Raw genomic sequence first — 57671 nt, forward strand, 5'->3', positions numbered from 1 at the left:
ACGACGAGGCGCACGAGCGTGCGCCGATCCCGGAGCGACTCGACGAGCTCCTTGCGGAGGATCGTCCAGACGATGGCGAGCCTCACGGCGCCTCAGCCTCCTTGCGCGGGCGCGCCGGCGCGCTCGGGCGTGTCGCGCGCCGCGCTCGAGCGGCTCCGCTCCACGTGGTGGAGGAAGGCGTCGGTCAGGTTCGTGGTGCCGGACCGCTCGAGGAGCTCGGGCAGGGCGCCGGCGTCGATGACGCGCCCCTCGTGCATGAGGGCGATGCGGTCGCAGAGGTACTCGGCCTCGCTCATGATGTGCGTCGAGAAGAGGATCGCCCTGCCCGCGGCGCGCTCCCGCCGGATCGACGCGACGATGAAGCGGCCGCTGAGGATGTCGAGCGCGGTCGTCGGCTCGTCGAGGATGAGCACCTCCGGCTCGTGGAGGAACGCGCGCGCGATGTTGGCGCGCTGCTTCTGCCCCGTGGAGAGCGTGCCGCACGGCCGCGAGGCGAACGCGTGCATCTCCAGGTCGGCCACGAGCGCGTCGATCCGGCGCGAGAGCGCCGCCTCTTCCATGCCGTACAGCCGACCGAAGTAGCGGAGCACCTCGCGGGGCGTGAGCCGCTGGTAGAGCTGCGTGTCCCCGGAGAGGAAGCCGAGGCGCTGCTTCGCCTCGAGCGGCCTCGCGGCCAGGTCGACGCCGCCGACCAGGATCTGCCCCTGGTCCGGCGACAGGATGCCGGCGAGCATCCGCAAGGTCGTCGTCTTGCCCGCGCCGTTCGGCCCGAGCAGCCCGACGACCTCCCCGGCGTACACGGCGAGATCGACCCCGTCCACGGCCGTGACGCCGCCGTACCGCTTCACCAGACGCTCGGCGTACAGGGCGGGGCGCATGGAAGCGTCTCCTAGTTCGGCCCGCGGCGCGGCGCAAAGCGCCCGTCGGACGGACCGCACGCAGCGCATGCCGCGGCGCGCCGCCCCTCTGCTCGCGCCGCCCGATCGCCTCCGTCCAGGCGGCGTGGCGGCGCCGCCCCCTCGACGTCCGCCGCGGGTCCCCTAGAGTATGTTGAGATCTATGCCAACGAGCACGTCATCGATGCCCTACCGCGACCGTACGACGCCCGAGCCGGTCCAGTGCCCCTGCGGACACGGTCGCGATCATTACATGGTGAGCGCCGAGGCAGAGTACCGCGTCTTCGGGTACGTCCAGCTCGCGTTCGGGATCTCGGCCCGACCGACGAAGGTGAAGTACAGGTGCCGGCGCTGCGACACGGTCTTCGCGACGACGAAGGATCCCGCGGTGCTCGACAAGCATTACTGACGCCGAGGCCTCCAGCGCGATCTGGCACCTCCTCCTGCCGTGGTCGCCTCGCTCGGCGCGCCCTGTGGCATACTCGTCGCCGATGCGGCAACGGCTCTTCACGATATCGCTCGTGATGCTCGGCGCGGCGGCCCTCCCGGCCGGCTTTCTGGCAGTCGCCTGCGCACCGACGGAGCGCTCGTTCGGCAACAGCGGCGGCGGCGGGACCGGCGCCGGCGGCACGTCGCCGACCGGCAGCGGCGGCACGTCGCCGACTGGCAGCGGCGGTGCCTCGCCGACCGGCAGCGGCGGCGCGTCGCCGGTCGGCAGCGGGGCCGGCGGCAGCGTGAGCGCCGGCGAAGGCGGGGGAGGAGGAACGGGCGCAGCTGGCGGAGGGGACGCGCAACCATTGCCCCCGGAGGTCGTCGCCACGGGCCTTGACGACCCGTACGCGATCGCGGTCGACGACCAGAGCGTCTTCATCCTCTCCACCTCCACGCTGCTGCGTTGCCCCCTGGCAGGCTGCCCGGCTCCGGTGGTCCTCGCCGAGGGGCTCGGGCCTCCGACGACCACCGTCATCGCCACGCCGTACCTCATCGGGGTGGATCCGAACTTTGTTCACTGGCTGAGCTCCCCCAGCAATGGAGGGTCGCGCCGCTACTACCGGTGCCCGGCGGCCGGCTGCGTCTTCAAGTCGCCGGTGGAAGTGTGGGAGTCCACCGCGAGCAACCTGAATCAGATCCACGTGAGCGATGACGGCGTGGCGCGCATCTCGGACAAGTTCGATGTCCTGGAGTGCGATGACGGCCAATGCGAGCGGATCCGCTGCGTGAACGCCGACGGGATCCGCTCGTTCGTCATGGATGGGACGACCGTCTACTGGGCCCACCCCACCGATCCCGGAGGCGTCTATTTCTGCGATCCCGGCAATGCCGACGGCGCGATCCAGCTCCACGCCGAGCACGGCGTCGTCATGGCAATCCACGACGGGATTCATTACGTGATGAACGCGGCCAAGAGCACCATTTTCGCGTGCAAGAAGACCGGGTGCGGCGGCAGCCCGACGACCTTCGTCGAGGGCGAGCCGTCATTGACCAGCATGGCTGTCGGCCCCACAGGCGTGTACTGGACCGCTCTCGGCACGGGCATGAGCGCAGACGGCGTCGTCAAGATGTGTCCGCTGGCCGGCTGCGGCGGCGGCCCTCGGGTCATCGCCTCGAACCAGGCGCGGCCGACGAGCGTCCGCCTCCGGAACGGCTTCGTCTACTGGTCCAACCGCGGCTTGCCCGGGAGCGCGATGTCGGGTGAGATCGTGCGCGCTGGCCTCTGACGCGCGGCCGGCATCGCGGCGCGGGCGCCTGCGCTCGCGGCAGCGAGCAGCGCGCTCGATTTGCCGCGGCTCGACCTCCCTGGCCGGCGGCCCTCGGCCCTCGCGCGCCGCCGGCAAGAACCGCTCGCCACTCGCGGCATTTCGGGACACCCTGCGCGCTCGCCATGCGCGCCTCTCGCAGCTCGCTCCCCGCTCTCCCAGCGCACCTGCCGCGCGGAGGCCGACCGGCCTCCGCAACCGCCCGCCGCCGGAGCGCGCCATGAAAGGGCGCGTCCTCATCGTCGCCGGCTCCGACTCGGGCGGCGGCGCCGGAATCCAGGCCGATCTCAAGGCGGTCACCGCGCTCGACGCGTTCGGCGCGACGGCGATCACCGCGCTCACCGCCCAGAACACCCGCGGCGTCGACGCCGTGTTCCCGGTGCCACCCGGCTTCATCGGCCGCCAGATGGAGGTCGTGCTCGACGACATCGGCGCGGACGCCATCAAGACCGGGATGCTCCACTCGGCCGAGGTCATCGACGAGGTCGCGCGCGTCTACGAGCGCCTCGGCCGCGGCGCGCCGCTCGTGGTGGACCCGGTGATGGTCGCCAAGGGCGGCGCCCGGCTGCTGAAGTCCGACGCCGAGGGCGCCCTGCGCGCCCGGCTCCTGCCGCTCGCGGCGCTGCTCACGCCGAACATCCCCGAGGCCGAGGCGCTGACCGGCGTGGTCATCGACAGCGTGGACGCGATGCGCAGCGCCGCCGCGCAGCTGCTCGCCATGGGTCCGCGCGCCGTGCTGCTGAAGGGGGGCCACCTCCCGGGCGCGACGGTCGTCGACGTCCTCCGGGTCGCGCCGGGGCCCGGCGCCTCCGGGCTTCCGGAGGGCGAGCAGCTGTTCGAGGACGCGCGCATCGAGACGCGCGCGACCCACGGCACGGGCTGCACGCTCGCCTCGGCCATCGCCGCTGGTCTCGCCCAGGGCCTCGCCCTCGTCCCGGCGATCGGGCGCGCGCGGCGCTACCTCCGCGAGGCGATGCGCTCCGCGCCGGGGCTCGGCCAGGGCCACGGGCCGCTGAACCACGCCCACACGGCGCGGCCGTTCCCCTGAACAGCGCGGCGCGCCGCGCGCGTCTGTGGACGGCCGCGACGACCACGGCGGCCCCGCGCCGCGGGCCCCGCGCGGCGGCCCGGCGGCTCTGCGAAGGCGCGGCGGGGCGGCCCGGTGCGCCGCCGAACGGGCCGCGTGCAGCGCTTGTGCAACGACTCGTTGCGCCCGGCGCTCGAATGGACGACCCTGCGCGCAGTCCGTATCGGCGTCCCGGCGCGTCTCCTTCGGCGCCGTCGCGGAGCTCTTCCTCACCCTTCGTGCGCCCGTGGCCGTGACCAAAGATCCCCTCCCTCCCATCGACGTCGGAACGGTCATCAACGACCGCTACGAGGTCCTGAAGAGCATCGGCAAAGGCGGCATGGGCGAGGTGTTCTTGGCCTTCGACCGCCTGACCCAGCAACAGGTGGCGCTCAAGGTGGTGCCCGAGGCCTCCGCCATGCCCGGCGACGACGAGGCCCTGCGGCAGGAGGTGATCCTCGCGCAGAAGGCCCGCCACCCGAACGTCTGCCGCGTGCACGACCTCGCCCCGAGCCCGTGGGGGCCCATCCTCGTGATGGAGTACATCCCCGGGCAGACGCTCCACAACCACATCCGCAAGCGCAAGACGTCGGGCGGGTTCAGCGCCGACGAGTTCCGAAAGATCTCGACCGACGTCTGCGCGGGGCTCGCCGCGATCCACCAGCAGGGGCTCGTGCACGGCGATCTGAAGCCCGGCAACGTGATGGTCGCCGACGATCGGGCGGTCATCCTCGACTTCGGCTTCGCGAAGGAGCGCGCCCGCGCCGCCGTGCGCAAGCCGGGGGCGCCTCCGGACGGCGGCACGCCTCACTACATGTCGCCGGAGCGGCTGCGCAGCGGCGGCGCGAGCCCGGAGGACGACGTCTACGCGGCGGCGCTGACGCTCTGGGAGATGTGGACCTGCCGCGTCCCCGAGCCCGGCTACAAGCCGCGGCTCAAGACGATGAAGCAGCAGATCACGTTCGACGTGCCCGCCGCGCTGACGAACGACGAGATCAGGCAGATCTTCCGCGCGCTGAACCCGGATCCGCAGATGCGCCCGCAGGCGCGGCACATGCGGTTCTTCAACCCGACGCAGACCGCGACCGCGCCGATCCAGCTGCCGCGCGAGCGCATCGATCCCGGCCCCGCGCCTGGGCGGGCCATCAAGACGCAGTTCACGCCGGGCGCGCAGTCGCTGCTCATCACGTACGCCACGAACGCGCCCGACAGCGTCGCCACCCTGTTCCCGCTGCAGAAGCCGGTGCTCTCCATCGGCCGCCGCAGCGATCAGGACCTCGTCCTCGCCGAGGCGACCGTCTCCGGGTCACACGCGCTCCTCCGCTGGCAGACGGGCTCCTGGCTGGTCGAGGATCTCAACAGCACGAACGGCACGTACGCGGACTTCCCCTTCGAGCGCAAAGCGCAGGTCTCGCTGCTCCATGGGGCCGAGGTGCAGCTCGGCGAGTGCCGCCTCATGGTGGTCACGTTCGGGCCCGACTCGCCGCACCACGACAAGGCGAAGCGTTACCTCGCCCGGCGCGACGGCCTCACGGGGCTGCTCGTGCGCGAGCACCTGATGAAGGCGATCGACGAGGACGGCTTCTTCGCCGAGTGGGCCGAGGTGCCGATGCAGATCGCGCGCTTCGAGCTCCGCGGCCAGAACGGCCTCGTGAGCTTGCGACCGACGATCCTCGAGATGCTCGCGCTGCGCAAGGCCGCGCTTCAGGTCGTCGACTTGACCCAGACGCTGCTGCTCAGCCTGACGCCGGCCGCGGCCGGGCGCACCGGCCCGCTCACGTTCGTCGTCTCCATCGTGGGTCCCAACCTGGACGAGGCCCAGCACGTGGTGGAGCAGGTCGTCGCGCAGGTGCAGGGCACGCTCCCCGAGACGCTCGAGCTGACCGCCACGCTCGTGAAGTGCGAGCCTGGCCGCCCCGCGCGCACGCTGATCGACTGAGGCAGACCGCCGGGTCGTCGCTCGACCGCCGCTCAACCGCCGGGTGGTGGATCGAGCGCGTGTTCCGTCACGAAGCCACGGAGCCCATCACCAGGCGCACCGCGCCGACAGCACCTGCACCCCTGCGAGCGCTCCTGCGCAACGGGGCCGCTCCCGGGCCGGAGCAGCGAGCGGCTACTGGACGGCGAGCGGATGCTGGGCGGTGAGCGGATGCTGGGGCCCGCTGCAGGCCTCGCCCGGAGCGGCGACGCGATCGAGCACCACCTCGCCGGCCGACTTCCGGACGTCGATCTCGCCCTGCCAGATGAGCTCTGCGCTGCCCTGAGCGTCGACGACATCGCGCAGCAGCCGCACGTAGACCTTGCGCTGGGCGACCTCGGGGATCGCCACCGCGAAGTCGAACGCGCAGACCGAATCACACCTCGGATTCGCCGCGTCGGGCTCGTCCCGCTCGGTGATCTCGTAGATGCTGTCGATCCTGTCGACGTGCATCGCGCGCTGGCCGCAACAGTTCAGCAAGAGCCGGCTGTCCGCGATCTTCAGGGCGCCGCTCGACGGGTCGTAGCGCCAGCGCAGGACCTCGGCCCCGCAGTAGCTCTCCTCCCCCTCGGAGGCGAGCCGCCGCTCCGGCTCCACGAACCCGCCGGCCTCGCTCACGAGCCCCACGTGCGCGGGCTCCGCCTCGAGGCACGCGCTCAGAGCAAGCAGCGACCCCACCGTTGCAAGCGCTCCACAGACCCCCAGGTACTTCATGCCCCGATTTCCTTGGCTGTCCCGCGACACTGTCAAAATACGCCCAAAAGGCAAAGAAACAGGGCCTCTAGAAACGCGCTTCACGTATCCGCTACTTGCGCCTAGGGATTCAGCTGCAAGCCAACGTACATAAGGTGCGCACATGCGCCGCACCCCGGAGCAGCTGTACGCACATTCGAGTGTGATCTACGGGTTTCTGGAAACCTTGTCCAGGTGAAAGTGGCAGAGTTAGCCCGATTCTCTGACCATGAACGTCATGGTCGACTAAACTCCTCCACCACCCTCCACCATCCCACCCCATGACGCGCTGCCATGCGCTGCCATACGCGGAGGGACATTCACGATCTCCCCCTGCCGACCGCAGACGCGAGGTGCTGCGGAGCGATCCGGGGGCGTGTGCTCAGCGCCTCATCGCGCGGCGACCGTCTTGCTGCGCTGGCGCGGGGAGCCCTTCGCCTGACAGCCGGCTTCCGCGGGGGCTTCGTCGAGGACGACCGCGCCGGCAGAGACCCCCAGATCCAGGGAGCCGCTCCAGATCACGGCCGGGCCGCCCTGCTGATCGACGACGTCGCGCAGCAGCTTCACGTAGACCTCGCCCCGCGGGACGTCGCGCACACCGACGGACAGATCGAAGGCGCACTGCTCGCTGCAGCGACCTCCGGCGCCGTCCGGCGCGTCCCGCTCGGTGACCTCGAAGAGGCTGTCGATCCTCTCGACGTGGATCGCGCGCTTCCCGCAGCAGTCGAGCATCAAACGGGCATCGGCAAGGCGGAGCGTCGCCGCCGGCTCATCGTACTGCCAGCGCAGCACCTCGGCGCTGCAGTAACCCCCGTCCTCTGCCGCGGCGAGCCGGTGCTCCGGGTTCCTGAACCCCCCCTGCTCGCTGATCCTCGCCTCCTGAACCGCCGCCGCCTGGCTGCAGCCACCGGCGCAGAAGGCCCAGACGATCGCGATGGCGGTCCAGAGTCGGCTCGACACCATGCACTTCTCCATTTCCTCTTGGCTGGCTGGCCAGGGCGGTTCGTCCCACTTTCTTTGCAATTTTCCAGCCAACTCTCCCCCTGAGCAGTCCGGAGGCTAACCGCGACCGACGCGGTGGGCCAAGGAACCGGGGGCTGCGAGCGCGGTCTCCCTTCACCTTCGCTCGCAGCAGGGGCGCGGGAGGGCGCGCAGGAACTACCCACGTCAGACGTGCCGGGACGTAAAAAGTTGTCGGGGAGAGAACGCCTGGCTCAGCCACGATGCGGGCGGCCCTCGATCGGACACAAGCCGGATGTCCGGGCCGTGCCCCGCGGCTCGCCCGCGTCAGTTCTTCGCTTCGACGGCCTTGCCGGGCGGAAGAGGATCCCAGCGCAGGGAGTCCCCGAGGAGGTTCGAGATGCGCTTCGGGCGCTGCCCATCGACGCGCATGACGTAGAGCCCTGGCCCCTCGCCGGAGGTGCGCGTGGAGAAGAACGCCACGAGGCGCCCATCGGGGCTGCAGGCAGGGTACCCGTTCCTGCCCTGATTCTGGGTCAACCGCACGAGGCCGCCGCCCGTCTCCCCCGAGGCGACGAGATCGGTGTTCTTCCCCACGCCGACGGCATAGATGGCCTTCACGCCGTCGGGGTGGTTGCAGAACGTGGGCGCCGAGGCGAAGAGCCCGTCCGGAGAGATCGCCTTGTCGCCGACGTAGATGCGCTGTCCGTACCTGCCCTCGCCGGAGAAGGCGAGCTTGCCGGTCGGCGTGAACACCGGGTGGAGCGCCATCCCCACCTCGGACGCCGGCTTGATGCTCTGGAGATCGGGCCCGGAGAACAGCTTGATCGTCGACCCCACCCCGATGCTGAGGGCGACCTGGGCGCGATCCTTCGAGAACGCGATCCCGTAGACCGAGCCCTTCACGGGCAGCGGCAGCGGGCCGCCGGCGGGCGTGAACACCTTGTACTCGTCGCCCTTCACGCTCGCCGCGTAGTGGAGCTGCTCGTTCTTCCCGAACGCCGGGGCGATGGCGGTCTGGTCGGGCGGCGAGACGGCCCTGGCGTCATGGCCGTCGGCGTCGATCGTGAAGACACGCCGCAGCGAGCCCGAGCCCGAGGCGAACGTCATGTGGCTGGCGAAGCCGCCGTTCTGGCCGGTGAGGGCGCCGATCAGCTGGTCGGCCACCCGGTGCGACTCGAAGCGCACGTCGCGGAGGGGCACGATGAACTTCTTGTCGAACACCGGGGCCTGCCCGCGGTTCACCAGGAACGCCTGGCCGACGAGCTCGACCTTGTCGGCGGCGACCTTCTTGCCGCTCACGCTCACGACCGCCTCGACCCCCTTCGCGGACCACGCCTTCACGTCCACGGGGCTGTCGGAGAGGTACAGGCCTTCGGGCGCGGCGGTGTCGGGCAGCACCTCGAACTCGCCGCACAGCTCGAGGTCGCGCCGGACCACGCTGTGGATCGTCACGTCCTCGGGGTCCGAGACGAGCGACGGCAGGACGCCGATCTTCGGGAGCGGGCGCGTCGCGCCGGCCACGACCGTGATGTGGCCGAGCAGCTCGTCCGGGTTGGGCGGCGCCGCCGAGGAGGCCGGCGCCTGCGCAGGAGCAGGGGGAGCAGCGAGCGCGGCGGCGGCGAGCGCCAGGGCGCCGAGGGCGGTTCGAGCTAGTCGCATGTGGTCTCTCTACAGACGAACGTGACGCTGACCTGCTTCTGCCCGAGGTTGGGATAATTCTCGGGCGGCGGCGGCAGCGCCTGCCCCTTCGCCGCCTCGAGGGTCGCCTGCGCGGCCGCGTCGAAGGCGGGATTCCCGCTCGGCGTCAGCGTGTAGCTCACCATCTGCCCGTCGGACAGGACGATGACCGCGCGCGGCTTGTGCTTCGTGAGCTCCTCCGGCGGGAGCCCCGAGCCGTTCACGCGGAACCTGCTCGAGAACCAGCCCGCGATGCGGGCCAGGTACAGATCCACCGCGCGCGCCTTGAGGGGATCGACCTCGGTCCCCTCCTTCACGCCGTCCTCGTGGCCCTCCTGGTCGACGTTGGCGGCCGGGGCGGCGTCGGTCTTCGGATCGAGCTCGGTGTCGACCTGCTTCGCGATCTCGGCGTCGGGCGGCGGCGGCGCGGTGCCCGCGTCGGCGATCTTGACCTCCGGGGGCGGGATGTCCGCCTCGGTCTTGCCCGCGCTCGGCGACACGAACGCCTTCTGCTCGACGCGCGGCTTGGGCGTCTGGCGCACCCACCGATCGGGCAGCTTCATCTTGTCGCGCTTGCCGCCCAGCTTGAGCAGCGGCGTGTCCATGTCGAGCACCGGCACGACCTTCACCGGGATGCTCGGCCCCTTGTCGATCTCGGGTGCCGCCGCGGGCACGGCGAGGTCGGCCAGGCTGACCGCGACGGCGGCCCCCGCCTGCACGGCCATCGCCACCGCGACGGCGAGCGCGATGTCCCGCGGGCGGAAGTCGCTCGCCGGCCGGCGCTGCCCCCGCGGCGTCCTCGGTCCGGGCGCGCGCGCCGCAGCCGTGCTCACGGCGCCGCACCTCCGGGCCGCGGCGCGGCTACCCCGGGCCGCGGCGCCGTTCCCCCGGGCGGCGGCGGCGCGCCCTCCGGCTCGATCTCCGGCTGGACGAGGAGGTTCAGCCCCTCGACCCCGGCGGCCCGGGCGGCGGCGACGACCCGCGCCACGGCGCCGTAGCGGGCGTCCTTGTCGGCGCGGATGTAGAGCTCCTTCTCCTTCTGCACGCGCCCGTTCGAGGCGAGCACGCCCTCGATGTCGGCGGTCGCGTCGTCCTCGCCGAAGAGGATCTTCTCTTCCTTCGTGACGGTCACGACGAGCTTCGTGTCCTTCGTCGGCGCCTCCTCGGCGGAGACGTTGGGCAGCTCGACCCGGAGGCCCGCCGTGAGCAGCGGGGCCGTGACCATGAACACCACGAGGAGCACGAGCATCACGTCCACGAGCGGCGTGACGTTGATGTCGCTGAAACCGCCGCCGCCCCGCCGCCTGCGCCCGCCACCGACCGACATGCCCATGATCGGCCCCGCCCCTCAGCCCTTCGGCATCACCGGCGTGGGCCGGTCGCTCGACCGCTGGAGCGCCAGCGGGATGGACTCCTGCATCCCCCGCGCGGAGAGCGACGCGATCTCCACCCAGCCCTCGCTCGCGGCCTCGAGCGCGGAGAGCAGGTCGTCGACGCGCTTGTTGATCCCGTTGTACGCGATGACCGCCGGGATCGCGGCGAACAGCCCGATCGCGGTCGCGATGAGCGCCTCGCCGATGGCCGGGGCGACGACGGGCAGCGACGCGCTCTTCTGCTGACCGATGCGGAGGAACGCGTCCATGATCCCGTAGACCGTGCCGAACAGGCCGATGAACGGCGACGCCGCCGCGATCGACGAGAGCGTAGGCATGAGCGCGCTCGCCCGCTGCGTCTCGGTCACGATCGCCCGCTTCGCGATCGAGTCGAGGAGCCGGCTCGTGCCGACGCGGCGGCTGAGCTCCATCACGACGCGGGCGCCGGGCGCGTCCGCGTGCCGCTGCGCGAGCGCGAACAGCTGATCGGGCGAGTGGGCGTGCGCCGACTCCTGCTCGAACCGCGCCTGCAGAGAGGCGAGCCGCGCGAGCTGGAGGACCTTGAGGACGGCGATCACCCAGACGAGGATCGCCGCGAAGATCAGCAGCCAGACGACCAGGAAGACGGGACCGGAGGCGTGAAGGACCAGGGAGACGGGGTCGAGCTTGATCGGGACCGCCGTCGCCAGCTCAGGGGCGCTTTGCAGGAAGGCCATTTCGATCTCTTCGGGTCAGGGAGTCGTCGGCTCGTCAGGGTTCCGCGCGCGCGGCCCCGTTCGGTGGAGTTTGCGACCGCGGCCCCCTCTCTCGCCTGGAAGCGCGGCCGTGGCCCTCTTCAAGTTCGCCCAGCGCCGCACGCGCCGCGGCGCTCAGTCCGCGAGCAGGATGTCGACCTTCCGGTCGCGCGCCCAGCCCTCTTCGTCCGTGCCGGTCGCCTCGAACTCGCCCTTCGACGAGGTCGCGATGCGGCCCTGATCGAGGCCCTTCTTGCCGAGGTACTCCGCGACGCTGCCGGCGCGCTTCTGGCCGAGGCCCAGGTTGTACTCTGTCTCCCCGCGGGGGTCGGCGTGGCCGATGAGCTTCATCCCCTTGCCCTTCAGCGGACCCGAGACGAAGCAGCGCGCGAGCGCGTCGAGCGCGCCCGCCGCCTCGCCCTCGATCGACGTCGAGTCGAACGCGAAGCGGGCGGTCGGTAGATCGCCGCAGGCCTTGAGGATCTTGTCGTCGATGCGGATCGATCCGCTCGTCGGCTTCTCGGTGTCCTGCTTCGGCGCAGGCGGGGCGGCGGTCTTCGCCACCGGAGGGGGCGCGACGTCGCTGGCGACATTCGCCGGCGGCTGCGGATCGGAGCCGCAGCCGGCCGCGAAGGCGGCAAGGGGCGCCGAGACCACGAGGATCAACGCAGGCAGTTTTGTCATGGGCATGCCGTTACCACGCCGGGAGGCGCGTTGCAGCATTTTGAGCGCCCGCCGGCGAGCCGGCGCGCCGGGATGACACGCATTCCGTTAAAGTGCCGCGATGCATCGCCCGATCCAGGCGCGGGAATATTTGGGGCACCAACGGGTTGGCCCGCGCCGCGCCCTCCGGGCCGTCGGCGCCGCGCTCCTCTCGCTCGGCGCAGCGGCGTCGGTCGCGCTCGCCGCGCCTCGCCCGGCGCGGGCCGAGGCGCCGGTGCAGCGCACGTTCTTTCGCCTGCCCTCGTCGAACGGCTTCGGCGCGGTGCTCCTCGATCTGGGCGCGGCGAGGCTCACCCACTTCCGCGAGCACCTGTTCGCCACCGAGGAGCCGCTCCTCGACGAGCGCGGCGAGGAGGTCTGGATCGGCAACCAGCCGCAGGCCGTAAACACGCGCGATCTGCTCTACGACGCGTACTTCGGGCTGCGCTCCGACGGGCACCAGCGGTGGCTGACCGAGGTCCCCGTCGACCGCGACGCGAGCGGCTACGCCGGCTGGACCGACGGGCAGCGCGGCGGCACGGGCGTCGTCACGATGGTGCAGCGGGTCGGCAACCTCGAGTGCACCCAGCTCTTCTTCGCGCCGCAGGGCCTCCCGCAGGCGGGGTTCGTGATGGCGATGCGGGTCGAGAACCGGGGCGAGCGGCCGGCGGAGGGCGTGTCGGCGTTCTCGCTGCACAATTTCCACCTCGGCTTCGGCCGCCCGGGCGTGATGGCCGACATCGGCGAGTCGGGCGAGACCGTCGCCTACGACGCGAGCCAGGGCCGGCGCGACTTCCTCGAGCGCGCCTTCGCCGGCGTGGTGGTCGCGCGCGCGCTCGAGCCCCCCGCGCGCCACGGCGCCTCCAGGGCGGGCAGCCCGCCGGACCTCGACGTCTACCGGATCGTCGCGGACGACGGCGGCGCCGACCTGCCGGACCTCGACGGGGCCGCGCCCACCGCGGACGGCTCCGTGAGCGCGTTCCAGTGGGACCTCGGCAGCATCGGCCCCGGCGAGGCGCGGTGGGTCGGCGTGGCGTTCGCGCACCACGGCGACCCCTCGGGCGCGGCGGACCCGCTCGTGCAGGGCGCCCTCGACGCGTACCTCGGCGCGAAGCGCGCGGCGGAGGTGGTCGCGGACGAGATCGCCGCGTACCGCGCGTTCCAGGGCTCGATCCGGGTGCCGCCCTCGGCGTCGCCCGAGGAGACGGCCTTGCTCCGGCAGTCGGCCGTGACGCTCCGGATGGCGCAGTCCCGCGAGAGCCACGCCTTCCTGCGCGAGCACCTGACGCGGGACTCCGAGCCGCGCGCCACGCGCTTCGGCACGACGCTCGGCGGCGCGCCGGCCACGCTGCCGGCCACCATCGCCCACCGCGGCCACGGCGCCGTCCTCGCGAGCCTCCCGCCGGGCGAGTGGACGGTCGCCTGGATCCGCGACGGCGCCTACGCCACCGTCGCGATGGCCGCGCTCGGCATGCAGGCCGAGGCGCGCGACGCGCTGGGATTTTACCTCGACGCGGAGGCAGGGCGCTTCCAGGGCTGGAGCGAGCTCGCGCCGTACGACATGCCGCCGTACCAGATCAGCCTGGTGCGCTACCACGGCTTCGGGGTCGAGGAGACCGACTTCAACGACTTCGGCCCGAACCTGGAGTTCGACGGGTTCGGCCTGTTCCTCTGGGCGCTGCGCCAGTACGAGGAGCTCACCGGGGATACGGGCTTCGTGGACGAGCGCTGGGCCGCCGCGTCGGCGAAGGTCGCGGACGCCCTCGTCGCGCTCATCGATCCGGACACGGGGCTCGTCCGGAAGGACTCGTCGATCTGGGAGACCCACTGGAACGGGCGCCAGCGGTCCTTCGCGTACACGAGCATCACCGCGGCGCGCGGCCTGTGCGACGCGGCGGCCATCGCGGAGCGGCGGGGCGAGGCGGACCGGGCCGCGGCGTACCGCGGCGCAGCGGAGCGGCTGCGCGCCGCGATCGCCGCGCGGCTCACGGACGCCTCGGGCGCGCTCGCCGCGAGCCTGGAGGAGCTCGCGTCGGGCGCGGGCTACTGGGACGCGGCGGTGCTCGAGGGGATCGCGATGGGCCTGTTCGATCCGCAGGGGCGCATCGCCGCCGCCACGCTCGCCGGGCTCGACGAGCACCTGCGCGTCCCCGCGGGCGCCGGGTGGTCCCGGAACGACGATCGCACCGATCACGCCGGCGCGGACGACCTGAGCCCCTGGGGCAGCGAGTACGACAGCGCCGAGTGGGTCGTGACCGACCTGCGCGGCGCCGTCGCGGCGCGGCTCATGGGGGACGTCGCGCGCTCGGAGCGGCTGCTCCGGTGGGTGCTCGATCAGTCGGCCGCGAACTATCTCGCCATCGCGGAGACCTACGACGAGCTCCGCGGCACCTACAAGTTCAACGCGCCCATGGTGGGGTTCGGCGCCGGCGTCTACGCGCTCGCGCTCGCGGCGCGCGACGGGCTCGTCGTCGGCCCGGCCTGCGGCGCGTACTTCGAGGAGAGCGCGGCGAGCGGCGGCGCCGGCGGCCCCCCGAGCAGCGGCGCCGGCGGGGCGGGCGCCGGCGGGGCGAGCGCCGCCGGAGCGGGCGCCGCCGGCGGTAGCGGCAACGACGGCAACGGCGGCGGCGGCAGCAGCGGCGATCTCCGGGAGGACGCCGGCTGCGGCTGCCGCCTCGCGAGCGTCAGCGCCGCGCCCTCGGCGCTCGCGGCGGCCGTGGCCGCGGCCGCCGCCGGCCTCACGCGACGGCGCCGGCGGGCGCGGCGCTGACGCTCGCCGAGCGCGCCCTCGGCGCTGGCTATTCCTCGCTGGTGTCGGCCTGGCGCTGCGCGTCCGCAGCGGCGGGGGCCGGGGGGTCGGCGACGGCTGCAGCCATCGCGTCGGTGAGCGACATCGGCGCCTGAGGCCGCGACGCCTCCTCGGGCGCGAGCGATGGCGACGGCTGACGCTCGGGCCGGGCGCGGGCGCCCGGAGCGGCGGGCGGGCGCACCCCCGCCCCGGAGGCCTCGCGCGCGCCCGCCTCCGGTGCGGCCCGCGGCTGCGGCGCCGTGACAGGCTCGGCGGCGCTGGCCTCATCGTCGCCGGCCGCGGGCGCGCGCGCGTCGAGCCCGCGCAGCGCCGTCCTCCGGGGGCCGGGCGCCTCGACCGGCACGCTCACCTCGCGCGCGATCTCCGCGGCCCGGGACACGCCGCGCTGCGCTGCAGGCGGCACGACGTCATCCCCCGGCGCACGCGGCATCCGGCCGGCGATCAGCGTCAGCCCGACAGCGATCACCAGAGCGCCGGCCACGGTCGCCGCCGCAAGGATGCGCACGCGGGCTCGAGATCGCGCCCGGGAGGGCACCGCGACGGGCACGAGCGCGTCGTGGACGCGCATCACATCGCTCACGCTCGGCGCATCGACCCCGACCGGCGCCGTACCCGCGAGCGCGCTCGAGGCGGTCGCCGCGGTCGACTCCGCGCCCCGGATCGCCTGTGGTGTCGTCAGGCCCACCGCCGCCGGAGCGACCGGGCCGCTGCCCGGCGCAACCGAGCCCGCCGCCGACGCGCTCGACGTCGTCGTCGCGGCGGGGAGCGTCGCGGTGAACGACTTCAGCGCGAGCGACCGGAGATCCATGATCGTCGGGTCGTCGTCGCTCCGTGGCACCGAGGGCGCGCTCGATCGCCGGAGCGGCGGAGGAGGCCGGCTCGATCGCCGGCCGGCGCCTCCCGCCGGGGGCGCAGCCGCACCCCTCCCATGCGCACGGAGCATCGCACCGCCGCAGACGCTGCACTCGAGCGCAGCCCCGCCGCGCGCGTCGCTCGACACCGTGGTGACGATTCCGCAGATTTCGCAGGTAACGTCCATGAGCCCCCCGCAGGCCTCGCGACACGACAGCGGCGAGCGCCCGCCACGCCAAACTGTGATTCAAATTACATCTTGAGTATGGCGCGCGAGGGGCGGCCATGCATGCGGTCTCCGCGCGGCATTTCCGAGAATCGAGCGCGCGGCGGCGTTGCAGTGCCATCCCGGACGGTCGACATCGGACGAGAGCCGTCCTGGACCGAAGGTTTCCCGGGTGGGCGCTTGCGATGCCGGCCTTCGGGCCGCTGTGGTAAGAGGCGCGCTTCGATGTGGTCGGGAGCGGACCACCGGTCCGCTCGACGTGGTCGCGGCTCCCTGCCGGGGGTCACGCGGGGGTCACGCTGACATGGGTCTGGGGGCCGCGACCGGCCTCCGATGCGCCGGGAGGAGTTCGAGAATGGGTCTCAGCGAAACGCTGCTCGATGCGAACAAGAAATCCAAGGTCGTCGCCGACTGTTGCACGCTGGTCGACGAGGAGGTGGCTTCGAAGAGCGGACTCTCCGGCCTGGCGGTCAAGGCCGGCTACGCGGCCGTGAAGGGCATCAAGCCCGGCTTCATCCAGCAGGTGGTCGAGAAGCTCCTGCCCGAGTTCGCCAAGAAGCTCGATCCCATCTGGACCGAGGCCGCGAGCAGCGGCAACCCGAGCTCCTTCTTCACGTCGAACCGCTCGCGGATCGCCGACGCGCTCCTCAGCATCACCGACGAGAAGGCGAAGTCGTCGTCGAGCGGCGTGGTGCGCGGCACCTACGAGAAGCTGCGCGGCTCAGCGAAGAAGAACGTCGAGGAAGCCGTTCCGCGCCTCGCCCAGCTCATCCAGAAGCACACGGCCTGAGCGGCTCGGCGCAGCAGGCCCGCTTCGCGCCGGCCTGCTGCGCGCCGCGGCGAGGCGCCCCGCGGCCGCGTGCGCGGCGGAGGGCGCCCCTGCGATCGGCGCTCAGCCAGGCTCGCCGAAGCTCCGCGCGAAGAGGTCGCGGATCGCGTCGCGGCCGGCGTCGTTGAGATCCTGCGTGCCGATGCCGGCGAAGTTCTCGCAGGTGATGCTCGGCTGCCGCGCCATCTCCCAGGCCGAGCCGCTCCAGCGGAACCAGCCGCGCTTCTCCTGATCGTAGACGAACAGCTGCTTCTTCCAGAGACGCGCGAGCTCCGCGCCCCAGCCGGTGCCGCCGCGCACGGTGCCGTCCTCCTGGAGCGTCCCCACGACGAAGACCTGGCTGGACGCGTTGATCTGGTGCCAGATCGTCTGGAGGATGTTGCGCACGAGCGGGATCTCGCTCAGCACGCGGCCGAGGCGCCGCGACACGTAGACGAGGCTGAAGTCGCCCTTGCGCAGCTCGTCGTCCCCCAGCACGACCACGCCGCGCTGGCGCTCGAGGAGCCGGTGGCCCTCGAAGCTGTAGTTCAGCTCCTGCACCCCGTACCGCTCGGCGCACGCCCCGAACTCGGCCTCGGCCCCCTTGGCGCCGCCCGAGTGCACGCGGAAGCTCCGCGGGTCCTTCGGCCGCTCCGAGGGGGGCCGCACGTCCTCGTCGATGACGCGCATCGAGTGGGGATCGAGCCGCAGGTGGAGATCGGCGAGATCCTTGTTGCCGTGGTCCTTCAGCAGCCGCAGGCGAACCACGTCGCGCTCCGGCTGCAGGTAGACGACCACGTTGAGGTGGCGCTCGACCCGCTGGAGCGTGGCAGGCAGCTTGCCGGGAGGGCCCGCCTCGTCGACCTGGGCCGCGACCCAGACCTCGGCGGAGCGCTCCTTCGCGAGCCGCCCGAGCGCCTCCATCGCCTGCTCCGACGCGACCGCCACGTCGAAGCCGTCGACGATGATCACGTCGGGCTCGAAGTGGGCGACGCCGCGCGCGAACGCCACCGTCTCGAGCATCTTCTCGACCCACAGGCGCGCCGCTTCTTCGGGCGCGTCGACCGGCGCCTTCACGTGGCCGAGGTGCGAGTAGATCTGCCGGTGCCGCTCGACCTCGAGACGGACGGCCTCCGGCTCCTCGAGCCGCATCGACTGCGCGAGATCGTGGAAGATCTCGTCGTAGTACGCGCGGACGTGATCGACCGCGTTCTCGTGCGAGATGTGGAGGACCCGGCGATCCCGCAGCAGATCGTCGAGCGCGATCTGCACGAGCAACGCCGTCTTGCCCACGCCGGGCCGGGAGACGATGACGCCGACGTTGCCGCGACCCAGCCCGCCGTGCATCGACCCCTCGAAGACCCGCATGGGGCTCCGCTCGTTTACCTCTTTGCGGTACATGCCGACCCCCTCACTTGGCCTTCTTCGCCTGCTCTTCCCGGTACTTCTTGATGAGCTCCTCACCAAGCGCCGCCGGAAGAGGAGCATAGCGCGAGAACTCCATCGTGAACTCGGCTTTGCCCTGGGTGGCGGAGCGGAGGATCGTCGAGAAGCCGAACATGTCGGAGAGCGGCACCTCCGCCTCGACGCGGCAGAAGCCGTCTGCCTCGGTCGAACCGACGATGATGCCGCGCCGCTGCATCAGGATGCCGACGATGCCGCCCTGGTACTCGCTCGGCCCCTCGCAGGCGACCTTCATCAGCGGCTCCAGGATCTGCGGACCGGCCTTGGGGTACGTCTCGCGCCAGGCGCCGCGCGCGGCCTCCTGGAAGGCGATGTCGGACGAGTCGACCGCGTGGGCCGCGCCGTCGTTCAGCGTGACCGACACGCCCGTGACGGGCGCGCCGATGAGCTGCCCCTTGGCGAGCATCGACACGAAGCCCTTCTCGACCGCCGGGATGAACTCGCGCGGGATCGCGCCGCCGACGACCTGATCGTCGAACCGGAACGGCGCCTCCGTCCACGGCTCGATGAAGCCGCCGACCTTGCCGTACTGACCGGAGCCGCCGGTCTGCTTCTTGTGCGTGTAGTTGAAGTCGACGCGGCGCGTGATCGTCTCGCGGTACGCGACGCGCGGCGGGCTCGTGACCACCTCGGCCGCGTACTCGCGCTTCATGCGCTCGATGTAGACGTCCAGGTGGAGCTCGCCCATGCCCTGGATGATCGTCTCGCCGCTCTCCGGATCGGCCCCGACGCGGAAGGTCGGGTCCTCCTTGGTGAAGCGGCGCAGCGCCTTCGACATGTTCGCCTGGGACTTGTTGTCCTTGGGCGTCACGGTGAGCGAGATGACGGGCTCGGGCACGTGCATCGACGTCATCGCGACGCTCAGGGTCCCGTCCGTGAAGGTGTCCCCCGAGTTGCAGTCGATGCCGAACATCGCGACGATGTCGCCCGCGCCCGCGGAGTCGATGTCCTCCATCTCGTCCGCGTGCATGCGGACGAGCCGGCCGGCCTTGTGGCGCTTGCCCGTGCGGGTGTTCGTGATCTCGCCCCCGCGGGCCAGGTTGCCCTGGTAGATCCGCAGGTACGTGAGCTGGCCGAAGCGGCCGTCCTCGAGCTTGAACGCGAGCATCACGAGCGGCTTCTCGGAGTCGCTCGACAGGACGACCTCGGCCTCGTCCTTGTCGAGATCCACGGCCTTGTTCGTGATGTCGGCGGGCGTCGGCAGGTAGCGGGTCACGCCGTCGAGCAGGACCTGCACCGCCTTGTTCTTGTAGGCCGACCCCATCATCACCGGGACGATCTGGAGCTTCACGGTCGCGTCGCGGATCGTCTTCTGGAGGAGCTCCTCGGTGACGCGCTCCTCGAGGATCGCCTCCGTGAGCTCGTCGGAGTACATCGAGAGCGCGTCGAGCATCTCCTCGCGCGCCGCCTTCACCTCGTCGGCCATCCCGGCCGGGATGTCACCGACGACGATCTTCTCGCCGTTCGCCCCCTCGAACCGGTAGGACTTCATCGCGATGAGGTCGACGACCCCCTCGAACTTGTCCTCGAGCCCGATCGGCAGCTGCAGCAGGACCGGGTTCAGGTTGAGCTTCTCGCGCAGCTGCGCGCGGACCCGCAGCGGGTTCGCGCCGGCGCGGTCGCACTTGTTCACGAACGCGATGCGCGGGACGCCGTAGCGGCGCATCTGGCGGTCGACCGTGAGCGACTGGCTCTGCACGCCGGCGACGGCGCAGAGGACCAGGATCGCCCCGTCGAGCACGCGCATCGCGCGCTCGACCTCGATCGTGAAGTCCACGTGGCCGGGCGTGTCGATCACGTTGATCTGATGCCCGTTCCAGAAGCAGTGCGTGGCCGCGGACTGGATGGTGATCCCGCGCTCGCGCTCGAGATCCATCGAGTCCATCTTCGCGCCGACGCCGTCCTTGCCCTTGACGTCGTGGATGGCGTGGATCCGCTTGGTATAGAAGAGGATGCGCTCGGTCAGCGTTGTCTTGCCCGAATCGATGTGGGCGCTGATCCCGATATTGCGCAGCTTGGACAGTTCGCTGATCACAGAAGGCTCCCCGCCGCGCACCCGTGAGGGCGTGCCCGTGGAGGGCGTGCGGCACGCATCGAACGTCAGCCAGGCGGCGCACTCTTGCGATCGCCCAGTCAGAAATTCGGCGCGGCTCTTAATTCGGCCCCATGGCCAGCGCCAGGGGGAAAATGATCGCGCGTGAACATTTCACGCTACTTGGCTTGAATCCTGGAAAGCCCGACCGTCTCGTCCCACTCCGATCCGTAGCCGTCGTAGTGGATGCGGTAGCGCTCTTGCCCCACGATGCCGGTGACGACCGCCGGGTACATCTGCCCGTGCCACTCGACGCGGACCCTGTCGCCGATCTTGTAGACGTTGGTCTGCGACGCCTGCAGCCCCTTGCTCCGGACCTTCGGCGGCGGGGGCGGGTGGACGACGTTGCCCTCGACGAGGCCGCGGATCCGTTCACGAGGTACAACTTCGTCCCAGATGTCATCGTACCCCTGGTAGTGGATCTTGAACTTCGTCGGACCCACGACCTCGATGACCTCGGCCGGGTAGACGTTCCCTTCCCACGTCACGAGGACGTGATCGCCGATGGCGTATTGACGCTTGCAACCCCCCAGAACCAGCACGAGGGCCAGAAGGAGGGCCGCAGCGTGGGCGCGCGCTGCGGGCATACTTCACGCCCGCCTTACCGTCCTCGCCGGCGCCCCGCAAGAGGCTTCGCTCAGGGACGCGCGCGGGTCGGCGCTGGACGGCGCGACGGCGCGACGGCGCCGGGCCACGCCATGCCATGCCGTGCCGTCCTGCCGCAGGCCGCGCCATGCCGTGGTGAGCCGTCCTGCCGCAGGCCGCGCCATGCCGTGGTGAGCCGTCCTGCCGCACGCCCGCCGCGCCCCGTCCTCGACGCCCCCCAGGGCGCTGCAACGGGGCACGAACCCGTGTAGAGAACGCCCATGACCCGAGATGTCCGTCCTGGTACGGGGACCCTCTCCCGCCCGTGCCCGTGCGGCTCGGGGCGCTCGTACCGCGAGTGCTGCGCCCCCTGCCATCTGGGCGATCGCGAGGCCCCCGACGCCGTGGCGCTGATGCGCTCGCGGTACGCCGCGTTCGCCGTCGGAGACACCGCCTACCTCTGGCGGACGCTGCACATGGGCCACATCGACCGCGGGCGCGACAGGGACCAGGTGCTCCGCGAGCTGAAGCTGACGATCCACCACCACCGGTACCGGGGCCTCCAGATCCTCGACAGCCTGCAGAGCGGCGGCTCCGCGTCGGTGCTGTTCCTCGCCAAGATCTTCGAGGCAGGCGTCGATCGATCGTTCGTCGAGCTGTCCGATTTCCTCCACGACGGCGAGGGCTGGCGCTACCTCCACGGCGTCGCCATCCCGCGCGCCCGCATCAGCGTCCCGCCCGACGCGCTGACGATCGCCCGGTTCTCCTCCCTCGCCAGCTGACCGGCCCTCGCCGGCCGAGCGGGCGCTCGGGCGGCCGATGCGCCCTGGGCTCGCTGACCAGGCCCCCGGGCGAGCGATGCGCCTCAGCCGGCCGACGGGCCCGACGCGCGGGCCTCGTGCCACCCCATCGCCTCGACCACGGCGCGGTTCTTGTCCATCCACACCGCGATGCGCTCGCGCGTCGTCCGGTAGGCGTACTCCAGGATGGCGCGCCGCGCGCGCAGGTTGGCGGGGTTGTGGAGGAACAGCAGCGCGTCGTTCCGCGCGGGCTCGAGCACGAGGACCTGCATCTTGCCCTCGACGAGCGCGCGCCCCACCGCCTGGTGGAGCCGCGCGTGCGCGCCGATCCGCATCGCCTGGTTGAAGATCCAGAGCATGCCCTTGTCGCGCACGCTCTCGCGCACCCCGTGCCCTGTCGGGACGGGGCGGTGCGCGGTGGAGACGGGCACGAGCGGGCTCACGACGATCGTGAGCTCCACGCCGGCGGCCTGCGCGAGATCGAGGTGCGCCACGTGGCCCAGCCCGCCGTCGAGGTAGTGGCGGTGCTCGACGCGCACCGGCGAGAAGAACAGCGGGAGCGCGAGCGACGCCGCGCAGGCGAGCGACACCGGGACGTGGTCGAACCCCTCGGCGCCGAAGACGACGCGCTCGCCCGAGTCGAGGTCGTGCGCCGGGATGCGCAGCGTCCGCGGCATCGCGCGGAACGAGTTCGGGATGCCGCGCCGCAGGAAGAACTCGCCGAGGAACCGCTCGTAACGGTCGAGCTGGAAGAGCCCCGCGGGGAGCGAGTCGTTGAAGCGATCGAGCTGCTCGAACAGGTACTGCTGCGCCGGCGCGTTCGGGGTCGCGTCGCCCCGGGTCGTGAGCCGGACGATCGCGTGGCGGAGCGCGACCAGGCTGGTGCTGAGCGCGCGCCGCCACTCGCCGACGTCGATGTGGAGGAGGTGGCTGCGCTCCAGCGGGAAGAAGTTGTCGACCGGATCGAGCAGGGCGCGGTAGAGCCGCTCGATCGGGATGCCGCCCGCCAGGGCCGCGGCGACCGCGGCGCCGCTGCCGTGCCCGAGGTAGAGCGAGAAGCTCTGGTTGTCGATCCCCTCGACGCCATCCTCGAGCGCCGCGAGCGCGCCGATCTGGTAGAGCGCGCCCGTCAGGCCGCCCCCTGGCAGACAGAGGCTGACGCGCGCTCGCTTCGCCCCGGCGCGCGGGGCGGCGCGGCCCTCGCCGCTCGCGTCCACGGTCCCGGACGAGCGGCCCTCGCCGTCCCCCGCTGCGATCTGCGCGGCTCGGCTCTCGCCGCCGCCTTGGCTCCCGAACGCCGGCATCATGAGAGGTCCTTTTCCCTCGCGCGGGCCGCCCCCTCGGCGCGACGGCCGAGGACGCAGGCGAGCACGGTCAACACGAGCGCAGAGGCGGAGCTCACCGCCACGAGCCACACCGGGCTCGCCGCGGCGTCGGGCAGCGCGCCGTCGGCGGCCCCCGCGCCCGCCGCGGAGAGGAGCGAGAAGCACTGGATGGCGTTGTAGGTGCCGTGGAGGAGGATGGACGGCAACAGCGAGCCGCTCGCGACGCGCAGGACGCCGAGCGCCGCGCCGAAGATCCCGATCGGCAGGAACTTCTGCCACCCGACGTGGGCCACCGCGAAGAGCGCCGCCGTGATCGCGATCACGACCGGGGCGCGGTGCTTCCAGCGCAGCGGGCGGGCGAGCGCTCCCCGGAAGAAGACCTCCTCCAGCGCGGGGCCGAGCACGATGAAGATGAGGCCGAGCGCGGCCTGCTCGGGCGCGCTGGCATCGACGAAGACCCGGACGAGCTCTGCGTCGTCGATCCCCGACGGCCAGCGCGCCTCGATCGCCGTGTAGAGCGCGGCGATGGGCCCCTCGAGCGCGAAGCCGAGCGCGATCGCGAGGGGATAGAACGCCACGTGCGTCCTGCGCACGCCGAGGAACTGCCGGATCGACGCGCGGGGCGCGTGCACCTGGAGCACGCCGAAGAGCCCGAGCAGGTACGCCGCGGCCTGGCACGCGAAGCTGCCGATGATGTCGAGCTTCGGCGCCGCCCGGAACGAGCCCGCGCCGTCGGGCGCCGGCTCCATCCGGAAGGAGGAGATCAGGCCGAGCAGGAACAGGAACAGCGCGGTGACGCCCACGGTCCAGCCGATGGCCCCGGGGATCGACATCGGTCGCTCCTCGCCGCCTCGCCGGACGAGCGGGCCGGGCCCTCCGCCGCTCGGCGGAGGGTCGGGGGTGCCGTGAAGATCGCTCATCGACCTCGCAGATAAGGCAGGACGCCCCGCTTCACGACCGTGTCCGTGCTGAGGCGATCGCTCGTCTCCGGGTAGTCGATCGTCGTGTGCAGCCCCCGGCTCTCGTGCCGGGCGGAGGCGCAGCCGACGATGAGCTCGGCCACGGTGGCGATGTTGCGCAGCTCGAGCAGATCCCGGGTGACAAGGTGCTTCCAGTAGTACTCGCGGATCTCCTCCTGGAGCAGGGAGATCCGCCGGGCGGCGCGCCGGAGGCGGGCGTCGGACCGGACGATGCCGACGTAGTTCCACATGGTGCGGCGCAGCTCGTCCCAGTTGTGGGCGACGACGACCTCCTCGTCGCTGGCGACCGCGTTGCCGACCTGCCACTCGGGCACATCGGGGAACGCGCTCTGCCGGAGCTCGGCGATCTGGGTGCCGAGGCGGGCGGCCGCGCGCTGGCCGAAGACGAGCCCCTCGAGCAGCGAGTTCGAGGCGAGCCGGTTCGCGCCGTGCAGCCCCGTGCACGTGCACTCGCCGATCGCCCAGAGCCCGGGGATCGTCGTCCTGCCGTAGAGATCGGTCGTGATCCCGCCGCACATGTAGTGGGCGGCCGGCACGACGGGGATCGGCTGCACGGTGATGTCGATGCCGTAGCGCAGGCACTGCGCGTGGATGGTCGGGAAGTGCTCGCGGACGAAGCTCGCGGGCCGGTGGGTGATGTCGAGCAGCACGTAGTCCGAGCCTGTCCGCTTCATCTCGAAGTCGATGGCCCGCGCCACGATGTCGCGCGGCGCGAGGTCCTTGCGCGGATCGTGGCTGGCCATGAAGGCCGTCCCGTCCGGCAGCCGGAGGATGGCGCCCTCGCCGCGCAGCGCCTCGCTCACGAGGAAGCTCTTTGCCTCCGGGTGGAACAGGCACGTCGGGTGGAACTGGTAGAACTCCATGTTCGCGATCTCGGCGCCTGCCCGGTAGGCCATGGCGACGCCGTCGCCCGTCGCGACGTCGGGGTTCGTCGTGTAGAGGTAGACCTTGCCTGCGCCGCCGGTCGCGAGCACGGTCGCCCGCGCGAGGTAGGTCTCGACGACGTGCGGCTTCGAGGCTGGCCGGTGCCGGGGCGCCGGCCGCTCCGAGTCGCGCGGCCGCGGCCCGCCGTTCAGCGCGGCGTCGGTCTCGTCGAGCACGTAGGCGCCGGCGCAGATGTCCGGCCCCCCGAACCGGGAGAGCGGGATGAGGTCGATCGCCGTGTGGTGCTCGGCGAAGCGGATGTTCGGGTTCTGCCGGGCCTGCTCGAGGAGCGCGCGCTCGATCTCGAGGCCGGTGGCGTCGGCGGCGTGCACGATCCGCCGCGCGGAGTGCCCTCCCTCGCGCCCGAGGCGCACCTGGCCGTTCTCGTGATCGAACTGGGCGCCCCGCGCGATGAGCTCGCGCACCCGCTCGGGCCCCTCCCGCGCGCAGATCTCGACGACCACCTCGTGACAGAGCCCCGCCCCCGCCTCGAGCGTGTCGGCGATGTGCGCCTCGGGGGAGTCGTCCGGAGCGAAGACCGCGGCGATGCCGCCCTGGGCGTACTTCGTGTTGGACTCGTCACGCGCGCGCTTGGTGACGATGATCACCTCGCCGTGCTCGGCCGCCTCGAGCGCGAAGGTCAGCCCAGCCACACCGCTACCGATGACGAGGAAATCGGTCGTTATCGCCACGGCCAGGAGGGTAGCAGGAGCGGGGCGCACGGAGGTAGGCCGTGGTGCGCTTCCTGCGTGCGACAGCGGTGCGGCCAGGCGCTCGGGCGGGAGGCCGGCGTGGCCGGGGAGAGCGGAGCGCCGGCGTGCGCTTGCGGAGGCGTGGGCGCGCGCTCGGGCTGATCGCGCTCATGGAGGAGCGCCTCGGCCGTTGTCGACGCGTGCCGGGGCGCACGTCGCGCGCTCGGGCTCGCAGCGCGAGCCCATGAGCGCAGTCCATCCATCAGGAGGCGCGACTCGCGCAGCAGGTTGCGATGCGCCGTCGAGGATGCCGGAGATGCGGTGTTCCGGCACGACACGACAGGTTCCCGGAGAGCACATCAGAGCCAGCGTCCCCGACACACCCTCTGGTCGACTCGCTCGATCCAGCCCCTTCGTGAAGGGGCCTCTCGCTCAAGAGTCCTCGCTTCTGCGGTGGGCCGAGGGCACGAGCATCAGCTTCGGGCGGCGCTTGCTTCGCGCTTTGGGGCCACCTGCCGGGCGTGGATTCTTCGCCCACAAGAGGCTCTGCGACGCGGGCAGTCTGGGCCCTGACGGCGGCGCAAGCTCCTCCGCCGCCGCCGCTTCGCGAGCTTCCCGCTCTGCAATGCAGTGCACGCAATACTTCTCGGGATCCCAGTCGATGTCCTCGAGACCCAGCCGCCGTACCCACATCCGCTCCCACTCCCCCATCTTGCTCGAGCTGGGGCGCTTACCAGAAGGAGGGGGGTCGTCTCCGCGGGACCTTCGGCGCTTCGGCATGGGGCTCCTTGAATTCGGGCGGCGCCCATTCTGCCGGCAACGAATGAGCGCGCCAAGGGGATTCTTCGAATCATCGTTGCCGTTTTGCCGAGTTACGTTCGGCCCTCCGAAATTGCCACGAAATCATACCGCCTCTCATTTTTTCTTCGACGCTCGCCGCGATCAGCAGTCCAGCGGGCTCTGCTCGCCGCTCCACCCCTTCCCCGGGCAACCCGCCGCAGCCGCGGGATCCGCCGCTGCCTCCGTTCGCTCCGGCGCCCGGCCTGGCTCCCGGGAAGATCGCCGCCCCGCCGTTCGCGCCGTCACCTTCGCCCACAAGAATGCTGCCCACCCCGGCCCGTGCTCGGCCCTCCGGGCCTGCGCGTGCTCCGGCGCTTCTGCACCGCTCCACCTGACGAGTTCAACCCACAGGCCCCGCCACGCGTGCCAGGACGCACATTACCTGATCGGGCTCGCCGTTCTCATGAGCGCAGTCCATCAGCAGGCTTGCCGCCAGGCGCAGCTCACGGTGCGCGGCGAGGATGCCGGCGATGCGCTGCTCGGACACCGAGCCCCAGAGGGCCCCCGAGCACGCGAGGAAGATGTCGCCCGGCTCCGTGTCCTCGACCTGAGCCGTCATCTCCACCGCTGCGTCGCAGCCGAGCGCGCGTGTGGCCGCGCTGGCGTGTTGTCCCAGCATGGCTGGGGCATCCGGCGAGGCGGATCCGTCCAACGCCCCACCGTCGCGCGCCGCATCCTCACGCGTTCGCGCCTCCAGCTTCCCCCCACGGAACCTGTAGATGTGCATATCGCCGGCGTAGACGATGTACGCCGCCCCTGGCGCGAGCAGTACACCGGCGAAGCTCACCTGCACGCCGCTCGGTCCCGGCCCCGGACGTTCGTCCTCGGAGCGGCCTGTTCGATGCGGGCGCATCAAGAGCCGCACTTCGTCCCGGCACTGCGGCGCGATCGTCTCACCAGCACAGAGGTCGTCCGCGCAGTGTGCCTCGACAGCGGGTTGCACCGTCTCGATCGCCGTGCGGGAGACGACCTCTCCGCCAAGCCGGCCCGTGATCAGGAAGAGCCCCAGGCAAGGCAACTCCCCAGAGCGCTCTTCGTTGCTCGCACGACGCCTCGACACAAGGGCCTCCGCCCCTGCCTCGATGGCGATCGTTGGACGCACCATCCTCCACCTCGCATGCTCGTCGTAAGGACGAGCCGAGTCAGCGCGCACCACGCTCGCGGTGCGCCGGTCTCCTGTTCTGTCGCCCGGCGCGCCGCGTGGTCGCCGTGCTCCCTCGGCGTGCTCAGGCCGTCAGCGGCTGCTCGCTCGAGCTGGGAGCTCGCGGCGGGACCTTTCGCTCAGGCGCTCAAAAATCCTCGCGCACGAGACGCGCCAGTCGCACCATTTTCAGCAGCAGCCGCCTGCAGCGGCCCTTGCTCCGCCTGCTTCGCCTACCCGCCCTCGGTGGGATCTTCTCCCACCCAGGGCTCAGCCGCAGCTTCGGTCGGTTCGCCGACCGTGATGCCAGCTCCTCCATCACCGCTTCCCAGGCCGCTCGCTTCGCGATGCAGTGCTCGCAGTGCAGCTCGGGGTCCCACTCCACATCCTCGAGACCCAGCCTGCGCACCCACATCCGCTCCCACTCCCCCATCCCGCCCGGGCTGGGGCGTCTTCCGGAGGGAGGGACGTCGTTTCCACTGGAATTCCGGCGCATCGGCAGGGCGCTCCTTGGGATCGAGCGGCGCGCATACTGCCGGCCACGAACGGGCTCGCCAAGCGTTTTCGTCCAGAAATCGATGTCTTTCGATTACTTACGCGCAGCCAGGCCGGGTCGTCACAAAATCGTACGGTCGTCCTCACTTTCTCCACCGCTCGCCGGTGGCAGGAGCTCGGCGGGCTCTGCTGTATCTCGCGCGTGTCGCCCCCACGGCACACCTCTCCCCTGCGATCGCGCTTCGCGCGCTCGCCAGCACCTCCTTCCGCTGCACCGCGCCGCAGCGGGCGGGTCCATCGATGACTCCGCCCGCTACCTCGCCGAGTGTTTGCTCTCCTCGGCTCGTCGTCAGTTCATCCGTCTACTGCCCGCAACTCTCGTTCGTCGCAAAGTTCCAGCAGACGCCGCTGGCGCCCTGAGCACCGGCACTCTGCTCCGATCCACCAGGCCCCGCGCTGCCTCCGTCTCCGGCTGTGCCCATCATGAACTCCTTCAGCTCCAGCGTAGCGCTCGCCGCTGCAGCGTAGGCAATTCCCAACGCGTGGCCCCCTCGGCCGCCGGCGCCAGGACCTCCAGCTCCGCCTCGGCCACCATCCCCGCCTTTGCATCCGGGGATCGCAGGCGCCGCAGGCGCCGTGCCGCCGGCAGCACCAGCTCCACCCGACCCGCCGAGTTGACCCGCCGCGCCATTCCCCCCCTTGCCCGCCTCGCCCACCGCAACGGTCACATCCGCCAGCACCAGCTTCGTCCCCAGGCTTATTATCCCGATGCTCGACCCGCCGGCCTGCCCACCACCGCCGCCCTTGCCACCGCAGCCTCCAGCGCCTCCGCCTCCGCCGCTGGCGCCTACCCCCTCGACGGTGCTCATACTGGGCCCCGGGCAAAACAATCCAGCCTTTGCGCCGCCCCCACCACCGCCCCCTTGACCACGCGTCCCGACTGTGCCGTTTTCACCATCGCCTCCCACGATGCTAGCCAGCGTCAGCGTCGTGTCAGTGCTGGTCGCGCCAGCCATGCCGCGAGCTCCGCTCTTCCCGACTGTGCCGGGCTTGCAGTCGCCGTCTGGATCCGTCTGTCCCGTGCCGCCTAGCCCGGACGCGTCGACGTTCGGCTCCGGCAGCGGCGCACCGTCGGCACCCTTCAGCCCGTTGCCGCCCTCAGTGGTGGTAATTCCTCCGAGCCCGCCGACTCCCCCGCGCGTCTCGCCGTCCTCGCACGCCGTCACGCCGGGATCGTCGCCGTATACCAGTGCAGTGCACGCATTCGACACGTTCGACGGCGCGCCCGCCCCCGCCAGCGGCGCCTCCGTCGGCGTTGTGCCGTCCTCTCCGGCCATCCCATCGCCTGCGGTCACATCCACCTGCGCCAGCTCCGCCTCGACGTCCGCCACCGCAACGCCGATCGACGACCCGCCCGGCTCCGTCGCGCTCGCCGCGCGGACCGAGAAGCTCCGCACCTTCGCCCCGCTCGCAGCCTCCGACACCGTGAGCGCGATCTGGTTCGCAGGCGCCTCGATCCCGCTCCGCGCCTCCTCGCTCCACGTCCACTCCGCATCGCAGTCGAAGCCCCCGATCACCTCGACCCCAGCCTCGATCGTCACGCTCTCCGCGAACGCCCCGCTCGCACACGCAAGCACCCGCTTGTTCCCCGCGTTCGCCACTGCCTCCCCGAGCGACGCGTACGGGTTCGCCTTCGTCCCGTCGCCCCCCGGCTCCGCCGTCGCGCTCGCGAACACCGCGCACTCGTCCCTCACCGAGCTCGCGTTCTCCGTCGGATCCGCCTCGCACTCGGGGTTCGGCACGCTGCCTCCGGTGCCATCCCACAACCCGCGGTGGTGCTCACACATCAGGGTGAACTCGCAGTCCTCCGCGACGTTGCTCCACACCGTATCGCAACCGGCGGAGCAAACGACAAACCCCACGGAGCACAGCTGCCAGCGAACTCGATTCCTCTTCATCGCACCCTCGTGTCGGCTCTTCACCATGCCCCCTGCACCACAATTCCCCTGTAACCCACCTGCGTTTCGGGCAGGACACGCACCTTGCCTGCCGCCTTGGTCCCCGAGCGCGGCCACAGCGCGTAGGTCACGGCTGCAATGGCGAGCACGCCCGACGCCGTGTACGCCACGGTGGCTGCACGCCCGAACGTGTCGACCTGCGAAGCCGTCGATCGGAGCTCAGAGCACGCTTGACTGTATGCAGCCGGTGCATCCGGGCAGCCACCACCCGCCTTGAGGATCGCATCCGCTTGCGCGTGCCCATCCGCGCTCGCGTTGTTCGACGCCACCGTCATCCCGATCCCCACGCCGAGCCCCACCGCGCTCGCCGCGCCCAGCGCGATCACCGGCACCCAGTTCTTCTTCGGCAGTGGCTGCGGCTCCACCGGTCCCGCAGGCGGCTGCCCCGCCACGGGCCCGACGATCCCCGCCCCCGCCGCGCTCGTGCCCCCGTCCGGCGTCGTCCTCGCCGACGCCCGCGGCTCGGCTTTCACCGGCGTTATCGCCAGCTTCACCTCCGCCGTCCCTCCCTTCGCCACGCTCACCGTCTGGCTCGCCGGCTCGTAGTCCAGATGCTTCGCCTCCACCCGGTGCTCGCCGGGGTCGACAAACACCTCGCCTTCCAGCGGCGCCTTCCCCACGGCATTGCCGTCCACCAGCACCTCCGCGCCAGGCGCCCCGGCCGTCACCACCAGCGCCCCCACCTGCGCTCGCGACTCCGCAAACCGCTGCTCCGCCGTCGCTTTCAGCTTCGCGGCCGCCTTCATCAGCGGCCAGTTCCTCAACGCGAACGACAGGTGCCGCGCTGCCTCCCGGTGCTTCTTCAGCTGGTACTCCGTGTTTCCGAGGTTGTACGCCACGTCGAACGTCCGGTTCAGCTCCCACGCCGACTCGAGCTCCGCTTCGAAATACGGGTCTGACGCCGTGGCAGACGACACCCCGAACTCTTCGCCCCACGCAGCACGCGCTGGCGCGCAGCACAGAAGAGCAGCGAGAAGATAGATGCCCACCCCCGGCCCGTGCTCGGCCCTACGGGCCTGCGCGCGGTCCGCCCCTCCCTTGCCCCGCGCTACGCGCGGGACGGGAGGGGTCTCGGTCGCGACGGCCACTCCGCGTCCAGCGCAGCGGCGCGTCCGCCCCCTCGCGCCCCGCGGCTCCCCCACCGCGCAAAAGCGATCTGCTGCCGGGCTGCCTTCAGCGACCGTAGGATGGTATCCGGGTTTGCGGCCCGACGCAGAAGCAGTCAGCAGATCATCGGTCCCTCCGCCCGCGCCTCTTGCGATCCACTCCAGGGTGGTGAAGTTTTCAGCGCCGGGCAGCCCACCGTGCCGCGTCTCCGCGACAAAAGAGTCCCTATCACCCCGGCGCGGGGTGCGTCCAACCATTTCTTGTCGCCTCCTTCAGCTCAGCTGCTCGCGGAGCACCGCGCTCGTCCGCCGCTCCTCCGCATTGCGTTCAGCTCGACGAAATTCTCATCCAACGTCACAGCTCACAGCTCGGCTCACTTCACTGCCCGCAGCTCGTTTTCGCCATGAAGTCCCAGCACGCTCCCATTGTCCCCGGGTTGCCGGCGTTGCCATCGGGACCCCCGATGCCCCCCTCGCCCGCTGTACCCACAATAAACTCCTTCAGCTCCACCGGACTGCTCGGCGCCACGCCATACGCGATACCCACTGCATGGCCGCCTCGACCGCCTGCACCGGGACCGCCGGAACCGCCTCGACCGCCTTTGCCCCCATCGCAGCCGGGGACGGAGTCCACGTGCTCCGAGGCGGTACCTCCAGTCGCGCCCATGCCTCCATCGGCGCCCCGTCTTCCGCTGGCGCCCTGTCCACCCTTCCCCGCCTTGCCGACCGCGACCGTCACGTCCGTCAGCACAAGCTTCGTCCCCAGGCTTACGATCCCGAGGCTCGAGCCGCCGGCCTGCCCGCCACCGCCACCCTTGCCACCGCAGCCTCCAGCGCCTCCGCCTCCACCGCTGGCGCCTACCCCCTCGACGGTGCTCATACTGGGCCCTGGGCAAAACAATCCAGCTTTTGCGCCGCCCCCACCACCTCCCCCTTGACCACGCGTCCCAACTGCGCCGTTCTCACCATCGCCTCCCACGATACCAGCCAGCGTCAGTGTCGTGTCACTGCTGGCCACGCCAGCCATCCCGCGCGTTCCGCTCTTTCCGACTGTGCCGGGCTTGCAGTCGCCGTCTGGATCCGTCTGCCCCGTGCCGCCTAGCCCGGACGCGTCGGCGTTCGGCTCCGGCAGCGGCGCACCGTCGGCACCCTTCAGCCCGTTGCCGCCCTCAGTGGTGGTAATTCCTCCGAGCCCGCCGACTCCGCCGCGCGTCTCGCCGTCCTCGCACGCCGTCACGCCGGGATCGCCGCCGTATACCAGTGCAGTGCACGCATTCGACACGTTCGTCGGCGCGCTCGTCCCCGCCTGCGGCGCCTCCGTCGGAGTCTCGCCGTTCGCACCATCCATCCCGTCGCCCGCGGTCACATCCACCCGCGCCAGCTCCACCTCGACGTCCGCCACCGCCACGCCGATCGACGACCCGCCCGGCTCCATCGCGCTCGACGCGCGAACCGCGAAGCTCCTCACCTTCGCCCCGCTGGCGCCTTCCGTCATCGTAAGCGCCACCGCGCCCGCAGGCCCCTCGATGGCGCTCCGCGCCTCCTCGCTCCACGTCCACTCCGCCCCACAGTCGAAGCCTCCGATCACCTCGACCTTGGCCCCAATCGTCACGCTCTCCGCGAACGCCCCGCTCGTGCACGCCAGCACTCGCTTGCCCTTCGCGTTCGCCACCGCCTCCCCGAGCGACGCGTACGGCTTCGCCTGCGTCCCGTCTCCCCCCGGCTCCGCCGCCGCGCTCGCGAACACCGCGCACTCGTCCCTCACCGTGCTCGCGTTCTCCGTCGGATCCGCCTCGCACTCGGGGTTCGGCGGTCCACCGCCTGCTGCTTGGAGCCAGTCGTGTTCTGGGCCCTTCAGCATGTAGTCAAGGTCGCTGGTCAGTCCGATCGACAGCGCGTCGCACCCGACGGCCGCGAGCACCGCGCAGAGGGTGCCAGCGGTGATGCCACTAAGTCTTCTCACGTTCGCGTCCTTTCCTTCCCGTCACCGCTCACCACACACCCACGACGCCAAGGCCCGTCTCTCCCTGCGCCACCCAGGCCGTCGGCAGCACACCCACCGCGTTGCTCGATGCAGAGGAGTGAGGCCACAGCGCATAGACCAACGCACCTGCGGCCAGCGCACCGGACGCCGCATAGGCCACGATGGCTCCAGTGCCGAACGTTCCAGCTCGCCCGGCTTTCTCTTCGAACGCGCTGCAGGCACTCGCGACATCGCTCGGCGCGTGAACGCACCCAGGCCCCTGCGACAGGATCGCAGCGCGCTGCGCATCCGCCTCGCTCCGCGCGTTGCTGGACGCCACCGTCATCCCGATCCCCACGCCGAGCCCCACCGCGCTCGCCGCGCCCAGCGCGATCACCGGCACCCAGTTCTTCTTCGGCGGCGGCTGCGGCTCCACCGGTCCCGCAGGCGGCTGCCCCATCACCGACCCACCAGCTGTCGCCCCCGCCGCGCTCGTGCCCCCGTCTGGCGTCGTCCCCGCCGACGCCCGCGGCGCGGCTTTCACCGGCGTTATCGCCAGCTTCGCCTCCGCCGTCCCCCCCTTCGCCACACCCACCGTCTGGCTCGCCGGCTCGTAGTCCAGATGCGTCGCCTCCACCCGGTGCTCGCCGGGGTCGACGAACACCTCCCCTTCCAGCGGCGCCCGCCCCACGTTCTTGCCATCCACCAGCACTTCCGCTCCCGCCACGGTGACCGACACCTTGAGCGCGCCCACCTGTGCTCGCGACTCCGCCAGCCACTGCTCCGCTCTCGGCTTCAGCTTCGCCACCGCCTTCAGCAGCGGCCAGTTCCTCAGCGCGAACGACAGGTACGTCGCTGCTTCCTTGTGCTTCTTCAGCTGGTACTCCGTGTTCCCGAGGTTGTACGCCACGTCGAACGTCGGGTTCAGCTCCCACGCCACGAGCAGCGCCTCCTCGGCTTCTTGGTACTTGCGCTCCAGATAGAGCGACTTCGCTTTGTCGACGAGCGCCTCGGCGCGCTTCGCCGCGTCCGCGGCGCTGGCAGGCGCCGTCCCTGGCGCGGCCGACGGCGGCTGTGCGGCAGCGATGTCGGGGTCGGCGATCAAGGTCGCAACGGTCAGCACTACAGCAAGCGATCGGCTGGTCATCATCATGGCTCCACGCGGTCTCACTCCATCCATCCTTCGTCTTGTGGCCGCTCCGTAGGCGCGGGCGCGACGGGCGCCTGCGGAACGTGCGGCGCCGCACGCGTCGGCCGCGCGGGCACAGGCGACACCGGCGCTGGCGGCGCCGGCGGCGCTGGCGGTTGGCTCGCCGTCGCGGTGTCGTCGAGGCTTGGCTCGACCGCCTCCGGCGGTCCCGGCACCACCGGCGCCAGCAGCTCCGAGGCCGCCGGCGGCGCCTGCGTGCTCGGCGCAGGCGCCACGCTCGGCGGCGGTGCCGGCTCCGGCTCTTTCGGCGGCTCCTCTCGCCCCAGGATCCTCGCCAGCAAGAACGGGCCGAGCACCGCGATCACCGCGAGCAACACCATCAGCCACGTCGGCATCCACTGCCGGCGCTTTCCCGTCGTCTCCGTGGCGGCCGGCGCCTTCGGCACCGCGACCGGCGGCGGCGTCACCGGCAGCAACGACGACGGCAGCAGCGCCTTGTCGATCGGCGGCAGCGCTCGATCCGCCCACTGGCTCTGCACCGGCACGCCCTGCTGCTGCACCGGCACGCCCGGCTGCTGCACCGGCACGCGCTGCTGCTGCATCGGCGCGCCCTGCGGCGCAGCCGCGCCCCCGAACACCGGCACACGCTGCGTCATCGTCGCGCCGTGGTGCGCCGCCGCCGCCCCGTGCTGCACCGGCGCGCCCTGATGCACCGGCACTCGCTGCGTCATCGTCGCGCCGTGGTGCGCCGCCGCCGCCCCGTGCTGCACCGCCGCGCCATGCTGATGCGCCGCCGTCACCTGCGGTCCTGCCGGCTGCTGCGCCGTCGCCGGAAACGGCGGCGGCACAGCTTGCGCCGGAAACGGCGGCGGCACCGCCTGCACCGGCAACGGCGGCGGCACCGCGGGTTGCCCCTTGGCCAGCGCAGGCACCACCGGGAACTGGAACAGCGGCTGCCCCGTCGCCTTCTGCTGCTGCATCTCCGTCAGCGCGCGGTCAAGCTCCGGGTTGTTCTGCGCCTGCCGCAGCTTCCGCTCCGCAACCTCAGGATCCGCCTCGCGCCGGATGCTCTCGAGGTCCGGCAGGTACTGCCGGATGTCGTCGCTGTCCTTGTTGCTGCCCATCGAAGACCTCTCTCCTCAGCGACCACACACTAGAACGGCCTGCACCCCGCCGTGGCGCACGGCCCGGCTGGCTTCGCGCCCTGTTGCTTCGCAGGCGCCGCCGGCTTCGCTGGCGCCGCCTTCTTCCGCTCCTCGATCACCCTCAGAAACGACGGCTTCTGACGCTTCGGCATCGGGTAGAAGTCCTCGTCGTCCTCCGTCTCCGCCGCTGCCTTCACAGGCGCTGCCTTCGCCGGCTCTGCCTTCACCGCCGCCGCTTGCTCCTTGGGAGCAGGCGCCTCGGCCTCCGCTGCCGCCCGTGCCTTCTCCGCTGCTCCGGCCTCCACCACCTCGGCCGTGCTCGCCGCCGCCGCGCTCGCCGTCGCCGTGCTCGCCGCCGCCGCGCTCGCCGTCGCCGTGCTCGCCGCCTCAGGCGCTGGCGCCACCGTCGCCGCCTCGGCCGGCGGCGCCGCGCTCGCCGTCGCGCTCTCCACCGGCGCCGCCGTTGCCGCTGGCTCTCCCGTCACCACCGCCGGCCCGGCGTCGCGCGCCGCGCGCAGCCCCAGCACCACCCCCACGCCCCCCAGCGTCAGCGCCAGCGCCACCAGCGGTGCCAGCACGTACGCTTTCGGCGCCCGCCGCGGCTGCGTCAGCAGCGCCGCCGGCGCCGGCGTGGTCGGCGTCTCTTTCCTCAATGCCTCCACCGGTCCCGCGCTCGGCGCTGTCACCGAGCTCGGCGCCACTGGCCGCGCCGCGGCCGGCTGCGGCGCCAATGCCGTTCGCTGCATCTCCATCAGCGCCACCGGCGGCGTCACGTACGGCGCCCCAGCATCCGGCCGCGACGGCACCACCGCCGCTGGCTGCTGCGCCATCGCCGGATACGGCGGCGACGCCGCCGCTGGCTGCTGCGCCATCGCCGGATACGGCGGCACCACCGCCGCTGGCTGCTGCGCCATCGCCGGATACGGCGACGACGCCGCCGCTGGCTGCTGCGCCATCGCCGGATACGGCGACGATGCCACCGCCTGCGGCCCCGTCACCGGCAACGGCGGCGGCGCTACGTACTGCGGCGTCACGTACGGCGGCTCGACCTCCGGCCGCGACGGCACCGCCGCTCGGTGCGTCTCTCTCCACGACGGCTGCGACGCCGCTACGTACTGCGGCTCCATCGCCGCCCTCGGCGGCGGCACCGCGTAGCTCTCCGCCCTCACCTCCGCCGCCCTCGGCGGCGGCACCGCGTAGCTCTCCGCCCTCACCTCCGCCGCCCTCGGCGGCGGCACCCCATACCCCTGCGCTCCCGCCTGCGGCAGCGGCGGCGGCCCCGTCCGCTGCGCCATCTTCTCCGCCCACGCCCCGGACAGCTTCGCCGTCGACGGCAGCGCCTTCAGCGCCGGCAGCGGCTCCGTATGCCCCACCCCCCGCCCCCGCGGCACGCGCGACGACGGCGCGAACGGCAGCGCGCTCGCCGGCGCCACGAACTGCTCCAGCGGCGCCGTCTCCCCGTGCACCACCCGCCGCGCCCGCTTCTCGCCCTCCTGCCGCGCCTCCTCCGTCTCCTCCTCCCCCGCCCGGCCCGCTGCGCCCCTCTCCTCCTCCACCGGCGCGCTGTCCTCCAGCGCCACCCCCGCGAACGCCGCCTGACGCTCCGCCTCCATCCGCTCCCGCGCCAGCCGCTGCGCCAGCACGTGCCCCGCAGGCACCGTCTCTCTCAGCAGCCCCCGCAGGTCCCGCGCCACGTCGTCGAACCTCGGATACCGCTCCTCTCGGTCGATCGCGATGCACCGCGACACCACCGGCCACACGAACTCAGGGCAATCCGGCACGATCTCGTGCACTGGCTCTGGCGCCGCCACAAGGTGCCCTGTCAGCGTCTCCTCCGCCGTCGCCGGCTCGCTGTCGTCCAGGAACAGGTGCTTCCCCGTCAGCACCTCATAAAAAATCGCCCCGAACGCGTAGATGTCCGTACGCCCATCCGGCCTCGCACGCTCCACGCGCTCCGCCTTCCTCGAGCTCGTGTACAGCATCTTCACCTGCTCCGGAGAGATGTACCTCACCGTCCCAACGTCCGGCAGATCATCGGTGTTCATCCCCCCGTCCGCGAACTTCGCTATCCCGAAGTCGAGCAGCCACACGTGCCCTTTCGCGTCCGCCTTCGTCCCCACCATGATGTTCTCGGGCTTCAGGTCGCGGTGCCATATCCCCTTCGAGTGCACGAACGTCATCGCGTCCGCCACCTGCAGCATCACGTGCATCGCGCTCAGGAAGTCCAGCCGGTACGCCTTGTTCAAGAGCTTCCTCAGCGTCCTCCCTTCGAGGTAATCCATCACGATGTACGCCACGTGATCCGGCGACACACCCGCCTTCTTCATCCTCACGATGTTCGGGTGCTTCAGCTTCGGATAGAACTTGCACTCCTGACGGAACCGCCTCGCGAAGTCCTCTCTCTTCAGGTGCCGTGGCAGCATGCACTTGATCGCCACCACATCCTCCGAGTAGTCCTCCACTGCCTTGTACACCTCACCCATCCCACCCGCGTCGATCACCTCCGTGATCCGGTAGTCAAGGAACACGTCCCCGGCCTTCAGCGCCTCCCGCGCCATCACCACACCCCCATCCCGCGCAGCACCAGCGCCGCGATCGCCGAGAACACCGCCGTGCTCGCCAGCGTCAGCCCCGCGAACAGCCACGCGTCCACCGGCGCCGCCCCCGCCGTCACGCCACCGCCGGCCCTCACCCCGCTCGTGCCCTCCGCCACCGCCTCGAACCACGCCCTGCTCTGCGGTCCCCACCCGGCCCCCGCCTCCGGCGCCCGCCCCGCTCTCCAGCTCCCTCCCCCCTCCGCCAGCTCCGCCGCGATCCGCCCGAGCTCCGCCGCGAACGCCTCGGCGCTCTGGAACCGCTCCTCCGGCCGCTTCGCCAGCGCCTTCAGCACCGCACGGTCCAGCTCCGCCGGGATCCGCTGCCCCGCCACCCGCGACGGCGGCGCCGGCGCTTCCTGCACGTGCGCGCGCAGCACCCCCAGCGCGTCCTCGACATGGGCGAACGGACCGTGCCCCACAACCAGCGTATACATCAGCAGCCCCACCGCATACACATCCGCCCGCCCGTCCACGGGCTGGCACCGCGCCTGCTCCGGCGAGGCCGTCCGCGGCGTCCCCACCAGCAGCCCGGCCTCGGTCGGATACGCCGGCCCGTCCACCGCAGGCGGCGCCCCCGGCGCCGCGCCGGCCAGGGCGCCGTCGAGCACCTTCGCGACGCCGAAGTCGAGCACCTTCGCGACCCGCGTGTCGCCCGGCGCGGCCGCCCCCGGCGCGCACAGGAACACGTTGTCGAGCTTCACGTCGCGGTGGACCACCCCCACCCGGTGCGCCGCCGCGAGCCCCGCCAGCACCTGCCGCACCAGATCGATCGCCTCGGCCACCGGCAGCGGACCGCGCCGCTGGAGCTCCTCCCCCAGCGTCCTCCCCTCGAGCCGCTCCATCACGAAGTAGGGACGCCCCGACGGCGTCTGCCCCAGATCGAGCACCGCCACCACGTGCGGCGACGAGACCGCCGCCAGCGCCCGCGCCTCCACCTGCAGCCGGTCCGCGAACCGCGGATCGTGCGCCAGCGCGCGGCGGACCAGCTTCACCACGACCCGCTTCCGGAGCGCGCGGTGCTCCGCCTCGACGACCTCCCCCATGCCCCCGCGCCCGAGCACCCGGAGCGCACGGTAAGGTGTCCCTTCCAGCACATCCCCTGCGGCGCCGGAGGGCCCTGAGCTGTCTGACGTGCGGCGTGCCACCACCGGCGAGGTCTCCTGAGATGGAAATCACGACGAGGGGACCCGTTCAGACAAAGAAAATGCACGGGCGATGTCGATTCCTGAAAAACGACGTCAGTTCGAGGGGTTACCCGCCCGCCAAGGCCCGCCCACCACCCGCTCCGGCGCTCCGGCGCACGGTCCAGGCCCGCCGCCCGCCGCGACCTCGCGGGGCGCGACAAATCGATCCCGGCGTGTCGCTTTCCTTGTCTGAACCGGCCACGCCGCAGTGATTTAGGAGAAGGAACGGGCGCCGCACGCACGCGGCCCCCCCCTGCGCGAGGTCCCCATGACGCACGACGCTTCCGACCAGCACGACGACCTGGAGCCGCCCGGCGACGCCGATCCCATCGTGGAGGCCTGTCTCGCCGACGCGCTCGGCCCGTACCTCGGGGCGCTCTCCCCCGAGGAGCTCGAGGATTACCGCAGGTACCTCACGGTCTTCATCACGACCCACCCGACGGCGGCGCCGCTCCACGCTCGCTTGCGGGCGAAGGGCTACGTCCCGGCCGGGAGCGGCGCGATGGCCCGCGAGAGCGGGAGCGCGAGCGAGGAGGCGGCGGCGCCCGACGACGGGACCTCCGGCGGGCGGCATTGATCAGGGACCGGCGTCCTCCTCCTTCATCTCACCCCCCGCGGGAGCGCGTCATGGCGGCGCTCCCCCTCGCTCGCCGCGTCGCCAGGGCGACCGCGCGGATCTACGGCGTGCGGACGCGCCAGGGCATCGAGGACTGCGAGCAGACGGCCTACCAGGCGCTCCTGGAAGCCGGGCTCGGCTTCGATGAGACACGCGGCGTCCCCCTCGGCATCTATGCCTGGAAGCGGGTCGCCGGCGCCGTGATGCGGCAGCTGACCCGCGACGCGCCGATCCGTCGCGCCGGCGCCGCCGCCGCGCTCGACGCGGCGGAGTCGATGCGCGACACCAACGATCCGTTCGGCGACGACGACGACGACGCGTCGGGCCAGCTCATGGCCCATTGCCGGACGCTCGTCTTCACCCGCTTCGTGGGGGACACGGGCGAGCGGCTCAGGGCGCCCCCGGAAGACGCGCTCGCGCGCACGCGCGCCTTCGCGGCGCTCGCCGGGGCGCTCCGCGGCCTCGACGAACGGGAGGCGCGCCTCATCGAGCTGCGGTACTGGCAGGAGCTCTCGTGGGCCCAGGTCGCCGCGGCGCTCGGCGTCCACGAGAAGTACGCGACCCGCATGGACGAACAGCTGCGGAGACGCCTCCGGGGCGATCTGCAGGCGAGCCACGTCGAGGAGCCGCCGCCGAGCGAGGGGACCTGAATGGACCTCAGCGCCGGACCACCCGAGCTTCCGGAGCAAAAGGCAATTACAGGCGATAACACCGACCTCCCCCTCGAGCCCCTCTCGAGCCGTGAATCAACTGCAATTGAGCCGTAATCGAGCCGCGGCGCCCCTCCCGGGCGCGCCGCGGGCCGACTCGAAATCTCCTGCCGACCGAAAGGGCATTTACAATCTCCACACGCCCTGAGAGCGTGACGCATGGTGCATTCCCCGGCGCGTCGCCGGAGGACAACCAAGGAGGCACCATGGCCCTCAAAGACCTCTCTCCTCGTCAAATGGTCCAGATCACCGGCGCATGGCTCGACCCGGAGCGCGAAAGGCCGCGCCTCGCGTCGCTGAAGCGGTGTGCCCCGCTCATCGACGATATCGAGGAGGCGCACGAAGGCGTCTTGAAGTCGCACCGGCGGCAGAAGAAGGCGGACGACCAGATCTCCGAGATCCAGCAAAAGCTGGTCGCGACCGATCAGATCCATGATCGCAAGGCCCGCGGCGCCCATGCGGTGCTCACCGGCTTCGCCGATCTGGCCGACGATCCCGAGGACGCGGCGATCTACCTCGAGATCCGCGATCAGCTCTTCGCGGATGGGCTCAAGTTCATCGGGGCGAGCTACAGCGATGAGGCGGGCGAGGTGAAGCTCGCGCGCGACCGGCTGACGCCGGAGTCCAAGGCGGCGCTCAGGGCGCTGCCGACGCCGGGGGGCAACCTGCTCAAGGCGGTGCAAGCGTGGTTTACCGCGGGCGACGAGCTCGGCACGCTCGACGCGCAGCGGATCCACCTTTCGGCGGAGGACCGGCCGGGCGCGGCCGCGTCGCCCGGCGGGCAGCTCCGGGCGCGCAACCGCTGGATCAAGGTGGTGCGCAGCGTCCTCCAGATGCTGGAGCTCGAGGAGGCCGACGAGGAGACGGCGCGCCGGCTGCTCGCGCCGCTCCAGCGGGAGACGGCCAAGGCCGAGCGCCGCCGCTCGGGCGGCAAGGAGGAGACCGACGTGGAAGGCGGCGCGCCGCCCGACGCCAACGAGCCAGCGATCGACGAGGGAGCCCCGGCGACCGGCGTGGATTGACGAGGCCGCCCCTCCGCCGGGCCCTACGGGCTCACTCGATCCGTCAACCAGCCCCCTCCGCCGGGCCCTCCGCGCTGACTCGATCCGTTGACCACCCCCCTCCGCCAGGCCCTCCGCGCTGACTCGATCCGTTGACCGCCCCCTCCGCCGGGCCCTCCGCGCTGACTCGATCCGTCACGCCGCCCTCCGCCGGGCGCTCCGCGTTGACTCGATCCGTCACCAATCCCCCTCCGCCACCCCCCTCGCAACGGATCGCGTCCGTCACCAACCCCCTCCGCCACCCCCCTCACAACGGATCACCTCGCCTCTCCCGCTCCGCGGGCCCCTCACAGGCTCGCGCCCTTCGAACAGGCCGCAGCGCCTGCTTGACGCACCACGTCGGCGCTGCCATGACCGGCTCCCTCCGCCTCGGGCGTGCTGTTTCAGCCGCGCGCGCCGGGTCCACGCATGGGGCCGCCGGACCGGCTGCCGCAGGCGTGGCGCGTCCTTGCCGAGGCGGACTACGCTCTGCGTTACCACACAGCAACAGGAGCCACCGAGCCGTGAAGATCCTCGTTCCGCTCAAGCGCGTCGCCGATCCGGATAACGCGAACAAGGTGAAGATCCCCGCTTCCGGGGACAAAATCGAGACGACCGGGCTCGAGTGGAAGCCGAACCCGTTCGATGAGTACGCGCTCGAAGCGGCGCTCCGCCTGACCGAGGACGGCAAGGCGCCGAAGACGCGGGCGGGCGAGGTCGTCGTCGTCACCTTCGGACCGAAGGAGACCGAGCAGACGCTCCGCGCCGCGCTCGCCACCGGCGCCGACAAGGCCATCCGGGTCGACGCCACCGACGACAAGCTCGACGGCGACCTCGTGGCCCGCGCCCTCAAGACGCTCGTCGAGCGCGAGAAGCCCGACGTCGTGGTCATGGGCAAGCAGGCCGTCGACGGCGACTCCAACCAGGTCGGCCAGATCCTCGCCGAGCTGCTCGACTGGCCGCTCGCCTCGTTCGCCGCGACCATCAGGGAAGAGAAGGGCGCGCTCCTCGTCGGCCGCGAGGTCGACGGCGGCGTCTCCACCCTCCGCGTGCGCCTGCCGGCCGTCGTCACCGTCGACCTCCGCATCGTCGCGCCGACCAGCGTCTACTCCCAGAAGACGGCGCCCGCGTTCAAGTACAACGACGGCGTCCGCTTCGCGGCGCTCCCCGCGATCATGGCCGCCAAGAAGAAGCCCCTCGCCGAGGTGAAGCTCGCCGACCTCGCCGCGGACCAGGCGCTCAAGGTCCAGTACACCGCGTTCCAGCCGCCCCCCGCGCGCAAGGCGGGCATCAAGGTGAAGGACGTCAGCGAGCTCGTCTCGCGCCTCAAGAACGAGGCGAAGGTCCTCTGACGGGACGCAGCGAGACGAGACGGGACGAGAGGAAGGCGACAAGAGGTCGAAGACATCGAGGGTGCCGCCGACGCGGACCCCCGACCCGCGTCGACGGGTCGACGAGGTGCAGGAGGGATCATGGCTGACGTTCTCGTGGTGGCCGAGGCCGCCGATGGAAAGCTGAAGAAGACGACCCACTCCGCGGTCACGTTCGCGAGGCAGGCGGCGGCGGCGCTCGGCGGGACGTACTCGATCCTCGTGATCGGCGACGCCCTCGGCGACGCGGCCGCCGAGGCGGCGACGCTCGGCGCGGCCAAGGTGCTCGTCGCCCAGGCGAGCTCGCTCAAGGACTACGTCGCCGAGCGCTACGTGCCGACCGTCGCGGCGGCCGCCAAGGGCGCTGCCGTCGTCGTGGGCACCGCGAGCGCCTACGGCAAGGACCTGCTCCCGCGCGTCGCGGCGCGGCTCTCGGCGGGGTTCGCGAGCGACATCTCCGAGCTCCTCCCCGAGGGGAACAAGCTCAAGTACAAGCGCCCCATGTACGCCGGCAACGCGTACGGCGTCTGCACCGTCTCGACCCCCGTCCAGGTCGTGAGCGTCCGCCAGAGCGCGTTCGCCCCCGCCGAGCCCACCGGGTCGCAGTCGCCGATCGAGCCGGTCGCGGTCGTCCCGCCGAGCGCGGCGGCCGAGCGCGTCGAGTTCGTCTCCTTCGACCAGGTGAAGAGCGAGCGCCCCGAGCTCACCGAGGCCAAGGTCGTCGTCTCCGGCGGCCGCGCCCTGAAGGAGCGCTTCAACGAGATCCTCGACCCGCTCGCCGACGTCCTCGGCGCCGCCCTCGGCGCCAGCCGCGCCGCGTGCGACGCCGGCTACGCCGCCAGCGACCTCCAGGTCGGCCAGACGGGCAAGGTCGTCGCCCCCTCGCTCTACATCGCCGTCGGCATCTCGGGGGCCATCCAACACCTCGCAGGGATGAAGGGCTCGAAGGTCATCGTCGCCATCAACAAGGACGCCGACGCGCCCATCTTCCAGGTCGCCGACTACGGCCTGGTCGCCGATCTCTTCGCGACCGTGCCCGAGCTCGTGAAGCAGATCCAGGCAGCCCGCAGCTGATCCTCGCGCGACCGACGCAGCCAGCGCGATCAACGCGACCAGCGCGACCAGCGCAACCAACGCAACGGACGCGACCGCGACGCGGCCACCGCGACCAGCACAACCGACCCCGCCGGGGTGCACCTCGTCCGCCCTCCAGCGAGGCAGGCGTACCCCGGCTCACCGGATGAGTCCGTCCAGCGAGGAGTTCACGTTCGCGGGCGCGATTTCCGTGTCAGGTCGCGCACGTAGCATCTTGTTCGCGTCCTGCGGCCGTGGGATCCCTTGAGCTCTATGCCCGAACGCCCGGACATGCCGATCGTCGCGGCGCTCGCGCAGGCGCGGGCATTGCTGTACGACGCGGCCACGACCACGGAGCAGCGGCGGCTCATCGGCCCCACGGTCATGGAGATCGACCGCGCGATCGTGAGCCTCGATCCGACCGCGAGCGCCGCCTTCGAGCTCACGCCGCTCGCGGCGTCGGTGCCGCCGGTCGACACGGAGGTCGAGGCGCTGCGCCGCGAGGTCGAGCGGCTTCGCGTGATCACCCAGCACGAGCGCGGGCTCCTCGACGCGCTCCTCAGCGAGAGCCCGCACGGCATCATCGTCTCCGACAGCCAGGGCAAGCTGATCCTGCAGAACCGCGCCTCCGAGCGGATCTGGGCCGGCAGCTCCACCGCCGAGAACGTCGAGAGCTGGGGGCGCTACCGCGCGTTCCACCCCGACGGGCGGCCGTTCGAGGGCGGCGACTGGTCGATGGCGCGGTGCCTGTCGCGCAGGGAGACCGTCCCCGCGGAGGAGATCCACTTCCAGCGCTTCGACGGCACCCACGGGATGCTGCTCGGCAGCTGCGCGCCGCTCTTCTCGCCGGAGGGCGAGATGCTCGGCGCGGTGTCCATCTTCGCCGACATCACCCAGTTCAAGCAGCTCGAGGCGGACCTCCGGGTCAGCAAGACCAAGTTCTCGACCACCCTGAAGAGCATCGGCGACGCGGTGATCTCGACCGACGGCACCGGGCGGATCGACTTCATGAACGCCGTGGCCGAGACGCTGACCGGCTGGACGCTCGACGAGGCGAAGGACCGCCGCCTGTCCGACGTCTTCCGGATCATCTCCGAGCAGACGCGCGACGACCTCGACAACCCCGTCACCGAGGTGCTGCGCCACGGCGGCATCATCGGGCTCGACGACACCACGCTGCTCCTGCGCAAGGACGGCTCGGAGCTCGCGATCGACTCGAACGGCGCGCCGATCCGGAGCGAGGAGGGCGAGCTCGTCGGGCTCGTGCTGGTCTTCCGCGACGTGACCGAGAAGCGGCTCGCCGACAAGCGGCGCTACTTCATCGGCGAGGCGAGCCGGCAGCTCGCGCTGTCGGGCCTCGACTACGAGAGCACGCTGGCCAACGTGGCCCGCCTCGCGGTGCCGCACATCGCCGACGCCACGGTGGTGGACATCGTCGAGCCGGACGGCTCGCTGGGCCGGCTCGCGGCCGTGCACGCGAGCGAGACGAAGAAGGCGCTGGGGCGGGATCTCCCGGCCCGCTACCCGACGGATCCCGAGGTGCCGCGCGCGGTGCACGCGGTGCTCCGGTGCGGCGAGTCGCTCCTGCTCCCCGAGGTCGAGGGCATGGCGTGGCAGCGCGCCGCGTCGCTGAAGCCCGGCAACGAGTGCTGGTCCGGCGCGCACGACCCGGCGTATCTCGCGCTGCTCCGGGAGCTCGGCGTCCGCTCGGCGATGATCGTGCCGCTGCGCGCCCGGGACCGGACGCGCGGGGCGATCACGCTGCTCTCGACCGAGTCGAGCCGGCGCTACACCGTCGAGGATCTCGCGCTCGCCGAGGAGCTCTGCAACTTCGCCGCGCTCGCGCTCGACAACGCCCAGCTCTACCGCGAGTCGCAGCAGGTCAACCGCGCCAAGGACGAGTTCCTCGCGACGCTCTCGCACGAGCTCAGGACCCCGCTCACCGCGATCCTCGGCTGGGCGCGCATGCTGCGGCAGGGCTCGCTGAAGCCGGACACGCACGTCCGCGCGCTGGAGGCGATCGAGCGCAACGGCACGCTCCAGGCGCAGCTCGTCGAGGACCTCCTCGACGCCTCCCGCATCATCACCGGCAAGCTGCGGCTCGACGTGATGCTGGTCGACCTGCCGCCGATCATCAACGCCGCCATCGACGCGGTCCGCCACGGCGCGGACGCGAAGGGGATCGAGCTGCTCGTGCAGCTCGACCCGAACGCGGGGCCGATCTCGGGCGACCAGACGCGGCTGCAGCAGGTGGTGTGGAACCTCCTGTCGAACGCGATCAAGTTCACCCCGCGCGGCGGCAAGGTCTCGATCCAGCTCGGCAAGGCCGACGGCCTGGCCCGCATCCAGGTGAGCGACACCGGCCAGGGCATCGTGCCGGAGTTCCTGCCGTACGTGTTCGACCGCTTCCGCCAGGCCGACAGCACGAGCACGCGGCCGCACAGCGGGCTCGGGCTGGGCCTTGCGATCGCCCGCCACCTCATCGAGCTCCACGGCGGCACCGTGAAGGCGGAGAGCGCCGGGGACGGCAAGGGCGCGACGTTCACGGTGGACATCCCGCTCGCGCCCCGGGGCGCCATCGCGGCGCTCCGGCGGGCCGACGGGCTGGTCCCGCTGTCCAACGAGCTGGAGCCGACGCTCCAGGGCGTCCGGGTGCTGATGGTCGACGACGAGCCGGACGCGCGGGAGCTCGTGACCACGGTGCTGGAGCGCAAGGGGGCGAGCATCACCGCGGTCGCGACGGTCGACGAGGCGCTGTCCGCGATCGAGCGCGAGAAGCCCGACGTGATCCTGAGCGATCTCGGGATGCCCGGGGAGGACGGCTACAGCCTGATCCGGCGCCTGCGCGCGCAGAGCCCCGAGCAGGGAGGGCGCATCCCCGCCGCGGCGCTGACCGCGTACGCGAGCGCCCAGGACCGGACCCGCGCGCTGCTGGCCGGCTTCCAGTCGCACGTGCCCAAGCCGATCGAGGCGTCGGAGCTCGCGGCCGTGATCGCCAACCTGGCGGGCCGCACGGGGTAGTACCGCAGCCGACCACGTCAACGGGATCGTGGTCGTGGACGTAAACGGCCAGACGTCCGTGAGGACGCCCACGACCAGGGAGGCCCCCCGCTCCCCGTCGTCCCGCCGGCACGCCCAAACGACGAAGGGCGACCCTCAGGCCGCCCTTCGTGAAACCCCAGATGAACTGAGTCGGGGCGAGAGGATTTGAACCTCCGACTCCTCGGTCCCGAACCGAGTGCGCTACCAGGCTGCGCTACGCCCCGTTCGCTGCCCCAAGAGCAACGCCCGCTGAACAGCGGGCGCGCAACATCGCCAAGAGCGAGCCTCTTGTCAAGACGAAATGATCAGGGCTCCACGGCCGCACCGCGGGCGCGCACGGCGTCCCCGGGAGCGCCCGCGCGCCGCAGGACAGCCAGATGACAAAAAGCGGCAAGAATTCGCTCACTTCGGGGCCGTCCCCGGCGCCCCGGACGTTTCACGAAGCCAAGAATCGTGGGAGCGCAAGAAAAATGTCCCGTCCTGACTTGCTCAGGCCGTGTTAAAGTGTCACTGGAATCCCGATGTTGCCGAAAGGAAGCAGAGAGCGAGGCGCCTGGTGCGCCGGTGAGAGCCTCGCACCCTGCTCGCGCAACTTGAGCAGGGGACCGCACGGGCGGCCCCTTCCAGAACGGACCAGGGCGACCGGCCGGCTCCGGCGGTCGTGACGTGAGAGGAGGAACAGGTGGCAATTGAGCTTCCCGCTGTACGCATTCTGATCGTCGACGACGACCGCGCGATCTGTGACTACATGCAGACGCTGCTCGAGCGCGACGGGTACCAGGTCAAGACGCTGGGCGACCCCACGACCGTGGAGGAAGAGGTGCGCACGGGCGGCTACCACCTCATCATCCTCGACCTGATGATGCCGAAGCTCGACGGCATCGAGGTGCTCAAGCGCATCCGCAAGGTCGACAACGACATCGCCGTCGTCATCTTCACCGGCTTCCCCAACCTCGAGAGCGCCGTCGCGTCTATGAAGCTCGACGCGGTCGACTACATCAAGAAGCCGTTCAACGTGGACGAGTTCCGCGAGGTGCTCGCCCGCGTCATGCGCAAGAAGGGCCTCGCGCGCACGCCCGAGGAGCAGCTCCACCGCGTCATCGGCGACACGATCAGGAACCTCCGCAAGGACAAGGACCTCACGCTGAAGCAGATGGCGCGCCGCACGGGGCTCAGCGTGTCGCTGCTGTCGCAGATCGAGCGCGCCGAGTCGTCGGCGTCCATCTCGTCGCTCTACAAGATCGCGGTCGCGCTCGAGTCGCGCATCCAGGACCTCTTCGGCCACTACTGATCCGCTCGCCGAGCGGCGACGCCTGGCCCGCCACGCGCGCAGTGTGGACGCGCGCGCCCGGGCCGGCGCCGGCTCAGCGCCGCGCGCCGCGCTCGATCGCTGCGTCGAGCTCGTCGGGCGCGAGGCCGGCGATCGCCTCCACCCGCGCGCCCGACGTGTCGAAGACGATCACGTACGGCAGCTTCGAGACCTGCTTCAGGTACCGCCGGGCGAGCGGGCTGTCCCAGTCGACGATGTCGAGCTTGCGGTACGCGACGTCCTTGCGGGCCGCGAGCACCGTGACCATGTGCGCGTCCAGCTTGCGGCAGGGCAGGCACCAGGCCGCCACGAAGTCGATGACCGTGACCTTGCCGGGGACGATCTGCGCGCCGAGGTCGGGGATGTCCGCGCCGCCGTCCTCGATCGTCCGGGCATCCGCGCCCTCGGGGAACGTCGCCCAGCCGAGGTACTGCCCCTGGCCGGCGCCGAGCACCGCCTCGAACCCCTCGTCGGCGGCGAGCCGCTTCACGGTCCCCGCGACGTCGAACGACCGCGAGGCGGTGACGGAGATCTCGGCGCGGCGCCTGTCGAAGGCGGCCGAATAGACGCCCGGGCGCTCGCGGAGATCCGCGACGAGCTCGGCGCCGCACGCCTCGCAGTCGATCTTCCGCAGCGAGACGACCGTGGTGCGCGCGCCCTCCGGGACGGGCTGCGCGCCGCCGCAGGCAGCCAGCCAGCCGCAGAAGGCCACCAGCCAGCCGCCGCAGGCAGTCAGCCAGCCGCCGCAGGCAGTCAAACCGAGGGCCGAGGAGAGGGCGTTCGCGCTTCGCACCGCGTCCTTCCAGGTACCTTGCCCGCCTTCGCCGCGCGATGCAACGTCGTGTAGGCTGGGCCGCGATGAGCCCCGTGGTGACCCGTACCCTGCCGGCCGATCACGTCACGCCGGTCCGCGCCTACGCCGCGCTCCGCGCCCAGTCGCCGGGCCGATCGTCGTTCATGCTCGAGTCCGCCCTGCCCGGCGAGCGCTGGGGCCGCTACGCGATCCTCGGCTACAGGGCGCGCGCCGAGAGCCTCCTCCCGAGCGGGTTCGACCCGTTCGCGACGCTCGCGGACGGGCTCGCGCACGCCTCGGCTCGAGAGGCGCCGGACGCACAGGACACGGCGCGTGACCTGGCGGCCCGCGTCTGTCAGGCCTGGGTCGGCTTCCTCGCCTACGATGCGGTGCACCTGCTCCTGGGCGTCGAGCCGTGGCCCGACGAGGCCTACCTCGGGCGGATCATGAAGGACGCGACCGTCGTCGTGTTCGACAGCGTGGCGCAGACCATGACGATCGCCGGCCAGTCGCAGGGCGCCGTGAGCCGATGCGCCTGGGAGCTGTCGCACGGGCCAGAGCAGATGAGCCTCCCCGCGCTCGATCCGCAGGCGCTGCCAGAGCACGTCGAGACGCCGGTGGCCGACGAGGACTTCACCGCGAAGGTGGCGGCCGCGCGCGAGCGCGTCGCGGCCGGCGAGGCGAAGGAGGTCGTGCTCGCCCGCAGGTTCCGGGCCCCGCTGCGCGGCGCGGATCCGTTCGACGTGTACCGGGCGCTGCGGGTGCTCGCGCCGTCGGCCCACCTCTACTTCCTCGACTTCGCGGAATCGCCGTTCGCGCCGGGGCTCACCGTGGCAGGCGCGTCGGGCGAGACGCTCGTCCGCGTCGAGCGCGCTCCGTCGGCGGGGCCGAGCGCGGGCGACGCGTCGCCCGTCGAGGCGCTGCGCGCCGCCTTCGCGCGCGGCAGCGCTGTCGGCGCGCCGGCGGCGCGCGCGAGCGGCGTCAGCCGCCGCCTCGAGGTCGGCCCGCGCCACATCTACGGCGGCTCGGTCGGGTACTTCGGGCCCGAGGGCGCGGAGATGGCGCACACGCTCGGCGCCGTCTGGGTCGAGTCGGGGTACTTCGAGACGATGACCGGCGCGCGCATCGGGGACGGGAGCGACCCGCGCGCGGCGTCGGAACGGACGCGCGGCGACGCGCGCGCGGCGCTGTCGGCGATCCGCGCGGCGCAGGAGGCGCGCAAGGCGAGCGACGCGGCCGCGGAGAAGAGGGCCGCAGACGAGAAGGCCGCAGGCGAGTAAGGCCGCAGACGAGTAAGGCCGCAGACGACGACGCGATCCGGAGCGCGTAGCGCGCAGCGCTCAGTCGCGCAGCTGGTTCTGGCGCGCGCGCGCGCCCGTGGGGGCGGCCCCCGTGGCGGTGCCTGGCCGCGCGAGGCGCGACGAAGCGGCGGCCTGGGGCGCGGTCGCCGCCGCGCGGGCGCCGCTCGGAGGAGGCTCGGGAGGCGCCGGCCGAGCCGGCGGCGAGGCGATCGCCTCGCGCGCGGCGGCGCGCGCCGCCCGGGCCTTGCCGGCGGCGAGCACCGCCGTGAGCACGGCCGCCCTGGCGCCGGTCGCGGCCATCGCAGGCCTCGGGCGCTCGGGCCGCGTGAGCGTCACGAACGTCGCGACGCCCATCAGCGCGACGAGGCCGGCGGGGAGGAGCCAGCCCAGGCGCGCGGGCGACGCGAGCCCGCGCGGCACGCCGGCGCTCTCCGCGCCGAGCAGCGTGTCCGGCGGCGTCGTGCGGCTCGCGGGCGGCGGCTCGGAGCCGGCCTCCGGCTGCACGACGGCGCGAGGGGCCGCCGCGCTCCCCTGCGCGAACGCCGCGACCGGCGCCCGCACCGAGGCGACCCCGGAAGCGCGCGCCGACAGGGGTGGGCGCTGGAGACCCGAGGAGGGCGGCGGCGCGTGCTCCGCGATGCGAGCGAGCGACGACACCATCTCCTCCACCGAGCGGAAGCGCCGGGCCCGGTCGCGCGCGAACGCCTTCTCGAAGAAGCCGTCCAGAGCGGCAGGCAGCCTCGGCGCGAGCCGCGTCGCGATGGGCACCGGCGCGAGCAGGATCTTCGAGGCGACGACGCTGGCGACGTCGCCGGGGAACGGGAGGTGACCGGTCACCGCGCGAAACAGGATCGCGGCCAGCGACCAGAGATCGGTCTGCGCGTCGAGGGTCCGCTCCGCCCGGATCTGTTCCGGGCTGAGGTAGTGGAGCGCGCCCGCGCTGATCTCCGCCGCGATCTCGCCGACGAGCCGGGGCGCGACCGCCCTCGGGAGGCCGAAGTCGAGCACCTTCACGACCTCCTCGTCGCCCTCCAGCGCGAGGAAGAGGCTCTCCGGCCGGAGGCCCTGGTGAAGGAGGCCCGCCGCGTGGGCGGCCTGCAGGGCGTCGCCGGCCTGCGCCGCGACGCGCGCGGCCTCGTCCAGCGAGAGCCGGCCGCGCCGGACGAGGCGCGCCGCGAGATCCTCGCCGGAGAGCAGGTCCATCGCCAGGTAGACCACGCCGTCCTCGGTGCCGTGATCGCGCACGCTCACGACGTGCCGCGACGAGAGCTCGGCGGCGGCGCGGACCCAGCGGTCGAGCCAGAGGATCTCCCCCGTGGCGCCGGCGTCGGGGTCGAAGAGCTTCAGGGCGACGCGAACGCCCAGCCGGAGCTCGCGCGCGGCCCAGACAGAGCCGCGGTCGCGCGCGATCCGTGCGAACGGACGCGCGAGCTGCCTCTCCAGCAGATACTTCCCCCCAACGATGGTGCCCGGTGAGATATCCATGGGTTACCTGAGCCTCCTCCCCCACCGTAAAGTTGCACATACGCCATGCGGCGCAATTTGGCGTTGCGGATCGCCGCGCGGTTTGCCTGTGCGACCGTGCGGGCGGCGGGAGCGTTCGCACCGCACGCCGCGTGCGGGAAGGGGCGAGGCGTGTCGCGGAGCACTAAGGAGCCCGTCCCGGTTGGGGCGGACCGAACCCGGCCCTAGGGCTCCGAGGGCCGCGGATCCGGCGAAAACCGGAGCGGTGCGACGAAGCGCAGGTCGCCGCCCTCCGGCGCCGGGAACGTGAGCGCTCGCGCGCGCCGGAGCACGCAGCGGGTGAGCCGTTCGTCCGGGAAGCGCGACTCGGCCTCGAAGGCCTCGTCGACGGCGCCGCTGTCGGTCACGTGGAAGCGGATCGCGAGGCGGCCCCAGAGCGCCGGCGCGCCCGCGAGGGCCTCTTCGTAGCAGCTACGCCACGCGGGCAAGGCCTCGGCCAGGGCCGCGGAGATCGCGTCCGGCTGGAGCTCGCCCGGGCCAGGAGCGAGGACGGACGGCGGAGGCTCGACCGGCTCGTCGCCCGGATAGACCTGCAGCGTGGCCACGACCGTCGAGCCGGCCTTGGCCCCGGGGAGCGGGAGCGACCGCGCGCGCGCGGCGAGGCACGAGACGACGTCCGGCGCGGAGAGCGTGGACGAGGTGGCGCGCGCCCCCGTGACCTTGCCGGCGCGGCTCACCGTGAGCCGCACCGTGGTCTTGCCGTGCAGCGTCGGGTCCCGGTACGCGCGCAGGCGGTAGCACGAGTAGACGTGGATCCAGAGGTGCCGCCGGGCGATGCGCTGCACCTCGCTCGCCTTGAGCGGACCCTTCACGTGGTCGATGTCCACGATGATCCTCGGCAGCGGGTGCCCCTCGGCCGGAGGCGGCGGCGCGGGGGGATCCCCCCTGCCCCCGGCGTTCCAGCGACGCTGCTCCGCCGCCTCGGCCTGGCCGCGAGGGACGAGGTGGCGGCCGAGCTTGTAGGGCGGATCGATCGCGATCGAGGGCCCCTGCGAGGCGCCGCGCGCGTCGCCCTCGACGGCCGCCGCGGACGGGTCCCCGAGGGAGGCGCCCGGCGCCGCAGGCGAGGCCGCCGGAGGCGCGGCCGGGGCGCGCGGCTCGGCGGAGGAGGCGGCCGGCGCGAGGGCGCCCACCCGCCTGGGCGGACCGGCGGCCGGGGCGGAGAGGCCGGCGGCGCGCGGGGCCGGGCGCGGCGGCGCCGGCGAGGCGCACGCGGCGAGCGCGAGGGCCACGGCGAGGAGCGGACCGCGCGCGCGGCCCGCGCCGCGCCGGGAGGCCGCGCTCAGAACCGGAGATCGCCGCGCGGCGCCTCCACCTTGCCGTCGAGCGCGTCGATCGCCTTCGCGACCTCGGGGTCGTCGACGGTGGGGACGTGCACCACGAACTTCACGTAGAGATCCCCGGGCTCCTTCGACTTGCGGGCGATGCCCTTGCCGCGCAGCCGCATCACCTGGCCGGTCTGGGTGCGCGCCGGGATCTTGAGCGTCACCTCGCCGTCGGGCGTGGGGACGCGGATCTTCTCGCCCCGGTAGGCTTCTCCCAGGGTGACGGGGACGTCGAGGTGGAGGTCGTCGCCCTCGCGCTTGAAGAACGGGTGCGGCGTGACGTGGATGTTGAGCAGCAGATCGCCGGGCTCGCCGCCGCCCATGCCCGGCGCGCCCTGGCCGCGGATGCGCAGGCGGCTGCCCTCGGCGGCCCCGGGCGGGACGCGCACCGTGACCGGCTCGGGATCGCCCTCGCGCTGGAGCTGGAGCGTCGTGCCGCGCACCGCCGACACGAAATCGATGGTGAGGTTCTGCTCGATGTCGCCGCCGCGGCCGCGCGCCGGCTGCGGGCGGCGGCCCGCGCCGGCGCCGGCGCGGCCACGGCCAAAGAGATCGCCGAGGATGTCGCTGAGATCGCCCCCGCCGGGGGCGTTGCCGAAGATCTCCTGGACGTCGAAGCCGCCGGGGCCGCGGCCCCCGCCGCCGGCCCGCGCGTTCGCGTAGCGGCGGTAGGCGCGGGCGCGCTCGGGATCGAAGTTCTGCGAGAGGCTCTCCTCGCCGAACTCGTCGTAGAGCGCGCGCTTCGTCTTGTCGCTCAGCACCTCGTGAGCCTGGTTGATCTCCTTGAACCTCTGCTCGTTGGCCTTCCCCGGGCTCTTGTCCGGGTGGTACTTCATCGCGAGCTTGCGGAACGCCTTCTTGATGCTGTCCTCGTCCGCGTCGCGCGAGACGCCGAGCACGGAGTAGAGATCACGAGCCATGGTCGTCCGTCATCGTTCTGGTCCGCGGGAGGTGCGAGGCGCGCGGACCGCTGCGGGCCTTCATCGGGCCGAAACCTAGATCTGCCGCCGGTCCTCGTCCACTGGGCGCAGCCGCCTGCGCGAGCGCCAGCGGTGGAACGCGCGCGGCGCGGCGCGCCTCAGGCGCTCACCCGGAATGTCGTACCGGTGGGAGAGTCGGCAACCTCGATGCCGTCGCGCTCGAGCTCCTTCCGGAGGGCGTCGCCCCGCGCGAAGTCCTTCGCGGCGCGCGCCGCGGCGCGCTCGGCGAGCTTCGCCTCGATCGCCTGCCGGGTCGTGCCGAGGAGCCCGAGGCGCTGCTCCTGCGTGCGGGCCTGGTAGACCGGAGACGGCGTCTGCAGCAGGCCGAGGGCGTCGAGCGAGGACCGCAGGGCCGCGTGGAGGCGGCGCGCGAGCGGCGGGGCGGCGCGGGCGACGTCCTGGTCCTTCCCCCGCCGCTGGGCGGCGTCGGCGAGCTCGTTGGCGGCCTTGGCGACCTCGGCGATGATCGAGAGCACGACGGGGGTGTTGAGGTCGTCGTCGAGCGCGGCGGCGGCGCGGCCCGGCGCGCCGTCCGCGAGCGCGGCGAGCGCCGCGAACCCCTTCGGGAGCCGCGCCGGCAGCTCCGGCGCTTCCCCCTCGCCGGCGGCGGGCGGGCCGGCGAGCGCGGAGAGCGCGGACAGTCGATCGAGCGTCGCGTACAGGTAGTCGACGCGGCGCTCGGCCTCGACCACGCCGGGGAACACGACCCGGCCGTCGTCGCGCTTGTGGGTGTCGAACTCGAGCGGGCCCCGGTAGTGGACCGTGAGCAGGAAGTAGCGGAGCGCCTCCGGGTCGTTGCGCGCGTAGACGTCGCGGAGCTTGACGAAGTTGCCGAGCGACTTCGCCATCTTCTCCTTGTCGACGTTGACGAAGCCGTTGTGGATCCAGATCGAGGCGAGCGGCGCGTCGTCCGGGTGGGCGGCCTCGCTCTGGGCGATCTCGTTCTCGTGATGGGGAAAGACGAGATCCATGCCGCCGCAGTGGACGTCGAAGCCGGCCCCGAGGTAGCGGCACGCCATGGCAGAGCACTCGATGTGCCACCCGGGGCGCCCCTTGCCCCACGGGCTGTCCCAGCCCCACCCGCCGGGGGCGACCCCCTTCCAGAGCGCGAAGTCGAGCGGATCGCGCTTGTCCTCGCACGGACCGACGCGCGCGCCGACCCGCAGCTCGTCGAGGTTGCGCTTCGAGAGCTTGCCGTAGGAGGGGAAGCTGCGAACGGAGTAATACACGTCGCGAACGTCGCCGGGCCGCTCGACGACATAGGCCGCGCCTCGCTCGATCAGCCGCTCGACGAGGGCGATGACCTCCGGGATGTGCTCCGAGACCTTCGGCTCGACGTCGGGCGCCAGACAGCCGAGGGCGGCGACGTCCTCCTGGTACAGGCGAGCCATCCGCGCCGACAGGTCCATGGGCGGCTCGCCGGACTCGGCCGACCGCTGCAGGATCTTGTCGTCGACGTCCGTGACGTTTCGAACGTAGACGACGCGGAGGCCGCGCGCCCTCAGGTGGCGGACGAGGATATCCGGGGCGAGCGCGGCGCGGCCGTGCCCCACGTGCGCGACGTCGTAGGTCGTCGGGCCGCAGCAGTACATGCGGACCTCGCCAGGCCGCCGTGGGGCGAGCGGGGCGAGCTTCTGGGTCAGCGTGTCGTGGAGGCGCAAGGCGGGCATCGGCCGGGGGTCTATCAAGGCGGGCGGATGCTGTCACGGGCCCGCGTGCTTAAGGTGATCCCGATGCTGCCCCTCCGTGACCAACTGCCCACCCGAAGGACGCCGATCGTCAACTACCTGCTGATCGCGCTCAACATCCTCGGCTTCTTCTGGATGCGATCGCTGATCACGGCCGGGTTCCCGCCCGACCGGCTGCTCTCGGCGTGGGGCCTCGTCCCCCGGCAGTTCCTGGAAGCGCCGGGCGACGCGTGGTGGACGGTCTTCAGCAGCATGTTCCTGCACGATCCGACGGGGTGGGCCCACCTCGGCGGGAACATGCTGTTCCTCTGGATCTTCGGCGACAACGTCGAAGACGCGCTGGGCAGGGCCCGCTACGCGGCGTTCTATGTGCTGTCCGGGATCGCCGCCGCGGGCGCGCAGATCGTCATCGATCCCGGCTCGATGATCCCCATGGTGGGCGCCTCGGGCGCGATCTCGGGCGTGCTGGCCGCGTACGCGTCGCTCTACCCGCGATCGCCGATCACGGTGCTGAACCCGATCTTCCTCCTGTGGTTCATCTTCGGGCTGTTCCTGGAGTTCCCGGCGTGGCTGGTCATCCTCGCGTACTTCGTGGTGAACCTGCTGAACGGGCTCGGCTCCATCGGCGGCGTGAGCGGCGGCGGCGTCGCGTTCTTCGCGCACCTCGGGGGGTTCGTCGCCGGGCTCTTCCTCGTCCGCGCCTTCATGACAGGGCGCGACCGGCGCGAGCACGAGCGCTGGCAGCACTTTCGCCCGTCCCCCCGGCGCCCCGCTGCGCGCCGCGGACGGGGCGCCGCGCCATGGGACGCGCCGCGGCGGCGAGACTCCTGGTGACGGCGAGGCGGGGTCAGGAGCGACCCGAGGTGCGGCGTTCCGTACGCGGCGCGCGGCGAAAAGGCCGGTGGGATCCGAAGGATCTCGCCGGAACGGCCAGGCGGCTCGCGGTTCGCCCAGGATGCAAAAGCGTGATAGCGTCGGCCCGCAGCGATGCGACGACCCCTTCGAAGGCGCCTCACCGCCGCGGGTTCTGCGGCCGAGGCAGCGCACCCCCGAGCCTGGCTGCTCGCCGTCGCGATCGCGCTCGCCGGCTGCGGAGGGTCGTCGTTCGACGGAACGGTCTACCGCGGCACGGACGTGGCGTTCCGCGTGCCCCCGGCGCCGGCGAGCTGGAAGCGGCTCGAGGTGTCGGACGCGGCGGTGGCGTACCGCGACGACGCGAACGGGGCGACCATCGCCCTCAACGGGCGCTGCCGGAACGAGGAGGACATCCCGCTCGTCTCGCTGACCAACCACCTCTTCCTGCACTTCACCGAGCGCGAGGTGCTGAAGCAGGAGGTCGTGCCGTTCGACGGCCGCGAGGCGATGCACACCGTCATGTCGGCGAAGCTCGACGGGGTGCCGAAGGTGTTCGACATCTGGGTGCTCAAGAAGAACGGCTGCGTGTACGACATGCTCCTCATCGCCGATCCCGCCGGCTACGCCGCCAGCGAGCCGGCGTTCACGCGGATGGTCCGCGGCTTCTCGACCCTGCGCACCGATGACCGATGACGACTGATCGCAAACGGCGCGTGGCAGCGCCGCCGCCCGCCTCGAACGGCCCGCCGGCCGCCTCCTCCGGCGGGGGCTCCACCAGCGTGCCCCCGCAGAGCCCGCAGCCGAACAGCGTGCCCCCGCAGAGCCTGGCGCCGAACAGCCTGCCCCCTCCGCCGCTCCCCCCGCCCCTCGCCCGGCTCAACGAGAGCGCGGTCGGGTTCGTCGAGCACCTCGGGCAGTTCGGGCGGATGACCTGGGGGGCGCTGAGGTCGATCTTCGAGCGGCCGCTCGA

General features: G+C 72.1%; 47 protein-coding genes and 1 tRNA gene (2 of these 48 cut by a window edge). 18 read left to right on the forward strand and 30 right to left on the reverse strand.

Annotated elements, in window-relative coordinates:
* Together ACSRUE_RS44955 and ACSRUE_RS44960 are read right to left on the reverse strand one after the other, a co-directional pair.
* A protein-coding gene (locus ACSRUE_RS44955; protein ID WP_441288935.1) for an ABC transporter permease subunit/CPBP intramembrane protease crosses the window boundary here: on the reverse strand, positions 1–86 show its 5' end (the start). It extends 2110 nt beyond the left edge of the window; 86 of the gene's 2196 nt are visible here — the first part of the coding sequence; its start codon is at positions 84–86; the stop codon falls past the left edge of the window.
* Positions 87–92: 6 nt separating this feature from the next.
* Complete coding sequence (locus tag ACSRUE_RS44960; protein ID WP_441288936.1) at positions 93–878, reverse strand: ABC transporter ATP-binding protein; 786 nt, start codon at positions 876–878, stop codon at positions 93–95.
* A gap of 202 nt (positions 879–1080) precedes the next feature.
* Between ACSRUE_RS44960 and ACSRUE_RS44965 the strand changes: the two genes are divergently transcribed.
* From ACSRUE_RS44965 to ACSRUE_RS44980, 4 genes are all read left to right on the forward strand, one after another.
* A complete protein-coding gene (locus ACSRUE_RS44965) occupies positions 1081–1305 on the forward strand; it encodes a hypothetical protein (protein WP_441288937.1) in 225 nt (74 codons plus the stop codon).
* Between the two features lie 82 nt (positions 1306–1387).
* A complete protein-coding gene (locus ACSRUE_RS44970) occupies positions 1388–2614 on the forward strand; it encodes a hypothetical protein (protein WP_441288938.1) in 1227 nt (408 codons plus the stop codon).
* A 259-nt stretch (positions 2615–2873) separates the two neighbouring features.
* Positions 2874–3701, forward strand: coding sequence for a bifunctional hydroxymethylpyrimidine kinase/phosphomethylpyrimidine kinase (gene thiD, locus ACSRUE_RS44975; protein ID WP_437761646.1), 828 nt, complete (start codon positions 2874–2876; stop codon positions 3699–3701).
* A 271-nt stretch (positions 3702–3972) separates the two neighbouring features.
* Positions 3973–5658 (forward strand): FHA domain-containing serine/threonine-protein kinase, encoded by a 1686-nt coding sequence (locus ACSRUE_RS44980; RefSeq protein WP_272097771.1) that lies wholly within the window; start codon positions 3973–3975, stop codon positions 5656–5658.
* A gap of 174 nt (positions 5659–5832) precedes the next feature.
* On the opposite strand, the gene ACSRUE_RS44985 is transcribed toward ACSRUE_RS44980, so the two are convergent.
* From ACSRUE_RS44985 to ACSRUE_RS45015, 7 genes are all read right to left on the reverse strand, one after another.
* The gene (locus tag ACSRUE_RS44985) at positions 5833–6411 is read right to left on the reverse strand and encodes a hypothetical protein (protein WP_437943835.1); all 579 of its coding nucleotides are present in this window, start codon (positions 6409–6411) and stop codon (positions 5833–5835) included.
* Positions 6412–6819: 408 nt separating this feature from the next.
* On the reverse strand, positions 6820–7392 hold the full coding sequence (locus tag ACSRUE_RS44990; protein ID WP_441288939.1) for a hypothetical protein: 573 nt from the start codon (positions 7390–7392) through the stop codon (positions 6820–6822).
* 324 nt (positions 7393–7716) lie between these two features.
* Positions 7717–9051, reverse strand: a complete 1335-nt coding sequence (locus ACSRUE_RS44995) for a tolB protein (protein ID WP_437943833.1) — start codon at positions 9049–9051, stop codon at positions 7717–7719.
* Complete coding sequence (locus tag ACSRUE_RS45000) at positions 9042–9902, reverse strand: TonB C-terminal domain-containing protein (protein WP_441288940.1); 861 nt, start codon at positions 9900–9902, stop codon at positions 9042–9044. Before ACSRUE_RS45000 ends, ACSRUE_RS44995 begins: the two co-directional genes overlap by 10 nt.
* On the reverse strand, positions 9899–10402 hold the full coding sequence (locus tag ACSRUE_RS45005; RefSeq protein WP_441288941.1) for a biopolymer transporter ExbD: 504 nt from the start codon (positions 10400–10402) through the stop codon (positions 9899–9901). The genes ACSRUE_RS45000 and ACSRUE_RS45005 overlap by 4 nt, the downstream gene beginning before the upstream one ends.
* 15 nt (positions 10403–10417) lie before the next feature.
* Positions 10418–11158 (reverse strand): MotA/TolQ/ExbB proton channel family protein, encoded by a 741-nt coding sequence (locus ACSRUE_RS45010; protein WP_441288942.1) that lies wholly within the window; start codon positions 11156–11158, stop codon positions 10418–10420.
* Between the two features lie 153 nt (positions 11159–11311).
* Positions 11312–11860 (reverse strand): OmpA family protein, encoded by a 549-nt coding sequence (locus ACSRUE_RS45015; RefSeq protein WP_231864667.1) that lies wholly within the window; start codon positions 11858–11860, stop codon positions 11312–11314.
* A gap of 130 nt (positions 11861–11990) precedes the next feature.
* Here ACSRUE_RS45015 and ACSRUE_RS45020 point away from each other — a divergent pair, with 130 nt between their 5' ends.
* On the forward strand, positions 11991–14648 hold the full coding sequence (locus ACSRUE_RS45020; protein ID WP_441288943.1) for a glycoside hydrolase family 15 protein: 2658 nt from the start codon (positions 11991–11993) through the stop codon (positions 14646–14648).
* Positions 14649–14676: 28 nt separating this feature from the next.
* Here the strand turns inward: ACSRUE_RS45020 and ACSRUE_RS45025 are convergent, their stop codons facing one another.
* Positions 14677–15495: a hypothetical protein gene (locus ACSRUE_RS45025; protein ID WP_441288944.1), complete on the reverse strand. Its 819-nt coding sequence runs from the start codon at positions 15493–15495 to the stop codon at positions 14677–14679.
* Between the two features lie 625 nt (positions 15496–16120).
* Here ACSRUE_RS45025 and ACSRUE_RS45030 point away from each other — a divergent pair.
* Positions 16121–16555: a DUF6918 family protein gene (locus ACSRUE_RS45030; protein WP_437297728.1), complete on the forward strand. Its 435-nt coding sequence runs from the start codon at positions 16121–16123 to the stop codon at positions 16553–16555.
* Positions 16556–16657: 102 nt separating this feature from the next.
* Here ACSRUE_RS45030 and ACSRUE_RS45035 read toward each other — a convergent pair whose 3' ends face one another.
* The 3 genes from ACSRUE_RS45035 to ACSRUE_RS45045 form a co-directional block, all read right to left on the reverse strand.
* Complete coding sequence (locus ACSRUE_RS45035; protein ID WP_437761656.1) at positions 16658–17974, reverse strand: hypothetical protein; 1317 nt, start codon at positions 17972–17974, stop codon at positions 16658–16660.
* Between the two features lie 10 nt (positions 17975–17984).
* Positions 17985–20093, reverse strand: a complete 2109-nt coding sequence (fusA, locus tag ACSRUE_RS45040) for an elongation factor G (RefSeq protein WP_441288945.1) — start codon at positions 20091–20093, stop codon at positions 17985–17987.
* Positions 20094–20248: 155 nt separating this feature from the next.
* Positions 20249–20716 carry a Tudor-knot domain-containing protein gene (locus ACSRUE_RS45045; RefSeq protein ID WP_441288946.1) on the reverse strand — a complete coding sequence of 156 codons (468 nt, stop codon included), beginning with the start codon at positions 20714–20716 and terminating at the stop codon, positions 20249–20251.
* A 279-nt stretch (positions 20717–20995) separates the two neighbouring features.
* On the opposite strand from ACSRUE_RS45045, the gene ACSRUE_RS45050 reads away from it, so the two are divergent.
* Positions 20996–21496 carry a YchJ family protein gene (locus ACSRUE_RS45050; protein ID WP_441288947.1) on the forward strand — a complete coding sequence of 167 codons (501 nt, stop codon included), beginning with the start codon at positions 20996–20998 and terminating at the stop codon, positions 21494–21496.
* An 83-nt stretch (positions 21497–21579) separates the two neighbouring features.
* Here ACSRUE_RS45050 and ACSRUE_RS45055 read toward each other — a convergent pair whose 3' ends face one another.
* From ACSRUE_RS45055 to ACSRUE_RS45105, 11 genes are all read right to left on the reverse strand, one after another.
* A complete protein-coding gene (locus ACSRUE_RS45055; protein ID WP_437761660.1) occupies positions 21580–22821 on the reverse strand; it encodes a patatin-like phospholipase family protein in 1242 nt (413 codons plus the stop codon).
* A complete protein-coding gene (locus ACSRUE_RS45060) occupies positions 22818–23672 on the reverse strand; it encodes a CPBP family intramembrane glutamic endopeptidase (protein WP_441288948.1) in 855 nt (284 codons plus the stop codon). Before ACSRUE_RS45060 ends, ACSRUE_RS45055 begins: the two co-directional genes overlap by 4 nt.
* Before the next feature lie 83 nt (positions 23673–23755).
* Positions 23756–25435 carry an L-aspartate oxidase gene (locus ACSRUE_RS45065; protein WP_441288949.1) on the reverse strand — a complete coding sequence of 560 codons (1680 nt, stop codon included), beginning with the start codon at positions 25433–25435 and terminating at the stop codon, positions 23756–23758.
* 1180 nt (positions 25436–26615) lie between these two features.
* On the reverse strand, positions 26616–27380 hold the full coding sequence (locus ACSRUE_RS45070; protein ID WP_441288950.1) for a PP2C family protein-serine/threonine phosphatase: 765 nt from the start codon (positions 27378–27380) through the stop codon (positions 26616–26618).
* A gap of 893 nt (positions 27381–28273) precedes the next feature.
* On the reverse strand, positions 28274–29896 hold the full coding sequence (locus ACSRUE_RS45075) for a hypothetical protein (RefSeq protein ID WP_441288951.1): 1623 nt from the start codon (positions 29894–29896) through the stop codon (positions 28274–28276).
* Positions 29890–30846 carry a PEGA domain-containing protein gene (locus ACSRUE_RS45080; protein WP_441288952.1) on the reverse strand — a complete coding sequence of 319 codons (957 nt, stop codon included), beginning with the start codon at positions 30844–30846 and terminating at the stop codon, positions 29890–29892. The genes ACSRUE_RS45075 and ACSRUE_RS45080 overlap by 7 nt, the downstream gene beginning before the upstream one ends.
* Positions 30847–31414: 568 nt before the next feature.
* Entirely contained in the window at positions 31415–32998 is a 1584-nt protein-coding gene (locus ACSRUE_RS45085) for a hypothetical protein (protein ID WP_441288953.1), read from the reverse strand.
* A gap of 28 nt (positions 32999–33026) precedes the next feature.
* Positions 33027–34121, reverse strand: coding sequence for a PEGA domain-containing protein (locus ACSRUE_RS45090; RefSeq protein ID WP_441288954.1), 1095 nt, complete (start codon positions 34119–34121; stop codon positions 33027–33029).
* 44 nt (positions 34122–34165) lie between these two features.
* The gene (locus ACSRUE_RS45095) at positions 34166–35272 is read right to left on the reverse strand and encodes a hypothetical protein (protein WP_441288955.1); all 1107 of its coding nucleotides are present in this window, start codon (positions 35270–35272) and stop codon (positions 34166–34168) included.
* A gap of 29 nt (positions 35273–35301) precedes the next feature.
* Positions 35302–37851: a protein kinase domain-containing protein gene (locus tag ACSRUE_RS45100; protein ID WP_441293197.1), complete on the reverse strand. Its 2550-nt coding sequence runs from the start codon at positions 37849–37851 to the stop codon at positions 35302–35304.
* Positions 37851–39038: a serine/threonine-protein kinase gene (locus tag ACSRUE_RS45105; protein ID WP_441288956.1), complete on the reverse strand. Its 1188-nt coding sequence runs from the start codon at positions 39036–39038 to the stop codon at positions 37851–37853. Before ACSRUE_RS45105 ends, ACSRUE_RS45100 begins: the two co-directional genes overlap by 1 nt.
* A gap of 304 nt (positions 39039–39342) precedes the next feature.
* On the opposite strand from ACSRUE_RS45105, the gene ACSRUE_RS45110 reads away from it, so the two are divergent.
* From ACSRUE_RS45110 to ACSRUE_RS45135, 6 genes are all read left to right on the forward strand, one after another.
* The gene (locus ACSRUE_RS45110; protein ID WP_441288957.1) at positions 39343–39651 is read left to right on the forward strand and encodes a hypothetical protein; all 309 of its coding nucleotides are present in this window, start codon (positions 39343–39345) and stop codon (positions 39649–39651) included.
* Between the two features lie 50 nt (positions 39652–39701).
* Positions 39702–40340 carry a sigma-70 family RNA polymerase sigma factor gene (locus ACSRUE_RS45115; protein WP_441288958.1) on the forward strand — a complete coding sequence of 213 codons (639 nt, stop codon included), beginning with the start codon at positions 39702–39704 and terminating at the stop codon, positions 40338–40340.
* Between the two features lie 266 nt (positions 40341–40606).
* A complete protein-coding gene (locus ACSRUE_RS45120; protein ID WP_437761678.1) occupies positions 40607–41422 on the forward strand; it encodes a hypothetical protein in 816 nt (271 codons plus the stop codon).
* Positions 41423–41964: 542 nt separating this feature from the next.
* Entirely contained in the window at positions 41965–42792 is an 828-nt protein-coding gene (locus ACSRUE_RS45125; protein ID WP_441288959.1) for an electron transfer flavoprotein subunit beta/FixA family protein, read from the forward strand.
* A gap of 120 nt (positions 42793–42912) precedes the next feature.
* A complete protein-coding gene (locus ACSRUE_RS45130; protein ID WP_441288960.1) occupies positions 42913–43884 on the forward strand; it encodes an electron transfer flavoprotein subunit alpha/FixB family protein in 972 nt (323 codons plus the stop codon).
* A gap of 273 nt (positions 43885–44157) precedes the next feature.
* Entirely contained in the window at positions 44158–46905 is a 2748-nt protein-coding gene (locus tag ACSRUE_RS45135) for an ATP-binding protein (protein WP_441288961.1), read from the forward strand.
* A gap of 171 nt (positions 46906–47076) precedes the next feature.
* Here ACSRUE_RS45135 and ACSRUE_RS45140 read toward each other — a convergent pair.
* Positions 47077–47150 (reverse strand) — tRNA-Pro (locus tag ACSRUE_RS45140).
* 458 nt (positions 47151–47608) lie between these two features.
* Here ACSRUE_RS45140 and ACSRUE_RS45145 point away from each other — a divergent pair.
* Positions 47609–48217, forward strand: a complete 609-nt coding sequence (locus ACSRUE_RS45145) for a response regulator (RefSeq protein WP_012233257.1) — start codon at positions 47609–47611, stop codon at positions 48215–48217.
* Between the two features lie 73 nt (positions 48218–48290).
* Here the strand turns inward: ACSRUE_RS45145 and ACSRUE_RS45150 are convergent, their stop codons facing one another.
* Positions 48291–49028, reverse strand: a complete 738-nt coding sequence (locus ACSRUE_RS45150) for a TlpA family protein disulfide reductase (RefSeq protein WP_441288962.1) — start codon at positions 49026–49028, stop codon at positions 48291–48293.
* A gap of 77 nt (positions 49029–49105) precedes the next feature.
* Here ACSRUE_RS45150 and ACSRUE_RS45155 point away from each other — a divergent pair, with 77 nt between their 5' ends.
* On the forward strand, positions 49106–50308 hold the full coding sequence (locus ACSRUE_RS45155; protein WP_441288963.1) for a chorismate-binding protein: 1203 nt from the start codon (positions 49106–49108) through the stop codon (positions 50306–50308).
* A 60-nt stretch (positions 50309–50368) separates the two neighbouring features.
* Here ACSRUE_RS45155 and ACSRUE_RS45160 read toward each other — a convergent pair whose 3' ends face one another.
* The 4 genes from ACSRUE_RS45160 to cysS all read right to left on the reverse strand — a co-directional run bounded on the left by ACSRUE_RS45160 (position 50369) and on the right by cysS (position 55828).
* Positions 50369–51814: a protein kinase domain-containing protein gene (locus tag ACSRUE_RS45160; RefSeq protein WP_441288964.1), complete on the reverse strand. Its 1446-nt coding sequence runs from the start codon at positions 51812–51814 to the stop codon at positions 50369–50371.
* Positions 51815–52017: 203 nt separating this feature from the next.
* Complete coding sequence (locus ACSRUE_RS45165) at positions 52018–53085, reverse strand: AgmX/PglI C-terminal domain-containing protein (RefSeq protein ID WP_441288965.1); 1068 nt, start codon at positions 53083–53085, stop codon at positions 52018–52020.
* A 50-nt stretch (positions 53086–53135) separates the two neighbouring features.
* Positions 53136–54098 (reverse strand): DnaJ C-terminal domain-containing protein, encoded by a 963-nt coding sequence (locus tag ACSRUE_RS45170; RefSeq protein WP_441288966.1) that lies wholly within the window; start codon positions 54096–54098, stop codon positions 53136–53138.
* Positions 54099–54256: 158 nt separating this feature from the next.
* Complete coding sequence (gene cysS, locus ACSRUE_RS45175) at positions 54257–55828, reverse strand: cysteine--tRNA ligase (protein ID WP_437761687.1); 1572 nt, start codon at positions 55826–55828, stop codon at positions 54257–54259.
* Between the two features lie 63 nt (positions 55829–55891).
* On the opposite strand from cysS, the gene ACSRUE_RS45180 reads away from it, so the two are divergent.
* The 3 genes from ACSRUE_RS45180 to ACSRUE_RS45190 all read left to right on the forward strand — a co-directional run.
* The gene (locus ACSRUE_RS45180; RefSeq protein ID WP_441288967.1) at positions 55892–56680 is read left to right on the forward strand and encodes a rhomboid family intramembrane serine protease; all 789 of its coding nucleotides are present in this window, start codon (positions 55892–55894) and stop codon (positions 56678–56680) included.
* 153 nt (positions 56681–56833) lie between these two features.
* Entirely contained in the window at positions 56834–57394 is a 561-nt protein-coding gene (locus ACSRUE_RS45185; RefSeq protein ID WP_437744113.1) for a hypothetical protein, read from the forward strand.
* On the forward strand, positions 57391–57671 hold the start of the coding sequence (locus tag ACSRUE_RS45190; RefSeq protein WP_437761690.1) for an MlaE family ABC transporter permease. 673 nt of this gene lie beyond the right edge of the window; only the first 281 of its 954 coding nucleotides appear in the window; its start codon is at positions 57391–57393; its stop codon lies beyond the right edge, outside the window. The genes ACSRUE_RS45185 and ACSRUE_RS45190 overlap by 4 nt, the downstream gene beginning before the upstream one ends.

The sequence above is a fragment of the Sorangium sp. KYC3313 genome (assembly GCF_052075895.1).
In the GTDB taxonomy this organism is placed as follows: Bacteria; Myxococcota_A; Polyangia; order Polyangiales; family Polyangiaceae; genus Sorangium; species Sorangium cellulosum_B.

Coding starts and splice junctions, on each gene's coding strand:
- ACSRUE_RS44960 (WP_441288936.1), bottom strand. CDS start 878: ATGCGCCCCGCCCTGTACGCCGAGCGTCTGGTGAAGCGGTACGGCGGC.
- ACSRUE_RS44965 (WP_441288937.1), top strand. CDS start 1,081: ATGCCCTACCGCGACCGTACGACGCCCGAGCCGGTCCAGTGCCCCTGC.
- ACSRUE_RS44970 (WP_441288938.1), top strand. CDS start 1,388: ATGCGGCAACGGCTCTTCACGATATCGCTCGTGATGCTCGGCGCGGCG.
- thiD (WP_437761646.1), top strand. CDS start 2,874: ATGAAAGGGCGCGTCCTCATCGTCGCCGGCTCCGACTCGGGCGGCGGC.
- ACSRUE_RS44985 (WP_437943835.1), bottom strand. CDS start 6,411: ATGAAGTACCTGGGGGTCTGTGGAGCGCTTGCAACGGTGGGGTCGCTG.
- ACSRUE_RS44990 (WP_441288939.1), bottom strand. CDS start 7,392: ATGGTGTCGAGCCGACTCTGGACCGCCATCGCGATCGTCTGGGCCTTC.
- ACSRUE_RS44995 (WP_437943833.1), bottom strand. CDS start 9,051: ATGCGACTAGCTCGAACCGCCCTCGGCGCCCTGGCGCTCGCCGCCGCC.
- ACSRUE_RS45005 (WP_441288941.1), bottom strand. CDS start 10,402: ATGGGCATGTCGGTCGGTGGCGGGCGCAGGCGGCGGGGCGGCGGCGGT.
- ACSRUE_RS45010 (WP_441288942.1), bottom strand. CDS start 11,158: ATGGCCTTCCTGCAAAGCGCCCCTGAGCTGGCGACGGCGGTCCCGATC.
- ACSRUE_RS45015 (WP_231864667.1), bottom strand. CDS start 11,860: ATGACAAAACTGCCTGCGTTGATCCTCGTGGTCTCGGCGCCCCTTGCC.
- ACSRUE_RS45025 (WP_441288944.1), bottom strand. CDS start 15,495: ATGGATCTCCGGTCGCTCGCGCTGAAGTCGTTCACCGCGACGCTCCCC.
- ACSRUE_RS45030 (WP_437297728.1), top strand. CDS start 16,121: ATGGGTCTCAGCGAAACGCTGCTCGATGCGAACAAGAAATCCAAGGTC.
- ACSRUE_RS45035 (WP_437761656.1), bottom strand. CDS start 17,974: ATGTACCGCAAAGAGGTAAACGAGCGGAGCCCCATGCGGGTCTTCGAG.
- ACSRUE_RS45045 (WP_441288946.1), bottom strand. CDS start 20,716: ATGCCCGCAGCGCGCGCCCACGCTGCGGCCCTCCTTCTGGCCCTCGTG.
- ACSRUE_RS45050 (WP_441288947.1), top strand. CDS start 20,996: ATGACCCGAGATGTCCGTCCTGGTACGGGGACCCTCTCCCGCCCGTGC.
- ACSRUE_RS45055 (WP_437761660.1), bottom strand. CDS start 22,821: ATGATGCCGGCGTTCGGGAGCCAAGGCGGCGGCGAGAGCCGAGCCGCG.
- ACSRUE_RS45060 (WP_441288948.1), bottom strand. CDS start 23,672: ATGTCGATCCCCGGGGCCATCGGCTGGACCGTGGGCGTCACCGCGCTG.
- ACSRUE_RS45070 (WP_441288950.1), bottom strand. CDS start 27,380: ATGGTGCGTCCAACGATCGCCATCGAGGCAGGGGCGGAGGCCCTTGTG.
- ACSRUE_RS45075 (WP_441288951.1), bottom strand. CDS start 29,896: ATGGTGAAGAGCCGACACGAGGGTGCGATGAAGAGGAATCGAGTTCGC.
- ACSRUE_RS45095 (WP_441288955.1), bottom strand. CDS start 35,272: ATGGGCAGCAACAAGGACAGCGACGACATCCGGCAGTACCTGCCGGAC.
- ACSRUE_RS45100 (WP_441293197.1), bottom strand. CDS start 37,851: ATGGCGCGGGAGGCGCTGAAGGCCGGGGACGTGTTCCTTGACTACCGG.
- ACSRUE_RS45110 (WP_441288957.1), top strand. CDS start 39,343: ATGACGCACGACGCTTCCGACCAGCACGACGACCTGGAGCCGCCCGGC.
- ACSRUE_RS45115 (WP_441288958.1), top strand. CDS start 39,702: ATGGCGGCGCTCCCCCTCGCTCGCCGCGTCGCCAGGGCGACCGCGCGG.
- ACSRUE_RS45120 (WP_437761678.1), top strand. CDS start 40,607: ATGGCCCTCAAAGACCTCTCTCCTCGTCAAATGGTCCAGATCACCGGC.
- ACSRUE_RS45130 (WP_441288960.1), top strand. CDS start 42,913: ATGGCTGACGTTCTCGTGGTGGCCGAGGCCGCCGATGGAAAGCTGAAG.
- ACSRUE_RS45135 (WP_441288961.1), top strand. CDS start 44,158: ATGCCCGAACGCCCGGACATGCCGATCGTCGCGGCGCTCGCGCAGGCG.
- ACSRUE_RS45160 (WP_441288964.1), bottom strand. CDS start 51,814: ATGGATATCTCACCGGGCACCATCGTTGGGGGGAAGTATCTGCTGGAG.
- ACSRUE_RS45170 (WP_441288966.1), bottom strand. CDS start 54,098: ATGGCTCGTGATCTCTACTCCGTGCTCGGCGTCTCGCGCGACGCGGAC.
- cysS (WP_437761687.1), bottom strand. CDS start 55,828: ATGCCCGCCTTGCGCCTCCACGACACGCTGACCCAGAAGCTCGCCCCG.
- ACSRUE_RS45180 (WP_441288967.1), top strand. CDS start 55,892: ATGCTGCCCCTCCGTGACCAACTGCCCACCCGAAGGACGCCGATCGTC.
- ACSRUE_RS45185 (WP_437744113.1), top strand. CDS start 56,834: ATGCGACGACCCCTTCGAAGGCGCCTCACCGCCGCGGGTTCTGCGGCC.